The 57,127-nt window shown below is 34.6% G+C and carries 59 protein-coding genes and 3 tRNA genes (2 of these 62 running past the window's edge); 37 read left to right on the forward strand and 25 right to left on the reverse strand.

Annotation, left to right across the window (positions count from 1 at the left end; genetic code table 11):
- The 3 genes in view from Q1W72_RS10750 to Q1W72_RS10760 are tightly spaced (at most 28 nt apart) and all read left to right on the forward strand, a layout consistent with a single transcriptional unit that may run on beyond the window.
- Positions 1-17 carry the final stretch of a type IX secretion system membrane protein PorP/SprF gene (locus tag Q1W72_RS10750; RefSeq protein WP_099714337.1) on the forward strand. 982 nt of this gene lie to the left of the window's left edge, so only the last 17 of its 999 coding nucleotides appear in the window; its start codon lies beyond the left edge, outside the window; its stop codon occupies positions 15-17.
- A gap of 16 nt (positions 18-33) precedes the next feature.
- On the forward strand, positions 34-552 hold the full coding sequence (locus Q1W72_RS10755) for a gamma carbonic anhydrase family protein (protein ID WP_099714338.1): 519 nt from the start codon (positions 34-36) through the stop codon (positions 550-552).
- A 28-nt stretch (positions 553-580) separates the two neighbouring features.
- Positions 581-883: a hypothetical protein gene (locus Q1W72_RS10760; protein WP_099714339.1), complete on the forward strand. Its 303-nt coding sequence runs from the start codon at positions 581-583 to the stop codon at positions 881-883.
- 23 nt (positions 884-906) lie between these two features.
- Here the strand turns inward: Q1W72_RS10760 and Q1W72_RS10765 are convergent, their stop codons facing one another.
- Genes Q1W72_RS10765 through Q1W72_RS10785 form a run of 5 tightly spaced genes read right to left on the reverse strand, consistent with a single transcriptional unit; the run spans position 907 to position 4,984 of the window.
- Entirely contained in the window at positions 907-1,620 is a 714-nt protein-coding gene (locus Q1W72_RS10765; RefSeq protein ID WP_099714340.1) for a LytTR family DNA-binding domain-containing protein, read from the reverse strand.
- A gap of 57 nt (positions 1,621-1,677) precedes the next feature.
- Entirely contained in the window at positions 1,678-2,763 is a 1,086-nt protein-coding gene (locus Q1W72_RS10770; RefSeq protein ID WP_099714341.1) for a sensor histidine kinase, read from the reverse strand.
- Positions 2,764-3,126, reverse strand: coding sequence for a DUF4907 domain-containing protein (locus Q1W72_RS10775; RefSeq protein WP_233206863.1), 363 nt, complete (start codon positions 3,124-3,126; stop codon positions 2,764-2,766).
- Positions 3,113-4,120: a kelch repeat-containing protein gene (locus tag Q1W72_RS10780; protein ID WP_099714343.1), complete on the reverse strand. Its 1,008-nt coding sequence runs from the start codon at positions 4,118-4,120 to the stop codon at positions 3,113-3,115. The genes Q1W72_RS10775 and Q1W72_RS10780 overlap by 14 nt, the downstream gene beginning before the upstream one ends.
- Positions 4,121-4,135: 15 nt before the next feature.
- A complete protein-coding gene (locus tag Q1W72_RS10785; RefSeq protein ID WP_099714344.1) occupies positions 4,136-4,984 on the reverse strand; it encodes a DUF6268 family outer membrane beta-barrel protein in 849 nt (282 codons plus the stop codon).
- 229 nt (positions 4,985-5,213) lie between these two features.
- On the opposite strand from Q1W72_RS10785, the gene Q1W72_RS10790 reads away from it, so the two are divergent.
- Together Q1W72_RS10790 and Q1W72_RS10795 are read left to right on the forward strand one after the other, a co-directional pair.
- Entirely contained in the window at positions 5,214-6,536 is a 1,323-nt protein-coding gene (locus tag Q1W72_RS10790; RefSeq protein WP_099714345.1) for a DUF4270 family protein, read from the forward strand.
- On the forward strand, positions 6,537-7,772 hold the full coding sequence (locus tag Q1W72_RS10795; protein WP_302135191.1) for an aromatic hydrocarbon degradation protein: 1,236 nt from the start codon (positions 6,537-6,539) through the stop codon (positions 7,770-7,772).
- A gap of 1 nt (position 7,773) precedes the next feature.
- On the opposite strand, the gene murI is transcribed toward Q1W72_RS10795, so the two are convergent.
- The 8 genes from murI to Q1W72_RS10835 all read right to left on the reverse strand — a co-directional run bounded on the left by murI (position 7,774) and on the right by Q1W72_RS10835 (position 16,123).
- Positions 7,774-8,553, reverse strand: coding sequence for a glutamate racemase (gene murI / locus Q1W72_RS10800; protein ID WP_099714347.1), 780 nt, complete (start codon positions 8,551-8,553; stop codon positions 7,774-7,776).
- 109 nt (positions 8,554-8,662) lie between these two features.
- The gene (locus Q1W72_RS10805) at positions 8,663-9,163 is read right to left on the reverse strand and encodes an OmpH family outer membrane protein (protein ID WP_099714348.1); all 501 of its coding nucleotides are present in this window, start codon (positions 9,161-9,163) and stop codon (positions 8,663-8,665) included.
- Positions 9,164-9,184: 21 nt separating this feature from the next.
- Positions 9,185-10,204, reverse strand: coding sequence for an OmpH family outer membrane protein (locus tag Q1W72_RS10810; RefSeq protein ID WP_099714349.1), 1,020 nt, complete (start codon positions 10,202-10,204; stop codon positions 9,185-9,187).
- Positions 10,205-10,241: 37 nt separating this feature from the next.
- Positions 10,242-12,971 (reverse strand): outer membrane protein assembly factor, encoded by a 2,730-nt coding sequence (locus tag Q1W72_RS10815; RefSeq protein ID WP_099714350.1) that lies wholly within the window; start codon positions 12,969-12,971, stop codon positions 10,242-10,244.
- Positions 12,904-13,644: an isoprenyl transferase gene (locus Q1W72_RS10820; protein WP_099716258.1), complete on the reverse strand. Its 741-nt coding sequence runs from the start codon at positions 13,642-13,644 to the stop codon at positions 12,904-12,906. The genes Q1W72_RS10815 and Q1W72_RS10820 overlap by 68 nt, the downstream gene beginning before the upstream one ends.
- Positions 13,645-13,648: 4 nt before the next feature.
- Positions 13,649-14,332 (reverse strand): DUF6089 family protein, encoded by a 684-nt coding sequence (locus Q1W72_RS10825; RefSeq protein ID WP_099714351.1) that lies wholly within the window; start codon positions 14,330-14,332, stop codon positions 13,649-13,651.
- Positions 14,333-14,500: 168 nt separating this feature from the next.
- Positions 14,501-15,385, reverse strand: coding sequence for an NAD kinase (locus Q1W72_RS10830; RefSeq protein ID WP_099714352.1), 885 nt, complete (start codon positions 15,383-15,385; stop codon positions 14,501-14,503).
- A 78-nt stretch (positions 15,386-15,463) separates the two neighbouring features.
- The gene (locus tag Q1W72_RS10835; RefSeq protein WP_099714353.1) at positions 15,464-16,123 is read right to left on the reverse strand and encodes a CBS domain-containing protein; all 660 of its coding nucleotides are present in this window, start codon (positions 16,121-16,123) and stop codon (positions 15,464-15,466) included.
- Between the two features lie 114 nt (positions 16,124-16,237).
- On the opposite strand from Q1W72_RS10835, the gene Q1W72_RS10840 reads away from it, so the two are divergent.
- The 14 genes from Q1W72_RS10840 to Q1W72_RS10905 all read left to right on the forward strand — a co-directional run bounded on the left by Q1W72_RS10840 (position 16,238) and on the right by Q1W72_RS10905 (position 29,237).
- Positions 16,238-16,951: a pyridoxine 5'-phosphate synthase gene (locus Q1W72_RS10840; protein ID WP_099714354.1), complete on the forward strand. Its 714-nt coding sequence runs from the start codon at positions 16,238-16,240 to the stop codon at positions 16,949-16,951.
- A 106-nt stretch (positions 16,952-17,057) separates the two neighbouring features.
- On the forward strand, positions 17,058-17,816 hold the full coding sequence (locus Q1W72_RS10845) for an alpha/beta fold hydrolase (protein WP_099714355.1): 759 nt from the start codon (positions 17,058-17,060) through the stop codon (positions 17,814-17,816).
- A 54-nt stretch (positions 17,817-17,870) separates the two neighbouring features.
- Complete coding sequence (locus Q1W72_RS10850; RefSeq protein ID WP_099714356.1) at positions 17,871-18,215, forward strand: phage holin family protein; 345 nt, start codon at positions 17,871-17,873, stop codon at positions 18,213-18,215.
- 87 nt (positions 18,216-18,302) lie between these two features.
- Positions 18,303-18,674 (forward strand): hypothetical protein, encoded by a 372-nt coding sequence (locus Q1W72_RS10855; protein WP_143394880.1) that lies wholly within the window; start codon positions 18,303-18,305, stop codon positions 18,672-18,674.
- A gap of 154 nt (positions 18,675-18,828) precedes the next feature.
- Positions 18,829-19,704, forward strand: coding sequence for a DUF3347 domain-containing protein (locus Q1W72_RS10860; RefSeq protein ID WP_099714358.1), 876 nt, complete (start codon positions 18,829-18,831; stop codon positions 19,702-19,704).
- Positions 19,705-19,724: 20 nt separating this feature from the next.
- Entirely contained in the window at positions 19,725-20,195 is a 471-nt protein-coding gene (locus tag Q1W72_RS10865; protein ID WP_099714359.1) for a TlpA disulfide reductase family protein, read from the forward strand.
- Between the two features lie 6 nt (positions 20,196-20,201).
- On the forward strand, positions 20,202-20,732 hold the full coding sequence (locus tag Q1W72_RS10870) for a heavy-metal-associated domain-containing protein (RefSeq protein WP_099714360.1): 531 nt from the start codon (positions 20,202-20,204) through the stop codon (positions 20,730-20,732).
- Positions 20,732-21,541, forward strand: coding sequence for a hypothetical protein (locus Q1W72_RS10875; RefSeq protein WP_099714361.1), 810 nt, complete (start codon positions 20,732-20,734; stop codon positions 21,539-21,541). Before Q1W72_RS10870 ends, Q1W72_RS10875 begins: the two co-directional genes overlap by 1 nt.
- 96 nt (positions 21,542-21,637) lie before the next feature.
- On the forward strand, positions 21,638-22,366 hold the full coding sequence (locus Q1W72_RS10880; protein ID WP_302135195.1) for a DUF3347 domain-containing protein: 729 nt from the start codon (positions 21,638-21,640) through the stop codon (positions 22,364-22,366).
- A 5-nt stretch (positions 22,367-22,371) separates the two neighbouring features.
- Positions 22,372-22,932, forward strand: a complete 561-nt coding sequence (locus tag Q1W72_RS10885) for an AraC family transcriptional regulator (RefSeq protein ID WP_302135196.1) — start codon at positions 22,372-22,374, stop codon at positions 22,930-22,932.
- A 106-nt stretch (positions 22,933-23,038) separates the two neighbouring features.
- Positions 23,039-23,488 carry a heavy metal-binding domain-containing protein gene (locus Q1W72_RS10890; RefSeq protein WP_302135198.1) on the forward strand — a complete coding sequence of 150 codons (450 nt, stop codon included), beginning with the start codon at positions 23,039-23,041 and terminating at the stop codon, positions 23,486-23,488.
- Between the two features lie 58 nt (positions 23,489-23,546).
- Complete coding sequence (locus tag Q1W72_RS10895) at positions 23,547-26,081, forward strand: heavy metal translocating P-type ATPase (protein WP_302135199.1); 2,535 nt, start codon at positions 23,547-23,549, stop codon at positions 26,079-26,081.
- A gap of 60 nt (positions 26,082-26,141) precedes the next feature.
- Positions 26,142-28,373 (forward strand): multicopper oxidase family protein, encoded by a 2,232-nt coding sequence (locus Q1W72_RS10900; protein ID WP_302135201.1) that lies wholly within the window; start codon positions 26,142-26,144, stop codon positions 28,371-28,373.
- A 45-nt stretch (positions 28,374-28,418) separates the two neighbouring features.
- Positions 28,419-29,237: an MOSC domain-containing protein gene (locus Q1W72_RS10905; RefSeq protein ID WP_099714367.1), complete on the forward strand. Its 819-nt coding sequence runs from the start codon at positions 28,419-28,421 to the stop codon at positions 29,235-29,237.
- Positions 29,238-29,372: 135 nt separating this feature from the next.
- Here the strand turns inward: Q1W72_RS10905 and Q1W72_RS10910 are convergent, their stop codons facing one another.
- Positions 29,373-29,552: a hypothetical protein gene (locus Q1W72_RS10910; RefSeq protein ID WP_091165592.1), complete on the reverse strand. Its 180-nt coding sequence runs from the start codon at positions 29,550-29,552 to the stop codon at positions 29,373-29,375.
- 76 nt (positions 29,553-29,628) lie between these two features.
- Positions 29,629-30,000 (reverse strand): hypothetical protein, encoded by a 372-nt coding sequence (locus Q1W72_RS10915; RefSeq protein WP_099714368.1) that lies wholly within the window; start codon positions 29,998-30,000, stop codon positions 29,629-29,631.
- 282 nt (positions 30,001-30,282) lie between these two features.
- Between Q1W72_RS10915 and Q1W72_RS10920 the strand changes: the two genes are divergently transcribed.
- The 3 genes from Q1W72_RS10920 (at position 30,283) to Q1W72_RS10930 (ending at position 31,203) form a co-directional block, all read left to right on the forward strand.
- A tRNA-Glu gene (locus Q1W72_RS10920) sits at positions 30,283-30,354 on the forward strand.
- A 252-nt stretch (positions 30,355-30,606) separates the two neighbouring features.
- Positions 30,607-30,780: a hypothetical protein gene (locus tag Q1W72_RS10925; RefSeq protein WP_302135203.1), complete on the forward strand. Its 174-nt coding sequence runs from the start codon at positions 30,607-30,609 to the stop codon at positions 30,778-30,780.
- A gap of 45 nt (positions 30,781-30,825) precedes the next feature.
- Complete coding sequence (locus Q1W72_RS10930) at positions 30,826-31,203, forward strand: hypothetical protein (RefSeq protein ID WP_282727439.1); 378 nt, start codon at positions 30,826-30,828, stop codon at positions 31,201-31,203.
- Between the two features lie 209 nt (positions 31,204-31,412).
- On the opposite strand, the gene Q1W72_RS10935 is transcribed toward Q1W72_RS10930, so the two are convergent.
- Positions 31,413-31,832 (reverse strand): hypothetical protein, encoded by a 420-nt coding sequence (locus tag Q1W72_RS10935; protein WP_302135205.1) that lies wholly within the window; start codon positions 31,830-31,832, stop codon positions 31,413-31,415.
- Between the two features lie 196 nt (positions 31,833-32,028).
- Here Q1W72_RS10935 and Q1W72_RS10940 point away from each other — a divergent pair, with 196 nt between their 5' ends.
- From Q1W72_RS10940 to serB, 9 genes are all read left to right on the forward strand, one after another.
- Positions 32,029-32,157: a hypothetical protein gene (locus Q1W72_RS10940; RefSeq protein ID WP_302135206.1), complete on the forward strand. Its 129-nt coding sequence runs from the start codon at positions 32,029-32,031 to the stop codon at positions 32,155-32,157.
- Positions 32,158-32,273: 116 nt separating this feature from the next.
- Positions 32,274-33,599 (forward strand): trigger factor, encoded by a 1,326-nt coding sequence (locus Q1W72_RS10945; protein ID WP_302135208.1) that lies wholly within the window; start codon positions 32,274-32,276, stop codon positions 33,597-33,599.
- Positions 33,600-33,995: 396 nt separating this feature from the next.
- Positions 33,996-34,670 carry an ATP-dependent Clp endopeptidase proteolytic subunit ClpP gene (gene clpP / locus Q1W72_RS10950; RefSeq protein WP_039108847.1) on the forward strand — a complete coding sequence of 225 codons (675 nt, stop codon included), beginning with the start codon at positions 33,996-33,998 and terminating at the stop codon, positions 34,668-34,670.
- 86 nt (positions 34,671-34,756) lie between these two features.
- Positions 34,757-35,989: an ATP-dependent Clp protease ATP-binding subunit ClpX gene (gene clpX, locus Q1W72_RS10955; protein ID WP_099714373.1), complete on the forward strand. Its 1,233-nt coding sequence runs from the start codon at positions 34,757-34,759 to the stop codon at positions 35,987-35,989.
- A 173-nt stretch (positions 35,990-36,162) separates the two neighbouring features.
- On the forward strand, positions 36,163-36,573 hold the full coding sequence (locus tag Q1W72_RS10960) for an SRPBCC family protein (RefSeq protein ID WP_302135209.1): 411 nt from the start codon (positions 36,163-36,165) through the stop codon (positions 36,571-36,573).
- Positions 36,574-36,584: 11 nt separating this feature from the next.
- On the forward strand, positions 36,585-36,998 hold the full coding sequence (locus tag Q1W72_RS10965; RefSeq protein ID WP_302135210.1) for a VOC family protein: 414 nt from the start codon (positions 36,585-36,587) through the stop codon (positions 36,996-36,998).
- Between the two features lie 29 nt (positions 36,999-37,027).
- Entirely contained in the window at positions 37,028-37,468 is a 441-nt protein-coding gene (locus tag Q1W72_RS10970) for an SRPBCC domain-containing protein (protein WP_302135211.1), read from the forward strand.
- 24 nt (positions 37,469-37,492) lie between these two features.
- Positions 37,493-37,927: a VOC family protein gene (locus Q1W72_RS10975; RefSeq protein ID WP_302135212.1), complete on the forward strand. Its 435-nt coding sequence runs from the start codon at positions 37,493-37,495 to the stop codon at positions 37,925-37,927.
- 193 nt (positions 37,928-38,120) lie between these two features.
- On the forward strand, positions 38,121-39,359 hold the full coding sequence (serB, locus tag Q1W72_RS10980; RefSeq protein WP_121342823.1) for a phosphoserine phosphatase SerB: 1,239 nt from the start codon (positions 38,121-38,123) through the stop codon (positions 39,357-39,359).
- A gap of 58 nt (positions 39,360-39,417) precedes the next feature.
- Here serB and Q1W72_RS10985 read toward each other — a convergent pair whose 3' ends face one another.
- Both Q1W72_RS10985 and Q1W72_RS10990 read right to left on the reverse strand, forming a co-directional pair.
- Positions 39,418-39,567: a hypothetical protein gene (locus Q1W72_RS10985; protein WP_302135213.1), complete on the reverse strand. Its 150-nt coding sequence runs from the start codon at positions 39,565-39,567 to the stop codon at positions 39,418-39,420.
- A 12-nt stretch (positions 39,568-39,579) separates the two neighbouring features.
- A complete protein-coding gene (locus Q1W72_RS10990; protein ID WP_099716259.1) occupies positions 39,580-41,103 on the reverse strand; it encodes a GH3 auxin-responsive promoter family protein in 1,524 nt (507 codons plus the stop codon).
- A 236-nt stretch (positions 41,104-41,339) separates the two neighbouring features.
- On the opposite strand from Q1W72_RS10990, the gene Q1W72_RS10995 reads away from it, so the two are divergent.
- Complete coding sequence (locus Q1W72_RS10995) at positions 41,340-42,134, forward strand: DUF2797 domain-containing protein (RefSeq protein ID WP_121342822.1); 795 nt, start codon at positions 41,340-41,342, stop codon at positions 42,132-42,134.
- 167 nt (positions 42,135-42,301) lie between these two features.
- On the opposite strand, the gene Q1W72_RS11000 is transcribed toward Q1W72_RS10995, so the two are convergent.
- Together Q1W72_RS11000 and sppA are read right to left on the reverse strand one after the other, a co-directional pair.
- Entirely contained in the window at positions 42,302-44,917 is a 2,616-nt protein-coding gene (locus tag Q1W72_RS11000) for an AsmA-like C-terminal region-containing protein (protein WP_302135216.1), read from the reverse strand.
- 183 nt (positions 44,918-45,100) lie between these two features.
- The gene (gene sppA / locus Q1W72_RS11005; protein ID WP_121342820.1) at positions 45,101-46,861 is read right to left on the reverse strand and encodes a signal peptide peptidase SppA; all 1,761 of its coding nucleotides are present in this window, start codon (positions 46,859-46,861) and stop codon (positions 45,101-45,103) included.
- Positions 46,862-46,999: 138 nt separating this feature from the next.
- On the opposite strand from sppA, the gene folK reads away from it, so the two are divergent.
- Positions 47,000-48,136, forward strand: coding sequence for a 2-amino-4-hydroxy-6-hydroxymethyldihydropteridine diphosphokinase (gene folK / locus Q1W72_RS11010; RefSeq protein ID WP_302135219.1), 1,137 nt, complete (start codon positions 47,000-47,002; stop codon positions 48,134-48,136).
- A gap of 26 nt (positions 48,137-48,162) precedes the next feature.
- Here folK and Q1W72_RS11015 read toward each other — a convergent pair whose 3' ends face one another.
- The 3 genes from Q1W72_RS11015 to Q1W72_RS11025 form a co-directional block, all read right to left on the reverse strand.
- A complete protein-coding gene (locus Q1W72_RS11015) occupies positions 48,163-50,313 on the reverse strand; it encodes a T9SS type B sorting domain-containing protein (protein WP_302135222.1) in 2,151 nt (716 codons plus the stop codon).
- Between the two features lie 95 nt (positions 50,314-50,408).
- On the reverse strand, positions 50,409-50,945 hold the full coding sequence (locus Q1W72_RS11020) for an RNA methyltransferase (RefSeq protein ID WP_099714383.1): 537 nt from the start codon (positions 50,943-50,945) through the stop codon (positions 50,409-50,411).
- Positions 50,946-51,014: 69 nt separating this feature from the next.
- Positions 51,015-51,461, reverse strand: a complete 447-nt coding sequence (locus Q1W72_RS11025; RefSeq protein ID WP_099714384.1) for a DUF1573 domain-containing protein — start codon at positions 51,459-51,461, stop codon at positions 51,015-51,017.
- 158 nt (positions 51,462-51,619) lie between these two features.
- Between Q1W72_RS11025 and mutS the strand changes: the two genes are divergently transcribed.
- From mutS to Q1W72_RS11045, 4 genes are all read left to right on the forward strand, one after another.
- Entirely contained in the window at positions 51,620-54,226 is a 2,607-nt protein-coding gene (gene mutS, locus Q1W72_RS11030) for a DNA mismatch repair protein MutS (protein ID WP_302135225.1), read from the forward strand.
- 148 nt (positions 54,227-54,374) lie between these two features.
- Positions 54,375-54,450, forward strand: a tRNA-Gly gene (locus Q1W72_RS11035).
- Positions 54,451-54,461: 11 nt separating this feature from the next.
- A tRNA-Leu gene (locus tag Q1W72_RS11040) sits at positions 54,462-54,547 on the forward strand.
- A gap of 111 nt (positions 54,548-54,658) precedes the next feature.
- Positions 54,659-55,006 (forward strand): DUF1508 domain-containing protein, encoded by a 348-nt coding sequence (locus tag Q1W72_RS11045; RefSeq protein ID WP_099714385.1) that lies wholly within the window; start codon positions 54,659-54,661, stop codon positions 55,004-55,006.
- Between the two features lie 168 nt (positions 55,007-55,174).
- Here Q1W72_RS11045 and Q1W72_RS11050 read toward each other — a convergent pair whose 3' ends face one another.
- The gene (locus Q1W72_RS11050; protein WP_099714386.1) at positions 55,175-55,399 is read right to left on the reverse strand and encodes a hypothetical protein; all 225 of its coding nucleotides are present in this window, start codon (positions 55,397-55,399) and stop codon (positions 55,175-55,177) included.
- 188 nt (positions 55,400-55,587) lie between these two features.
- Positions 55,588-57,127, reverse strand: partial view of a S46 family peptidase gene (locus Q1W72_RS11055; RefSeq protein WP_302135228.1) — the 3' portion only. 629 nt of this gene lie beyond the right edge of the window; 1,540 of the gene's 2,169 nt are visible here — the last part of the coding sequence; its start codon lies off the right edge, out of view; the stop codon is at positions 55,588-55,590.

The raw sequence follows: 57,127 nt of genomic DNA on the forward strand, positions 1-57,127 counted from the left end.
GCCCAGCAATAAATTAATATTTATCCTTTTTTCATGCTAATTAAATCTGTTAACGGTAAGTCACCTTCAATTCCTGAGGATTGTTATGTTGCCGAAAATGCCACCATTGTAGGCGATGTTTCTTTTGGAGAAAATTGTAGTGTTTGGTTTAACGCCGTAATTAGAGGAGATGTAAATTTCATCAAAATTGGCAATAAAGTAAACATACAAGATGGTGCAGTTATTCATTGTACCTATAAAAAACATCCAACAATTATAGGAAATAACGTTTCCATTGGTCATAATGCCATTGTGCACGGTTGTACAGTTCACGATAATGTGCTTATAGGAATGGGAGCAATTGTTATGGATAATTGTGTAATCGAAAGTAATTCTATTGTGGCTGCCGGTGCGGTTATTACCCAAAATACAGTTGTAGCATCTGGTACAATTTGGGCAGGAGTTCCTGCTAAAAAAGTGAAAGATATTGACCAATCTGATTTTGCTGGCGAAATCGAACGTATTTCGAATAATTATGTGATGTATTCGAGTTGGTTTAAAGACGAAGAGTAATCTATTTCACTTTTCAATAATTAAAAGAATGGGCAAGAAAAAAGACAAAGCTTCACACATATTAAATACTTCGGCAACGCTACTTGGAATTTGTTTTATAGTTCTTACCTCAATCCATTTAAATGATATTAAAGAAACTACTATAGTTGATCAACTCATTGCAGTATCAATTGTTATGTTTATGATCAGTAGTATTCTTTCTTTTTTATCGATGCGAAATACTAAAAAGCCTAGTGAGAAAATGGAAAATACTGCAGATATAATTTTTCTGACTGGACTTTTCTCTTTGCTTATTATCACAATGTTGATTACCCTGAATATTATTAAATAATGGTTTCTAATGAATTCAAGAAACTATAAATTAATTTTCTCAAAGAAAGAATTCTTGTAGCTTTCACTAATCGGGATTCTTTTTTCGGCAATGAGTACTTTGTTTTTCTGGATTGATTTCACGTGTTTTATATTGATGATATACGATCTGTGAATCCTCGCAAATCCTTTGGATGAAAGCAAATTCTCCAGTTTTATAAGGCTGATTAATGTTAATGTAAACTTATTATCAGTGGTGTATATTTTGACATAATCTTTCAATCCTTCGATAAATAAAATATCCGAAAAATTCAATTTTACATTTTCATATTCAGCTCTTACAAACATAAAATCCTGTTCGATTTCTGGGGTAGAAATGGGATTGTTATTTGCAGGTAAAATTTGTGGATTGAAAATTTGTTGTGCCCGTAAAACGGATTTTAAAAACCGATGAAACGGAATGGGTTTCACTAAATAATCGACTGCGCCAAGATTAAATCCTTCAACAGCATAATTAGAATACGCTGTCGTAAATATGATTAACGGCTTTTTTTCTATGGCATTAATAAAATCAATTCCTGAAAAATGAGGCATTTCTATATCTAAAAAAATCAAATCAACATTAGACTGATTGATTATCGAAATGGCATCAATGGCGTTTGTAAATGTGTTTACCAGTTCAAGAGAATCTACTTTGCTCACAAATTCTTTAAGCAAATCAACCGCTAATGGTTCGTCATCTATAATTACACATTTCATCTTTTCTGTTTTTTATTTAAAATTTGGAACAACTAAAATTAATATCAAGATTCCTAATTAAAAAGAAGTTTGAATCTGGTCTAGTTTTAAATTTAAATGAACACTGTAATTACTGTCGGTTTCAATGATAGTGAGCTGGTGTGCATTAGGATAAAGGAGATTCAGACGACTTTCAATATTGGTCATTCCTATTCCTGAATTTTCCGGATCTTTTCGGTGATTTTCGATTTTGTTTTCTACCCAAAAATCTAAAATATTTTCTTCAATTGTTATTTTAATTTTTACAAAAGCTGCTCCTTTATAATCAGTACCATATTTGAAAGCATTTTCAATAAATGAAATTAAAAGCAACGGCTCAATGTATTTGTTTTTTGTCTCGCCATGAATGTTAATGGTGATGTTTTCAATATTATTCAAGCGTAGTTTTTGCAGCTCAAGATAGTTTTTAATGTAATTGATTTCTTTTTCTAAAAACACCGATTTATTATCGGTTTCATACAACATATACCGCATCATTTCTGATAAAGTTACAATTGCATCCGGAACTAAATCAGATTTTTTATAGGCTAATGAATAAATGCTATTCAAGGAATTAAATAAAAAATGGGGATTGGTCTGTTTTCTTAGATAATTTAATTCTGTTGAAGTTCTGTGCGTTTCGGCAATTAACTTGTTTTGCTGATTGTTGTATAACTCAGACAAAGTTTTAATAATGGTACTAATTGTAATGATTAATATATAGAAAAAAGAAGGCACAATTTTAAAAAAAAACGGTTGTTTCCTTTTGAAATTCGGGTTTAATAAAATCTCTTTCCCGGATGAATTAATCATTCTGAAAGGCCTCATGTTTTGGAATTCGGGCATAAAGAAATTAAACCGAACAATCATAAAAAGGGTTATTAATGCAATTACAATCGTGAAATATTGCCAGTATTTCTTTTGCAATAGCAATAAAGGGACTAAGTATAAATAATTCAGATAAAATAGTAGGATTCCCGTAATCCATTGGACATAGAAATCAATACCAATACTAAAAGGACTTTCGTAAAACTGAATTAGTGAGGCAACAATGAAGAAACACCAAATCATACTATGAAAAAGTATTTGGTTTAAATTGTTATTTTTAATTCCTTCTATGTTCATCTAGATTTTTACAGCTAATAAAAATAAATCTTTTTTTGTTACCGTAGGCGATAAATCGTCTTTCAATTTTTGTAATACTAAGTTTCCAACTTTCAGCGCTTCTTCTTCCGTTCTGAAGCTTTTGTTTTCGCTGATAACAGGAATTATTGTTTGTTTTATTATAATTTTCTCATTGTTAGTTATGCAATAACCCCAGCCTGTAGTCGTTTTTAAAGATTGTACGTTTAAGTTTTCACTTTTGTTACAAGAAATAAATAGGAACAAACCCAATAGAAAAAGTACTTTGTTTTTTGTGTTTACTAAAGAAAAATTCTTCTGGATTGTAGCCCAGAAGAATGTATTGGTTGTATTAATTGTCATCATCGTTTTGTTCTTCTAAAGGTTTAAATTCCCATGAATCATCAAAATAAGAGGTTCCGGTTCTTCCCAGCATCACAAATCCTCGTTGGTTAATAGAGAAACCTATTGCATCTGTTCTGGCTGATCCTTCAAGCGGAGTTCTTTCTAACCAAACATCAGTTGTTGGATTGTATTCCCAAATCGATTTTGAGCTTTCTCCACAGGCAACATATCCTAATCCATTCATAGAAAAACTGGTCGCATTAGAACGCAAAATTACATAGTCATCATTGTAATCATAATCGTCATCAGTGTCTTGGTCAATATCTCGTTTTCTTGTCCATACATCAGTTGCCGGATCAAACATCCAAAAATCGACTTGGTAAGCTCCGTTATTTATTCCTGTTCCAAAATAAGCTTTATCGTCAATTACAAAAACAGTTGCATTTCGTCTTTTATTTCCGCTAAAACCATTTGCCAATGACCAAGAATCTGTAGTTGGGTCGTATTGATAAAAGTCTTTCAGATAATTCCCATCATAACCGGTTCCAAAATACGCTTTACCACCCACTTGAAATCCTACAGCCGAATAGCGCGCTGTTCCTGCAAAATCAGATTTTTGCATCCAAGTATTGCTACTGGGGTCATATTCATAAAAATCCTTTAATTTATTAGTACCATCATAACCAAGACCTATGTAGCCTTTTTCGTTTAACTCAAATCCCGAAGCTGAACTTCTGGCAACTCCAATAAAATCAGCTTTTTGCTCCCAATAATCGCCTGTCGAATTGTAAGCCCAAAGATCTTTTAAATATTCATCTCCGGTATATCCGGTAGTCACAAAGGCGTAAGTGCCAATTACAAAACTCGTGGCGCTTGATCTGGCAGGTCCGTCAAAGGAGGATTTTTTAATCCAGTTTCCAATCAAATCGTCGGAGTCATCATCATTACTGCAGCCCGTAAATACCAAACTTGCAAAAAGTGTAGTGAACAATATTCCTTTTTTAAAACTATTCATAATTTAGTGTATTTATTAATGTTTGTATTTTATTCCAATGTTAAAAATGTAACCGTTAGTGCTGTTAAAATCAAGTTTTGAGTCGCCAGTGTTATTGGTTAGATTGTATTTTTTGTTAAATTCATAGCCTCCTTTTAAACTTACAAACCAGTTTGAATCCATATTTCTTTCATATTCCAATGCCGAAGTCATTTGTGAAAAACTCACTTTTGAAGCTGCATTCAAATGGTCAAGAACTTCAGGTTTGTCTAGGTTATAAAAATTCCCATTGAAACTATTTGTCAAACTGAAACTATTTCGTGTGTTATTTGAATACGAGAAAGTGGAGTTTGGAAAGCCAACTTCAACAAATGCATTAGGGCTGATTTGATGATAAAAAGAAAAAGTAGGCAGTATTTCCGGTTTGCCAAAAAGCGTCATCCTTTTTACTCCAATGCTGATTGCATTTGAACGATTGAAAGAATGAGTCATTTCTATACCACCTAAAAGTGATACATCAGAAAGTCCAATATTACTCTCGAAATTAACTGTTGGATTGATTTCTAAATTCAGTTTTGTAGCACCGTTTAGTTGATGAGATAGTTTAAAATCATTTTCGAAACCGTTAAACTGATTCAGACTATTTTGTAAATCATAATTTTCTAATGAATAATCGACTCCAATATTTTTGTACTTGAAGGTGTTGGTTATTTTATTTTTCGAATCAATATTTTTAAAAAAAGTTACTCCAATTCCAGTTTCATGTATTGTAATTTTCTCAGTTGGTTGTGTTTTTATATTTAACTCTAAGGAATATCCGCTTTGGGCCGATGCATTAAGAATTGGAATCATAAACAACAGATTTGCTAAAGTCTTTATTCTCATAATTTTTTTATTGATTCAAAAGTAGATACGTTATCCAATTAAAAAAAAGAAGATATATGTACCGCCCAAATTCATAGACTAACTGGGCATTTGTAAGGTCGAATGAATTATTACCTACAGTATCTTAATTGTAGACTAGAATCGCCATTTTATAGACACAAAACTTCTGGTGGTATATGTTATTATGCGGTATAAAGTGGTCTCCTATATATTTGTTCAAAAAACATTTATGTATAAGGTATTGTTGTTGCTGGTTTTTGGACTTATAATAACTTCGTGTAATTCTGATGTTGATGCTGGAGAATTTGTTGTTGGTTCTGATTATTTATCGGTTAGTAATAAAGTGATATTGATTGATACTGTAACTGTTGATGTTGCTACCATTAATTTTGATTCATTAGTGACCTCCAGTCAGAGCAGGATTTTGGTAGGGAATTATGACGATCCTGTTTTTGGAAAAGTAAAATCAGACAGTTATTTTCAACTTTCGGCGTCTGATTACGCGCTGTATAATGAAAGTTCTGATACTGATGCTCCAAATTATGTTTTCGACTCTATTAAAATGGTTTTAAAAGAAGATAAGTATTTCTACGGAGACACAACAAAAGTGCAATCTCTTAGCATTCACAGATTGACACAAAAGGTTAAACCAAACTCAGAAGATGATAGTTTTTACAATAATTCCAGCTTAAGTTATGATGCTCAAAGTCTCGGTAGCATTTCATTTAAACCAAAACCCAATAGTAAGGACTCCGTGGTTGTGAAACTGAATAATGAATTTGGGAATGCTCTTTTTCTAAAATTAAAAAAACTTGAAATATCAAATTTTGATGAGTTTACAGAATATCTCAAAGGATTTGTCATTAAGTCAACATCGGGAACTTCTTCTAGCATTGTCGGTTTCAATATGTCTAGCGTACTACGGTTGTATTATTCAAAATACCAGGGCGATTCAGAAACTTCATTGATTAAAAACTTCTCTATTTTGGATGTCTCCAAGCAATTTAATAATATCACTTTGGATAGAACTGGAACACAAATTCAGGATTTACCTGTTTCATCCAGTAAGCTGTCCAGTTTACTAACGGGGAATAAAGCTTTCATTCAATCAGGGACAGGACTTGCTTGCCGAGTAGATTTTCCTAACATAAAGCAATTGAAATACCTCTCTGAAAAAGGGGCAATTGTAGATGCTGAATTAATCATAAAACCAGTAAATAATACTTATTCAGTTGCTTATCCTTTAATGGATTCTTTGCGTGTTTTTGTAGGGGATAAATTAAATAGAATCAAAGGAACGCTAAATGCCGTAGATGGATCGGCTGTTTATGGACTCTTGAATGCTACAAGTGATGAATTCAATGAGAATATTGGGTATAAAATTTCGATTGGTGCTTTTTTACAAGCTGAAATGCTAAAGGAATCAGACGCTAGATCTTCCTTAATTCTCACATTACCCAGTATTTCAAAAGCAGTTAACAGACTGGTTTTAGGTGATCAGAAAAATGCCAATAACAAAATTCAATTGAAAATTTATTATATTTCTTATTAGATGAAAAATAAAATAGCATTCTTAGGTTTGTTTCTTTTTATAACAACAGTTTCGTTTTCACAAAGTATTTCCAGTTCCCCATATTCTTTGTATGGTTTAGGAAGTTTATATGATTCAGATTTTGGTTCGATTCCTGGAATAGGTTCTTCGGGTATTGCTCTGCCTTCAAATCGATTTATCAACAATTTAAATCCAGCTTCTTTAGGATTCATGTATCAAAACCACTTTTTGTTTGACATAGGAGGGAAAGCTATCTTGTCGAGTTACGAAAACAATTCAAAAAAAGAAAGTCGGAATAACCTTCAATTTTCACATATTGCATTTGCTTTTCCAGTATCGCCAAAATCAGCTTTTAGTTTGGCGCTGAAGCCTTATTCGAGCTCTACATTTAAAATATCTAATTTATCATTGCCAATTCAGGACAGCCAGGAAAACTATACTTTGAATGCTACCGGAACAGGTGGATTGAATGATTTTGATGTTTCCTATGGCTATAGAATTGGTAAAAAAATAGCATTAGGGCTTTCTACTTCTGTTCTTTTTGGAAATACCACAGATGATAGAGATTATAGTATTGCTAATTCGGTAACAAATATTTATAAAAAGACAAATTATAATGGCGTCAGGGCATCTCTGGGAGGTCAGTTCAAAGTTGATTCTACATTTACTTTGGGAATGAATTTGAAATCACCCACAAAAATAAATGCAACTAAAGTACAATCTGTAACTTCAGTTTTTAATTCAGGATCTTTGGCTATTGAGTCAGAGGTTGCATCGGATACGGATGATTACTATATGCCATTAGAGATGGGAGTGGGTTTAAGCAAGGTTTTTAAGAATAACTTAAATCTGACACTTGATTACGGAAAAGGGTTGTGGAATAGCACCAATCAATCTGATTTGTACGGAAATTTTGTAAACCAAGATAAGTTCGCATTGGGGTTTTCTTACAGTAAGCCAAAGAATATAAGAAGCTATTCTGATAGGATTCAATATTCAACGGGATTCAATTATGATACGGGTTACCTCGAAGTTGATAATAAGAGAATTAATGCTATGTCATTTTCGGTTGGAGTTTCACTTCCCATTGAAAATACGTTTTCAGCACTGAATATCAGCTATTCCTTCGGGCAAAAGGGTAGAATCAGTGATGGACTAATCAAAGAAAATTATCATAAATTGTCTCTTAATTTAAGTTTAGACGGTATTTGGTTTGTCAAAAGAAAATTTGAGTAGCTTAAAACGCTATTTCTTCAACAAGATATTTATTTTCCAAAATTTCAGTCAAAACTTTGGGATTTGTATTCGTGTAAAAAACCGGTTCACTGTTTTCTGCGGATGAAAAACCTACTTTGTCACGTAATATATTTCGTGTTTGTTTTGCTACAGCTTCGCCAGAATCTATAATTTGAATGTGTTCCGGAAGAATTTTTTTGATTTGAGGAATCAGATAAGGATAATGACTGCAACCTAATACTAAATAATCAATATTGGCTTCAATCATTGGAGTCAGGTAAGAGTGAAGCAGTTCAGTCATCTCTGGTGAATCGATATCTCCGTTTTCTATTAGCTGCACTAATCCGTGACCTACTTGCTCAATTATTTTTGTGTCTTGGTATTTCTCTGTAGTTTTGTTGAACAGTTCACTGTTCAAGGTTCCTTGAGTAGCAAGGATTCCTATTATTTGTGTTTTAGAATGCGTAACCGCGGGTTTTATAGCAGGTTCAATACCTATAATAGGAACGTCATATTTTGCTCTTAATTCTTGAATGGCATTAGTGGTTGCGGTATTACAAGCTACAACAATTAATTTGCAGTTCATCTCCAGTAGGAAATCAGTATTTTTCATACTCAATGCAATAATCTCTTGTTTAGATTTTTGTCCATAAGGGGCATTTTTACTGTCTGCCAGATATATAGTTTTTTCATTGGGCAGTAATTGATGGATTGCTTTCCAAATGGAAGTTCCGCCAATCCCTGAGTCAAAAATTCCTATTGGTTGATTATTGCTGTTCATAAAAACAAAGTTACATGCTGGAATTTGAATTTCCTAAAATTTATTTTAAACAAAAAAACTGCTCAAGCCTATGATAAGGTGAGCAGTTTTATGCGAGTATCTATTTTTTTTAGAAACCTAAATCTTTTTTTACATCAATAGTCAAGTTTGGACCATCAGCAAGCAAAAGACTAGAACCATCAAGAACATATTGGAATCCTTTAGCTTTTCCTACTTTTTGAATAGAAGCTCTTACTTTTTCCATTAATGGTTTTACGATATCAGATTCTTTTTGTTGCAATTCTTTTTGAGCATTGTCTCTAAAGTCAACAATTCTTTTTTGCATATCTTGAACTTCTTTAGAACGCTCAGTATTTACAGCTTCAGTAACTGTAGCAGCTTCAGCTTCGTATTTTTTCAATTTTGCTTGGTATTCTTCAACCATTTTTTTGTAGTCAGCATCATACGTAGTACTCAATTTATCCAATTGTTTTTGAGCATCTAGCATTGCTGGCATTTTTGTCATAATCTCACTTACATCAACATGAGCAGTTTTTGCTTGTGCATTAATTGTTTGGCTTGCTCCTAAAATAAAAATTGCAGCAATAAATAGAGTTTTAATTTGTTTCATCGTTTTTAAAATATTTAATAATTAATTTTTGTTTGTATTTTCTTTTAATTTTTCTTCTTTAGCTTTTCTAATTGCCTCTCTGTCTTCCAGTATTTTTTTTCTTTTCTCGTCTAATGCTTTCTTGCGATCCTCTAAAACTTTCTTACGATCTTCTAATGTTTTCGCTTTTGCGGCCGCTTGTTTTACTTTGGCATCTTCAACTGCTAGCTTCGTACTGTCTTTAGCAGCATCATTACTTGAGGCTGTTGCTGTGCCATCTATTTTAACATTTGCAGAAACCGTGCCATTTTTTTTAGCCTCTCTGTCAGCAGCAATTTGTTTTCTTTTATCGTCAAATTCTTTTTTCTTTTGCTCCTGAAGCAATTTTCTATCAGCGATTACTTTATCTCTTATTGCTTTTTTATCATCCAAGAGTTTTTGTCTATCTGCCAACGCTGGATTTTCATCCAATGCATCTTCTTTATTTTCTTTAGCCTCTTCTTCTTTCTGTTGTTTTTTAGTCAACTCTTCTCTTTTTTCTGTCCTGTTCAATGTGCGTAAAATTTGATCGCTGATATCAAATCTTTTCGCTGCAAATAACATGGTCAAGTCAGAAGTTTTGTCAAAGATAAAATCATATTTTAATCTTTCTGCAATATCTTGAACAGCAGTAAAAACTTGATCTTGTATTGGTTTTACCAAAACAGATTTTTGTATCATCAAATCTCCGTTGGCACCAAATCTTTTTTGTTGGTAATCCAGATTTTCATTTTCAAGAAAATTAATTTCTGTTTCTCTTTCATCAATTAACTCTTTCGTCAATAAAGCTCTTTCTGCTTTTAAGGCATCCTTCAATTTATTGATTTCAATTTTCTTAGTATCAATCTCCAGTTTCCATTTTTCAGCCTTTTGCTCTAATTGAGCTTTTGCTTCAGTGTAATCGGGTACATTTTGTAAAATGTATTCCATATCAATGTAGCCTAGCTTAGTCCCTCTGGTTTGCGCATCAGCTGTTTGTACAACAACTAGCACTAAAAATAGATATAAAAATTGTTTTCTCATAACGTTACTGTATTAGAAAATTTAAAACCAATTTTTTTTAGAATTGTTGCCCAATGATAAAATGGGTTTCCCATCCATTAGCTTTTGCTTGTCCTGGTAATGTATCAAAACCGTGACCAAAATCAATTCCCAATAAACCAAATGCTGGCATAAATACACGCAATCCAAGTCCTGCAGAACGATTTAAGGCAAAAGGATTATAGCTTTTGAAATCCCTAAACGATGATCCTGCTTCCATAAATGCCAATGCATAAATTGAAGCCGATGATTTTAATGTTATCGGATAACGTAATTCCATTGAGAATTTATTAAAAACAGTAGCTCCAATTTGATCTCCTGCCTCATTTACTGGTGTTAATGAGTTATTAGGATATCCTCTCAACTGTACTGTTTCTCTTCCATCCATGGAGTAATTTGCCAGTCCGTCACCACCAAGATAGAATCGTTCAAAAGGAACAACTCCTCTTTCTTGATTGTATGCTCCAAGAAACCCAAACTCTGCTAAGGTTCTTAGTACTAATTTACCATAAATTTTTGTATACCAGTCTGCTTTAAACTTTATTTTGTAATATTCCAACCATTTAAAACGCTCTTGATCTACTTTACTTACGTCTGTAGCTGCTAGATTGAAGTCGGTTACTTTGTTTCCAGCGGTATCAATATAATCTCCTATTTGAACAATGTTACCATTTGCATCTGGAACATTTAAGCGGTCAACAGTATTTTTTAATTTGTATTCTTCTTTATCTCCTAATGTCGAATAATTAATTCCGTTTAACAATGAATAAGGAGGGGTTAATTTAGCTGAAATACTAAACTCCGATCCGTATGTTGGGAAGATTGGATTCACACCTTTATTGCTTCTTGTTAATCCAACAGTGTAGGCAAAGTTTCTAGATGTACCATCTCCAAAAGTAAATAATCCGGTATTGTAATTATTCAAATCATAATGTTGGTAACTTAAAGATTGTGACAACACAAAGAAATCATCTGGAACAGTCAGTCTTTTTGCTAAACCAACAGACAATGTCATGATGTTAAAACTTTTGGTTTTATCAGCTCTTTGTGTAACAAAATTATTTAAAAATTGTTTACTGTACGATATAGAGCTACTAAATTGTACTGGTTTTTTTCCTCCAAACCAAGGTTCTGAAAATGAAACACTATAAGTCTGAAAGAAAGTACTTGCTTGCAAACGTAAAGAAACTTTTTGACCATCTCCCATAGGTAATGGTTTGTAAGCATCTTTGTTGAACATATTTCGTGCAGAAAAGTTGTTGAAAGATAGTCCAAGGGTACCAATGAAACCACCTCCACCATAACCACCTTGAAGTTCAATTTGACTCGAACCTTTTTCTACAAGATTGTATTCAATATCAACAGTTCCTGCTCCTGAATCTACATTTTTGAACTTTGGATCAATAGCTTCCGGATCAAAAAATCCTAGTTGCCCAATTTCACGAATGGTTCTTACTAATTCTTCTTTGCTGTATTTTTCTCCTGGTTTTGTTCTTAATTCACGATAAATTACACGGTCATTTGTTTTGTCATTTCCTACAACAGTAATTTTGTTAAAATAAGCAATTGGCCCTTCAGTGATTCGTATTTCAAAATCAATAGTGTCATTTGCTGTTCTTACCTCAACCGCATTTATATTAGAAAATAAATACCCATTGTTTTTGTATAAGTTGTCAATGTCTTCCCCGTCAGGTTTTGAGGCATCAGCAATTCTTTTTTGTAGCAAAACACCGTTATAAGTTTCTCCTTTTTTAACACCTAATACTCGGCTTAATCCTTGATCTGTGTATACTGTATTTCCTAAAAATTTAATGTCTCCAAAGTAATATTTGTTCCCTTCTTCTACATTTATTTTAATGGATAATGCGTTCTTTTCTTTGTCAAAAGTAACCGAATCCGAAAGTATTCGGGCATCTCTATATCCTTTTTCTTTATAAGCCGAAATTACTTTTTCTAAATCGGTTTTGTATTTGTCTTTTATGAATTTAGACGCTTTTAGAATTCGAATAGGATTTTTTTGTTTCGTATCCTTCATCGCTTTTCGCAAAGCTTTGTCTGACATTTTTGTATTTCCTACAAAATCAATTTTTTGAATTTTTACCTTTTCACCCTTGTCAATAGTGACAAGCATATTTACAGAGTTTACGGTTGACGTATCTTTAACAGTGTTTATGTTTACCTTAGTATTGTAAAAACCGTCTTTTTTATATTTATTTTCGATGTAGTTTTTTGTGGTGGTAATCAAGTTTTCATTGACTACTTTACCTTTGTTTAAGCTGTTGTCTTTAATTAAACCTTCTGTCTTCGTTTTCTTAACGCCTACAAATTTTACTTGGTTTAATTTAGGTAACTCTACAATGTTTAAATCAAGATAAATACTGTCATTCTGCACTTTATTTACATAAAATGAAATTTCATCAAAGAGACCCAGTTTTCCAAGTTTTTTTATAGCAGCACTAATTTCTTCGCCAGGTATTGTTATTTCTTGTCCTTTTTGTAAACCTGAAAAAGTAACTACGGTTTGAGAGTTGAAACTTATATCTCCAACCACCGCTACATCGGCTAAGATGTATTTTTTTCCTTGATCAAAAGGAACTCTTTCTTGAGCTTTAACTTGTGAAAAACTTCCAAAAATCAAAACGGTAAGGACTATTTTTATGCTTTTATTTAACACTAAAAAATTATTTAATTTGTTCACTTGTTTTTCCAAATCTACGCTCTCTTTTTTGATAACTAATGATAGCCTCATATAAATCTTGTTCTTTAAAGTCTGGCCACAATATGTCAGTAAAATATAATTCTGCATAGGCAATCTGCCACAACAAAAAGTTACTTATCCTATGTTCTCCGCTTGTTCGTATTAATAAATCTACGTCAGGTAAATTTTGCGTGTAAAGATGCTCATTAATAATGGAATCGTCAATAGTGTCTATTGAAATTATATTATTTTTAACTTTATTACAGATGTTTCTGACTGCACTTACAAGTTCTTCTCTCGACCCGTAGCTTAACGCCAGAGTCAATGTCATTTGTGTGTTGTCTTTAGTTTTATCAATAACATCAAGTAGTTCTTTTTGCGCTGATTTTGGTAATTTTTCCAAATTACCGATAGCATTCAGTTTGATGTTGTTTTTTTGGAGTGTTACAAGTTCTTTTTTCAAGGAGTTGATGAGTACTTTCATTAAAGTTTCAACTTCTAGTTTTGGTCTGTTCCAGTTTTCAGTCGAAAATGCATATAAAGTAAGAAATTCGATGCCGAGTTTAGCACTGGCTTCGATTATCACTTTAACTGATTTTGTCCCGCTTTCATGGCCTAAGGCTCTTAAAAGACCTTGTTGTTTTGCCCAACGGCCATTGCCATCCATTATAATGGCTAAATGTTTCGGCAAGTTATTCTTGTTGATAGTCTCTAGTAAATTCATTTTTTTATTCTGCACAATAACAGGGTTTATTCCCAAAGGTATAAGTTAAAGTAACTCCTGAAAAAACATACCAATCATTATTATTTATATTTCCAAATCGGAGCGATTCCAAATTTTTATTTTCCGGATTATTTCCATCTATGTTATCCGTCAAAGTATATCTTGCACCAACTTCTGCAGCCAATATTATACTAGGACTAATGTTCGATTTTATTCCTATAGTCATTGGTATTGCAAATGAACCTGTGCTTTTATCTTTTTTAGTTTCTCCGTCCAATACATACAATTCATCGTGTCTAAAATAACTTACGCCGGAATGCACATAAGGACTTATTTTAGTACTGGATTCATGAAGATTAAAATCAAAAAAGTTGAATTCAAGGCCTAAAGATACTTCTTTTACGCCGTTTTCAAAGCGATAGCCTCTTTGGTTTCTGCCGGCTTCTTTTGAATCTAAATCATTTGAAACGATTTTTGATTGCGTGTAAGAAAATCGGTAAGCATGTCTGGCACTTTTATTCCACTTATATAGCAATCCAAATGCAGGTTCGTTTGGCGAAACATATGTAGTAGGGCCAACATCTCCTATAAAATTACTTCCGCCTATAAAAACACCGACCTCATGTATCTGAGCATTGGTAACCATTAAAGGGAAAAAGCAAAAAAATAAATAAAAAATTTTGTTCATTTAATCAAAAATTGCGTGCAAATATAATAATTATCAATTCGATTCAATACCCATTCAGTTAAATGTGTGTTTTTTTAATAATTAACTACTAAACCTACACTAATTAAGTATTAGTTTAACTAAAACGGGGAAAATTGATAAAATCGTATAGCGCTTGATTAAAATGATTTAATTCCTTTTGTCTTCTCCCCAAAGTAATTTCTTGCGAAGTGTTTTCAAAAAGGTCTCTTCGGTAATTTCTACCATATTAATTTGAAAAGGAGTTTTCTTTAAAGTCAGAATTGATTCGTTTTTTACCGAGGTAACTCTGGAATCTAAGGAAACTAAATAGTATTCTTCTCTTCCCGAAACTTTCAGTCGGATTTCAGTTTCATCGGGAACTACAAGAGGTCTTGCGGTAAGATTGTGAGGGGCAATAGGAGTAATAACAAGGCTTTTTACGTCAGGGGTCAAAATGGGACCGCCGCAGCTGAGTGAATATCCTGTGGATCCTGTTGGTGTTGAAATGATTAAACCGTCGGCCCAATAGGAATTCAAATATTCTTCGTTCAAGTATGTGTCAATCGTAATCATCGAAGTAGTGTCTTTTCGACTGACTGTAATTTCATTCATGGCAAAATTAATTGCGTCAATGGATTCATTTGGTGGAGTACACGTTAAACTCAGTAAAGTTCGTTTAGAAATCGTGTATTTTTTATCGAGAACAAATTGCATAAACGAGGCAATATTCTCTTTTTGTACAGAGGCTAAGAAACCTAATCTTCCAGCATTTATACCTAAAATGGGAATGCCGGAATCTCTTACCAATGTTGCGGCTCTTAGTATGGTTCCATCTCCGCCGATGCTTATCAGCATGTCAAAACTGGAGTCAAGTTCCGTATGGGATGTAAAAGTTTTGTATTTTTTTTCTACAATCTTCCGTTCATTAAGCATCAACAAAAAATGAGATTCAATAATCATCTCTACATTGTTTTTGTTAAAAAAAACAAAGATGTCATTTATGATGGGTTCTGTACTGTTTTGATAATATTGACCGTAGATAGCTACTTTCATCTTTTTGTTTAATCGTTTAATGTTGATATGTTTATTTTAGCATTTAATCGATTAAACAAATAATCGGTTAAACAAAAACTATATATTAAGGTATTTGTCTAAATAGTCAGAGCGCTCTTTTAAATTATTGATATAATTGTCTTCTTGATGTTCTGATATGATTTCATAATTGTATCTTCTAAAAGTTTGTATGATTTCATTCATGGCGCCCAAAGTTATTTTCAAAGTAACTTCAACACTCTCAACATCCGCTTCCGATATGAAAAGTCCTAAAAGTTTTCCGTTATTGCTTTCTATAATTTGAGTAATTTGACTCATAGAATAATCCAAAACTCCCTTTTTAACAACAATGATTCCTCCAGGTTCTTTTAAAAAAGGGGTTTCATGAAAAAATTTCATGATGTCCTCTATTTCATAATATCCTACATAGGTATTGTTTTCGTCCAAAACGGGAACTAAATTGGTGTGGTTTTTTGCAAAAACTTCTAAAACATCCAGCCACATCGTATTTGTTCTGGTAAAAAATCCTTCAAGAGTAAAACGATAATCCGCTACTTTTTTATCACTGTCAAAAGTCTCTATATCTTCGGATGCTATACTGCCAATATAAACGCCCTCTTCAACAATTGGAAAATGTGAAAAGTGTAACTCACTAAAAAAGTCTTGAATAGCCGCAATAGAATCGTGGCTGTCAATCGCTTTAAAGTCATTGGTAATATATTCTGTAATTTCTGTCATAAATCAATCGGCAATATTTCATGCAAAATAATCAAAAATAAGCAAAATCTCCTAAGTTTTACTTTGTATTTTTGCTCCAAGTAAATACTAGTATCTAAATCAAAAAGTGTTCTAATGACAAAGTTAAGTGTAAACATCAATAAAATAGCTACTTTGCGAAATGCTCGCGGAGGAAATGTTCCCGATTTATTAAAAGTAGCCACCGATATTCAAAAGTTTGGTGCCGAAGGAATCACCATTCATCCCCGTCCGGATGAGCGCCACATTCGCTATCAAGATGCCCGAGATTTAAAGGCTATCGTTTACACCGAATATAATATTGAAGGAAATCCAGAGCAAACATTTATCGATCTTGTTCTTGAAATAAAACCGACTCAAGTCACTTTGGTGCCGGATGCAATCGATGCCATAACGTCTAATGCGGGTTGGGATACCATAAAACACGCTTCTTATTTAACCGAAATCGTTCAGGAATTTCAACGTAACGGAATCAGAACTTCCATTTTTGTGGATCCTGTTCTCGAAATGATTGAAGGCGCGAAGAAAATTGGAACTGAAAGAATCGAGTTGTACACTGAAGCATTTGCACATCAATACAGTTTAGGAAATCAAAACGGAATTTTGCCGTACACACAATCAGCAGTTTTGGCAAACGAACTTGGATTAGGAATCAACGCAGGTCACGACTTGAGTTTGGACAACATTCAGTTTTTTAAACAAAATATTCCAGGATTATTGGAAGTTTCTATCGGTCACGCGTTAATTTCTGAAGCCATTTATCTAGGATTGGATAATGTGGTAAATATGTATTTGCAAAAATTAAAATAGTTTTTTAAACCATTAAGAAATTAAGATAGATGAAGTCAAAAGCTTCATGACCTTAATTTATTTAATGGTTTGTAATTTAAATTATAACGTTAAAATCTAAAACCATATGCTTTTTTCAAAAATAGAAGGCTTAGGGCAACCACTTTTAATCCTCCACGGATTCTTGGGAATGTCCGATAATTGGAAAACACTCGGAACGCAATTTGCGGCTGATTTTCAAGTTCATATTCTCGATTTACGCAACCACGGACGAAGCTTGCATTCAGAAGAGTTCAGTTATGAAATCATGGCGCAGGATGTTTACGAGTATTGCCAAGCTCATAATTTAGAAAACATCAACATCATTGGTCATTCGATGGGTGGAAAAGTAGCGATGCTTTTGGCAACTACACATCCGGAATTAGTAAGTAAATTAATTGTGGCTGATATTGGACCAAAATTTTATCCGCAACATCATCAGGATATTTTGGCGGGATTGAACGCCGTTGATTTTTCAAAAAAACCAAGCCGAAGTGATGTCGAAGAAATTATGGAAAAGTATATTCCTGATTTTGGAACCAGACAATTCTTAATGAAAAATTTATTTTGGCTAGAGCCGGGACAACTCGCTTTCCGATTTAATTTAGCAGTATTTAATCATAAAATGGATGAAATAGGAGTTCCGTTACCGGAGAATTCAATTTTTGAAAAGCCAACTCTTTTTATTCGCGGAGGAAAATCTAATTATATTCTGGACAGTGATTTCGAAAATATAAAACAACATTTTCCTGATTCAAGCATCGAAACGATTCCGAATGTAGGGCATTGGCTTCATGCCGAAAACCCAACTGAGTTTTACCAAAAAGTAAGTTCTTTTTTGAAATAAACGTGATAATTTTAAATTTTCACTACATTTATTAAAATTTTAAAACAAAAATCTATGAATTTACTGATCAAAATTCTTATCACTTCGGGCTTAGTATTGCTAATTGCGAATTTTATGCCGGGGGTTCATGTAGCAGGATTTACTACAGCATTAATCGTAGCAATTGTTCTGGGGTTACTTAATATATTTATCAAGCCAATATTGGTAATACTTACATTGCCGGTTACCATCATTACTTTAGGATTGTTTTTATTGGTAATTAATGCATTAATGATTTTGTTGTGTACAAAAATTGTTGGCGGATTTAGCGTAGACACCTTTTGGACCGCCTTATTCTTTAGTATCATCTTGTCATTATTACAGTCCATAATGAATGGAATATTAGGCGAAGGAAAATAAGGAATTGTTTTAACATGTATTTGTGAATGAATTAATTTACAGTATTTGTATAATTTTATACCTTTGTGCTTCTATATAAGATAAACAATGTCGAAAAAGTTTTACATAGTGCTATTAGTTATGCTTGGTTTCTTTATGACACCAAGCGTGGCTTTTGCATGTGGAACAAAAACGGAGAAGGCATGTTGCAAAAAAGAATCCTCTTCAAAAAAGGATAAAAAAGAATGTTGTAAAAAAGGACAGTCTTCAAAAGAGAAATCTCATGAAGGTTGTAATGGTGCTTGTAAAAATGTTACTTGCAGCAGTTCAACAGTCTATTTAGGGATGACTTCGTTGTCTTACACTGAATTGAATAATCAACTCTTTAGTTTTTCTACTGAAAAACAAAATTACTATTACTCAGAAATCTTTATTTCTTCAGATTTCCGTTCTATTTGGCTTCCACCTAAAATAAGCTAAATTCCTTTTTCTGACAGCCAAAAGACTGTCTATTTCAAAGCATTTTATGCTTTTACAATCATTAAATTTTAGTCGAATACAATTTGAAATGTAGCAAAATGCGCTATTGTTTTCAATGTTTTTGCGACTAATTCACCTCAAAATTATTCATACAATGAACTCAATAAAAAGAATATTGATGGCAATAACACTATTGCTTTCAGTTACAATTGCAAGCGCGCAAATTAAAAATGCTACAACAGAAACAGTAAAAATATACGGAAACTGTGACATGTGTAAAAGCAAGATAGAAACTGCCGGAACCCTGAAAAAAGTTGCGAAAGTCGAGTGGGATAAAGATTCCAAAATGGCAACACTTACGTATGATTCCTCTAAAACGACTCAAGACGAAATCTTGAAACGCATTGCTTTAGCCGGTTACGACAGCGATAAATTTCTTGCTCCGGATGATACTTACGATGCATTACATGGATGTTGTCAATATGAAAGAGAAGCAAAAGTAGCTGTTTCAACAGAGATGAAAATGGAAACCGCTGCTGCAGAGAATCATGCAAACCACGCCAGTCATTCTGATACTGCAGTTGCAAAACAACAAGTGGATACGGAATTAAAAGTTGTTTTTGATACCTATTTCTTATTGAAAGATGCTTTGGTAAAAACAGACGGAAAAGCTGCCGCTACTGTTGCGAAAGACCTTTTGACAGCATTAAATGGAGTGAAAATGAATAATCTTGCTATGGATGTTCACATCGTTTGGATGAAAGAAATGAACGGTTTAAGGGCTGGGGCCAAGAATATTTCGGAAACACAAGACATCAAACGTCAAAGAGAAATTTTTATTCCTTTTTCAAAATCAATCTACGAATTGATAAAAGTGGCTAAATACGAAACTCCGGTTTACCTTCAGTTTTGTCCGATGGCTAATGACGGTAAAGGCGCAAACTGGTTGAGTAAAGAGAACGTGGTTAAAAACCCATATTACGGTTCTCAAATGATGACTTGCGGAAAAACAGTCGAAACGATTCAATAACTGTATAAAAGGAATATAAAATGAGAAAAATAATGCTACTATTCAGTTTAATAATCAGTATTTCAACTGCAACTGCACAAATGAAAATTGGAGACAGCCTGCCTGATTTTCAACTTAAAAACAATAAAGAAGCAACAATAAATTTGACTTCTTTCAAAGGAAAAACGGTCTTGATTGACTTTTGGGCTTCTTGGTGTGCGCCTTGTAGATTGGCTAATAAAAAGTTGGCTCCTTTATACAATCAATATAAAAATGATAACTTCGAAATTGTTGGGATATCCCTGGATACGGACAAAACGAAGTGGATGAATGCTATTCAAAAAGATAAATTAGCATACGAGCAATTAATCGATGCTAAAGGTTTTGATGCTAAATCTGCGCTGCTTTTTGGAGTAGAAGCATTACCTAATTCGTATCTATTTGATGCATCAGGAAAATTAGTTGCCATCAATCCAACGGAGCAAGAAATAATAATGAAAATAAAAAAATAAAGTAAAATGAAAAATATAAATTTAAAATTCATTGGTATCGCTTGTTTGTTTTTAATAACAAGTATAAAATCCTATTCTCAAATCTCAAAAGCGGAAATAATTGCTACAGGTTTAACGTGTTCTATGTGTTCTAATGCTATAAACAAACAACTAAAAGCAACCGTTGGTGTGGACAGTGTGAGTACTGATTTGAACACAAATACCTTCACGGTTTATTTTAAAAAAGAAAGTAAAATAATGCCCAGAGTACTGAAAGAAGGTGTTGAAAAAGCAGGTTTTTTTATCGGTTCATTAGTAATTACGGTACCTACAGAGAACTTAAAAATCGAAGGAGATAAAACCATTTCATTAAACGGTTCTACTTTCGTTTTATTGAATGAAGAACTTAAAAACAGTAACGGGGAAACCAAATTGAAGGTTTATGATAAAGGATATGTAACTCAAAAAGAGCATAAAAAACTGCTTAAAACGTTTTCAAAAACAGCGTCATATCCATTGGATAACGAAGACGATTACCATATCAAAACTGTAATTTAATGAGGAAGTTTTTAATCGCATTTTCGTTTTTTCTTATTCAAGGAATATCGGCTCAGGAACTTTTTGTGGTAACTGATCCGGCAAGCAATGTTCCTGCGGGTTCATTAGGAATTCGTTTGGGACAATCCATTTTCAAGGAACAAATGAAATCAGGATATAGTTATCATCTCATGCCCGAAGTTACGTGGGGTATCAATAAAAATTTGATGGTGAGAACATCAATGTTTGTTAGCAATAGGAGCAATCAATTGGTTACTGAAGGCGCCAGTTTTTATACTAAATATCGTTTCCTTTCCACGGATGATTTGCATAGTCATTTTAGGATGGCAGCATTTGGGAGATATAGTTTTAATAATGCCGATATCCATCAGGAACAGATAGAAATTATGGGGCATAATACTGGTTTTGAAACGGGAATTGTAGCTACGCAGCTTATAAAAAAGGTAGCCATAAGTGCTTCTGTCAGTTTTGAAAAAGCATTCGATAATAAACCGGATTACAGATTTCCAACAACACAAAGTGATAACGCTACCAATTATACAGTATCGTTAGGAAGATTGATGTATCCAAAAAAATACACTAATTTTAAGCAAACAAATATCAATACAATGCTTGAGTTTGTTGGGCAGACATTAAACGAAAATGGGAAATCATATTTGGATATTGTGCCTTCCATTCAATTTATTGTAAACAGTCAGGCACGGATTGATGTGGCATACAGACAAGAATTATACAGTTCTATGCTACGTTCTGCGCCCAATGGATTTTATCTGAACTTAGAATATAACTTTTTCAATGTTTCAAAATGATACAAGTAACAATCATTATCATTTGAATTTTCAAAAAAGCAGTCGTCAAACAATACAGCAATTTGCTACAATAATTAACAATTAATAATTCATTAAATGAAAAATACAATCCTATCAATAATCACATTAGCATTAGTGTCGGTTTCTTGTAACCAAAAAAATAAAGAAACGGAAGCTGACAAACCAGTTGCAACCAAAACGACATCGGAATTGTATTCGTGTCCAATGCATCCTGAAGTTACCGGTGAAAAAGGAGCAGAATGTTCGGAATGTGGAATGGAACTATCAGAGAAAGTGGCGCAAATGCCAAAGGCGGAAAAAAATGATGCCGCAACGACTGATGTTGAAACAGAAAATACGGTAGCAACCACTAAAACTGTTGCTGCAAATTCGTTTACAATTAATGAAATAGTAAGCAGTTATTTAAAGCTTAAAAACGCATTGGTGAAAGATGATTCTAAAGCCGCTGCTAATGCTGGAAAAGGGTTGTATGCCACGTTTGACAAAGTAAATTCGAATACTATTTCAAATGTAAAACTGAAAAACAAGTTCAATGACATTGCCGAAAATGCTAAAAAAAATGTGAAACATATTGGTGATAACGCCGGGAAAATAGATCATCAAAGAGAATATTTTGCGCTGTTGAGCAAAGATGTACATGATTTGATAAAAACCTTTGGAACAGACCAAAAATTATATCAGGATTATTGCCCAATGTACAATGAAGGGAAAGATGGCTATTGGATAAGCGAAACCAAAGACGTTAAAAATCCATATTATGGTTCTGAGATGTTAACTTGTGGTCGAATGGTGGAAGCAATTTAATAGCGATGAAATTCTACATCAAAAATATGGTATGCGATCGCTGTAAAATGGTTGTGAAATCCGAACTCGAAAAGATTGGAATTTTTCCTGTTTCGGTGGAGTTGGGGGAAGTGCAACTATTGGAAAATTTCAAGGAGAATCAAAAGCAGGAGTTGGAAGTAAAATTGCAATCGCTTGGATTTGAATTGCTAGAAGACAAAACAACGATACTTATAGAAAAGATCAAATGCCTAATTATTGATTTGGTACACCATCAAGATAATGAATTAAAAACCAATTTATCGCACTATTTGTCAAGGCAATTAGGGCAAGATTACAGCACTTTGAGTAATTTATTTTCAGAAGTTCAAGGCACAACTATTGAGCATTATTTTATTGCTCAAAAAATTGAAAAAGTAAAGGAGTTATTAATGTATAAAGAATTAACTTTAAGTGAAATTGCAATTAAATTGAATTACAGCGATGTAGCACATTTGAGTAATCAGTTTAAAAAAATCACGGGCGTAACGCCAACTCATTTTAAACAATTAAAAGAAAATAACAGATTGCAAATTGATGGCTTGTAAAATTTACAAATCATTTCCAAAATTCTACAACAAGTCAAAATATCAGGTCGAGTACCTTTGAACTGTAGAAATGAATCTTTAGTTTAATATTTTAATAATAGAAAAAATGAAAACATTAATTATCGTACTAAGCGTGTTCTTAGCAGTAAATTCAATGGCATCAGCTCAAGAAGCGGTGAAATCTTCCCAAAAGGAAATGCATAAAGAAATGTATTCGTGTCCAATGCACCCAAAAGAGATGAGCAGTAAAGAAGGAGAGTGCAGTAAATGTGGAATGAAATTAGTAAAAACACTAAAACACGACACTTCAGGGAAAGGGAAAAAAACAGAAGTAGTTACAAAATACGTTTGCAAAATGGACGGTACAACTGCTGATAAACCTGGAAAATGCTCTAAATGTGGAATGAAAATGACTCATCAGGACGTTCAAAAACCGGCCTATTCTTGCCCAATGCACCCGAAAGAAATGAGTGATAAACCAGCAAAATGTCCCAAATGTGGTATGCAAATGACTCCAAAAAAAAGTGACAAAAAAGAAGAGAATCATCAACATTAAAATTTTTTAAAATCGGTTCTATACTTTTTATAGAACCGATTTTTTTTAATTCAACATTATGAAACATACCTATACAATCACTGGAATGTCTTGCGACGGTTGTCGTTCTAAAGTCGAAAAAACATTGAATGCTATCGATGGAATTCATGCGACAGTTACTTTGGATCCACCAATAGCAACGATAACAATGGATGAACACATTCCCACGGCTAAATTACAAGAGACCTTAACTGTAGCCGGAAACTATACAATTGCCATGAATAATGCGACTGATTCTCATCACGCTACCGAAAAGCCAATCGAAAAATCATGTTGCAGTTCAAATAAACAACAAGAGAAACCAACCGTAATTTTGCCCACTAATGCGCAAGGAAAATACTATTGCCCGATGCATTGTGAGGGCGAAAAAGTGTATGATAAACCCGGAAGTTGCCCGGTGTGCGGAATGAATTTGGAAAAAGTCCCAGAATTAAGTGCCGCAAAAATAATGTACACGTGTCCCATGCATCCTGAAGTTATCAAAGACGGTCCCGGTTCGTGTCCCATTTGCGGAATGGATTTAGTACCAATGGAACCTACCGATTCTGAAGAAAATAAAGTGTACAATGATTTGGTGCGCAAAATGAAAATAGCGGTGGTTTGTACAGTTCCTATTTTTATTATTGCCATGTCAGATATGATTCCTAATAATCCATTAATGAAAATTATGGATACACAAAACTGGAATTGGGTGCAATTAATACTCTCGCTTCCAGTCGTTTTTTATGCGTGTTGGATGTTTTTTGAGCGCGCTTTGAAATCCATTGTTACTTGGAATCTCAATATGTTTACCCTTATCGGAATTGGTACAGGCGTGGCGTTTTTATTTAGTTTAGTCGGAATGTTTTTTCCAGCTGTTTTTCCGGATGAATTTAAAACGCACAACGGAACGGTTTCGCTCTATTTTGAAGCAACAACAGTTATATTAACATTGGTTTTATTGGGACAATTGTTAGAAGCCAGGGCACACAGCCAAACAAGTGGAGCCATAAAAGAATTGTTGAAATTAGCGCCGACCCAAGCCGTTTTGGTACGCGATGGAAAAGATACGGTTATCTCGATTCACGACATCAAAAAAGGAGATTTATTGCGGGTAAAACCCGGAGATAAAATTCCGGTGGATGGAAAAATCACCGATGGGGAAAGTACCATTGATGAATCGATGATAACAGGCGAACCCATTCCTGTTGATAAAAAAATAGGCGACAGCATTAGTTCTGGAACGATTAACGGGAACAAATCCTTTGTGATGATTGCTGAAAAAGTAGGTGCAGAAACCTTGCTTTCGCAAATTATACAAATGGTCAATACTGCCAGCAGATCTAAAGCGCCGATTCAGAAACTAGCAGATAAAATAGCTAAATATTTTGTGCCAATTGTGGTCTTTGTTTCGGTAATTACTTTTTTTGTTTGGGCACAATTTGGTCCTGAACCCGCAATGGTTTATGGATTTATTAATGCGATTGCTGTATTGATAATTGCCTGTCCGTGCGCTTTGGGATTGGCTACGCCCATGTCAGTGATGGTGGGTGTTGGGAAAGGAGCACAATCGGGAGTTTTGATAAAAAACGCCGAAGCACTGGAAAACATGAATAAAGTCAATGTTCTGATTACGGATAAAACAGGAACAATTACCGAAGGAAAACCTTCTGTGGAGAAAGTATTTTCCTTGAATAATGACGAAGATTCTTTGTTGCAAAGCATTGCATCTTTAAATCAATACAGCGAACATCCTTTGGCGCAAGCCGTAGTCAATTTTGCGAAAGCGAAAGCAGTTTCATTAATCGAAGTCAAGGATTTTGAAGCGATTTCAGGCAAAGGAGTCATTGGGACAGTAACCAACAAAAAAGTGGCGCTCGGAAATAAAAAATTAATGGAGCAGGTGAATGTCACGGTTTCCGAAGAATTAGAAAATAAAATCACAGCCGAACAAAAACTGGGAAAAACGGTTTCTTATATTTCAGTGGACGGAATCGCGGTAGGATTTGTATCGATAACTGACGCCATAAAAGCAACAAGTGTCGAGGCCATAAAAGAACTGATGCGCCAAGGAGTTGAGGTGATTATGCTAACGGGCGATAATGAAAATACAGCAAAAGCAGTGGCGATGCAATTGAATTTAAGTTCGTTTAAAGCCAGTTGTTTGCCCGAAGACAAGCTGAAAGAAATTAAACGATTGCAATCCGAAGGAAAAATTGTGGCTATGGCAGGTGACGGAATCAACGATGCTCCTGCTTTGGCGCAATCCGACATCGGAATTGCGATGGGAACCGGAACAGATGTGGCCATTGAAAGCGCTAAAATAACGTTGGTAAAAGGGGATTTACAAGGCATTGTGAAAGCGAAAAACTTAAGCCATGCCGTGATGAAAAATATCAAGCAAAATTTATTCTTTGCCTTTTTCTATAATGTACTTGGAATTCCAATTGCAGCAGGCGTTTTGTATCCGTTTTTTGGAGTGTTGCTTTCGCCGATGATTGCAGCTTTGGCCATGAGTTTTAGTTCCGTTTCCGTAATTGCAAATGCGTTGCGATTGCGAAATTTAAAATTATAAAATGAAATCGGCATGAAGAATGGCGATGCCATGTTCCGCTAAAAAAAACAGTATCTTAATATGAAAAAACACGCTATAATTATAATCTTGCTTTTTGCTTTGAATGCTGCCGCGCAAAAAGTAGTTCGTTATGATTTATATGTTCGGGATACGATTGTCACTTTTGGTGATAAACCCAAAAGAGCAATTGCCGTAAACGGACAAATTCCAATGCCAACACTCACATTTACCGAAGGCGATATTGCCGAAATTTATGTGCATAATGAATTAAATGAAGACACTTCGTTGCATTGGCACGGATTATTTTTGCCCAATAAAGAAGACGGTGTGCCTAACTTGACACAAATGCCCATCAAACCACAAACTACGCATAAATATACGTTCCCAATTATCCAGCACGGAACGCATTGGTACCACAGTCACACGGGTTTGCAGGAACAAATTGGGATGTACGGTTCTTTTGTAATGAATAAAAAATCGGATGATGCAACGTTTAGAAAAGGAATTGATGATTTGCCAACCGTTCCCATTATTCTGAGTGAATGGACGGATATGAAACCGGAAAATGTGCATCGAATGTTACACAATGCGACGGACTGGTTTGCGATTCAAAAAGGAACCACGCAAAGCTATGCCGAAGCCATAAAAGCGGGGCATTTTAAGACAAAAGTCACTAACGAATGGAAACGAATGAACGCCATGGACGTAAGTGATGTGTATTACAATAAATTTCTGATTAACGGGAAAAATGAAAGCCAGCTTTCGCAGTTTAAGGCGGGAGATAAAGTCCGATTGCGGATTTCGAATGGTGGTGCTTCAACGTATTTTTGGTTGAATTATGCCGGAGGAAAAATCACCGTGGTTGCCAGTGATGGAAATGATGTGGAACCTGTTGAAGTCGACCGATTAATCGTTGCTGTTTCTGAAACGTATGATGTTGTAGTAACTATTCCTGCCGAAAAAACGGCGTATGAGTTTTTAGTCACTTCGGAGGATAGGACGAAATCGGCATCATTGTATTTAGGGGATGGCATCAAGCAACTGATTTCGCCTTTGCCTAAATTAAAGTATTTTGAAGGCATGAAAATGATGAACGGTATGATGAAAATGAATGGGGATTTAGATGATATGGGCATGCAAATGTCGCTCAACCAAATGGACATGAATGTGGTGATGTATCCTGAAATTACTGGAAACAGCCAAAAGGCGAAAGGCGAAAGTCAGAAAAAGGATGAACATGCCAATCACAATCAGTACGACTCCAACGCACTTTCGGATATCACGACATTGAATTATGCGATGCTGAAATCACCCACGAAAACAACTTTGCCAACTGACGCACCCGTAAAAGAATTGCGGTTTGAATTATCAGGAAACATGAATCGCTACGTTTGGAGTTTGGACAATAAAGTAGTTTCGGAAGCCGATAAAATTCTAATTAAAAAAGGAGAGAATGTTCGAATTGTACTCTTCAACGGCTCCATGATGCGTCATCCGATGCATTTACACGGACATGATTTTAGAGTGCTGAACGGTAAAGAAGCATTCGCGCCGCTGAAAAACATCATTGACATTATGCCGATGGAAACCGATACGATTGAGTTTAATGCAAATGTTAAAGGCGATTGGTTTTTTCATTGTCACATTCTCTATCACATGATGGCGGGAATGGGAAGGGTTTTTAGTTATGAAAATCAAGAACCAAATCCTTTGATTCCAAATCCAAAATTAGCGCAACGCAAATTGTTTGCTGATGACAGAGCTTTTCATGTGATGGCGGAAAATGATTTTGCCACCAATGGAAACGATGGAATGTTGATGATTCAAAACACACGATGGAGTATTGGTACCGAATGGCGTTTGGGCTACACCAATCATCACGGGTATGAAACCGAAACGCACATTGGACGTTACATCGGGAAAATGCAATGGCTCATGCCGTTTATTGGTTTTGACTGGCGGTATCGAAAAATGGAAATGGGAGAAATGGAAGAGAATCTTTTTGGTCAAACCAATACCAAAGACAATCGCGCTGTTTTCAGTGCCGGAGTCGAATATACGTTGCCAATGCTCATCAAAGCACAAGCCGAAGTATTTACCGACGGGAATTTCAGATTGCAATTTGAACGCATGGATATTCCGGTTTCCAAAAGATTGCGCATGAATTTAATGTGGAATACGGACAAAGAATACATGGCGGGTTTGCGCTATATTGTCAAGAGAAATTTCGGAATTACCACGCATTACGACAGTGATATGGGATTAGGTTTTGGATTGAGTTTGAATTATTAAAAACGGAATACTTTGTTTTTGTAATTTTGGGAAAAATATACTGCTATGGTACAACTTTCAGAAATCTGGATTTATCCTGTAAAATCATTAGGTGGAATTAAATTGCAAGAAGCTCAAGTGACCGATCGTGGTTTGGAACACGACCGCCGTTGGTTGTTGGTTGATGAAAACGGATTGTTTCTGTCGCAAAGGGAACATTCGGAATTAGCTCTTTTTCAACCTGAAATTGCAGGGGATTTTCTGAATATTACACATCGCGTACAATTAGAAACAATACAACTTCCGTTGCATCAATCTTTTTCGGAGACCAAAACTAAAATTGATGTGATGGTTTGGGAGGACTCCATTCAGGCGTATGAAGTCGATTCAGTTATTTCAGATTGGTTTTCCAGAATATTGGGATTTTCGGCTCGTTTGGTTTACATGCCCGAAGAAAGTCACCGAAAAGTAGAGGCTAAATATGCCGTTACGGAAGCTGATATTAATTCTTTTTCGGATGGTTATCCTTTTTTGTTGATTGGTCAATCGTCATTGGATGATTTGAATTCGCGTATGAAGGAAGCACTGCCGATGAATCGGTTTCGACCTAATTTTGTTTGTACAGGCGGTGATGCTTATGAAGAAGAATCTTGGAAAGAATTTACAATAGGTGAGCTAACTTTTTTTGGGGTGAAACCTTGCGGAAGATGTGTAATGACAACTATTGACCAAGAAAAAGGAGTGACCTCAGGAAAAGATCCTTTACGGACTTTGGCAAAATACAGAACAGTAGGGAATAGCGTGTTGTTTGGGCAAAACTTGATAGGTTCTGGAACTGGTCTTGTAGCTGTTGGTGATGCTATTGCTGTTTTGATTTCTATTTAAGTTTCCCAATTTCTTACTCAAATTTATAGCTTTTTGAAATAGCTAAAAAGTCGGGAGACGCCGTAGCGCAACCCGACTTTTAATACTATTCTCGTTTATAGCTTTTGTGTTATAACGTATTTATGAGCAATCAAATTAATCTTTTTTATGTTGTTCCGTATGATTTTGATTTCCGTGAATCGTATGATCTCCCACATTCATTCCGTTTGACATCCCGATCATAAAGGCGGTAATAATTAGCATAATTTTTCTTTTTGCCCAATGAATAGGGCGTTTAGATTCTTCTAAACGTGTTTTAGTTTTGTGTTTATACATTTTGTAAATGATAAATGATTAGACATTTGGTATCATCTTTATGCATGGAATTGCATAAATGCGTAGAAAGAAATTTCTAGGCTGTGTATAAACTTTTATAGGAATTTCGGGAAGTAATCATCTCATTTATAAAAATGTGTTGAGATGCAAATGAACATACTTTTTGATAAAGCTGCGTTTGTAATTTTAGAAGAATCGGAATTTGAAGACTAAAAATATCTTGAAATTGGAGATAAGCTAACTGAAATAGGAATGCCGTTTTTTCAGATGAATTTATCTGATGGAACACATATAATTTCGAACCCTTATGGTTTAATTCTCGTCTTAGAATTACGTTCGAGAATCGGTAATAATCTGCTGAATTTGATGGAGAATCTAAAGCACCATCATTCACCATCTGGCCAAAAGCCAGAAAGAGAGAAAGGAGATATTTTAGATACTTTGTCAATCTATTTAGTTTTAATTATTATTTCAAAAGTACAAAAGTAACGTTGAATTAAGGACTATTTTATTATTATTTGTGTTTACAAACGTTGCCTTTCATTAGATTTTAGATTTGTTCTTTGAAAAATCAGCTTGTTTTAAAAAAAACTTATTTGTGGTAGCTGTTAGTTCTGAATTGATTACAATTTACAAGTTCAATACAGGCTATTTTTATTTGAAGGTTTTTGGGTTTGGCTTTGAGCATCTCAAAAATAGTGCTATTTTTGCACCCGAAATAGAAAAACAAGGCCCGTTCGTCTATCGGTTAGGACGCATGGTTTTCATCCATGTAAGAGCGGTTCGATTCCGCTACGGGCTACATTCTAAATAACAATCTTAAAAAGCCTCGAAAATTATTTTTCGAGGCTTTTTTTGTTATTGGATTTGGCTGTTGTTTTTGTATTATTCGCTCTTTATTGTGGGCGCAAAGAGACGATTGCGGAGCTTGTTCATTGAAAATGCGTGAATTATACAATTATTGCTAAAAATTGTATTACATTTTTGCCAATGTATAGGGGTATTTTTGCTTCTTAGTAACAAATTATTTGAACCATCATTTAAAACTATTTACATGAATAACCCCTCAGCACCAAAGAAAATAACTTGGATTATAGGATTGACTTGCGGTATACTTGGAATTATTGGACATTTCATAGATGTTCAAGTTTTAACAGAACATAATTACACACTATTGCTTGTTGGTTTCTTTGTTTTGGCAGTAGGAACAACTGTAAAAGGAGTTTAAATATGCTAGGATGAGAAACAAGTATTAATATAAAAACATATAATAATGTCAGAAAAAAACAAAAAACAATTTGGTGTTTGGATGGATTTACATCATGCAACTATTGTAGGAAGAGAAAATGTAGATTCAGGTGAGTTCGTAATATTAGGTCACGAAAAAGTTGACGGACAAGGTCGTAATTCAAGCGAAAACGCAGCAAACAATGCTGAAAGAGATTTACTTCATAAACTATTCAAAAACATTACGGCTCATATGCAAAATGTTGATGAATTGCATGTGACAGGAACTGGTACTGCTCAAGAACAATTTATTAAATATTTGAATGAGACTCCACAGTATAAAAATGTTGAGACTAAAGAAAGTACTTCTAATAAAATGGATGATGAAAGTTTAATTGAATATGTGGCTGCACAGTTCAACTAATCGCTTCATAAAAAAGCTATTTTTTATTGGTTAAAATGAAATGCCTCCAAAAAAGCAAATGCTATTTGGAGGCATTTTTATGGAGAGAAAAGTCAGAGACGTTCGCGCAGCTTATAAGATAAATTTATTGTTTTAATGTACATTTTGCGGAGCTGGGGGAACTTTTTGCAGAGCTGGCGCTCGCGTGTGAAAATTAGTAAATTTAAATTTTAGTGGCCTCTAAATTTGTGCAACATACTCGATAAATTTTCATTTTCTCGAATAAACTCTAATAAATATTCTTCTGTAATATTGTATTGTTGATGATTTTTATCTTTTGTTCTTAAGATTTGTTCATTTTCATATGTAATTTGAAAGCTGTGAATAATTCTATTTCTTTTAGAAACCAAATTTGAAAATAATGATGAAATTTCTTCGTCTGAATTTTTTGTAATCGTTTCTAAAATTGGTTTTGTTAGTTGTCCTGAAGTTTTATCAATTAGTTCATACCAATTATAATTCGAATTGTCTATGCGCAGAATATTTTCAATGACAAATTGATTATTTGAATTAAAAACACAAATAGCAGATCCTAATAATTCTCTATATCTTCTTGTAGGTAATGATTGACGGCTATAGTTTTCGTACATTAAATTTATAATATTTTTATAACTATAATTTTCAATTTCTATAGGTTAGCATGAAGGCTAACTTATAATATGTCTGATAAGCGACTGTGTTTATATATGTTCAAATATATCAAAAATTTTTCTTACAAACTATCAAAGCAACTTCATATTATCGTATACCACGACCTGCGTGAAGGATGGCAGTGAAAATCCTTTTATGAAGCACAGCGCAATAAAAGATTATAACGAACAGCCTGACCCAAAGTTGCGAGGAGGAATAACGAAGCAATCTGGAGGGGCACGCCCAAATTATTTTCCTTTTCCAGCCTCTGATTTTGTCAAATAACTGCCTAAAATTCAATCCCGTCCCGAAGCTTCGGGATCGTGAATAAAAAGCTTGTTTGGGTTGCAAAAATTTTATAATTTTGCAACCCAATTTTATTATGTAAATTAAAGAAGAAGATGGATATCAAAAGAGTAGCAATAGACGCTGTGAATGAAACAATTGTAATGACTGTTGTTCACATGGATTACAAAGGACAAGTTGCAAAAAGAATAAACGAAAAAATGCCTTTGGCAACTGTTAAGGGATTTAGAAAAGGAGCGGTGCCTAAAGATCTTGTTGAAAAACAATACGGTAAAGCTATTAAACAAGAAGAAGTTCAGAAAGTTGTTGATTTGGCTCTAGAGCGTTTCGTACAATCTGAAAGATTAAACCTTCTTGGAACGCCACTTCCTAAAGTAAACGAAGATTTTTCTTGGGATGCTGAAGAATTGGTTTTTGAATATGAAATTGGATTGGTTCCAAACTTCACTTTAGACTTAGATGCTAAAAACGACATCGTAAAATATGTGGTTACTGCTGATGATAAATTAATCGACGGTCAAGTGGAAAGAATCCAAAAACAATTTGGAACTGCAATTCCTCAAGAGGTTGTTGCTGCAGATTCAGATGTGACTGGAACATTCACTAACGAAGAAAAAGGAATTAATAACGCTACCACTATTGCTGCTGATCTTTTCAAAGACAAAGCGACTTGGGATTTATTCACAGGTAAAAAAGTAGGTGATGTAGTGACTGTAAATACTAAAGGTTTATTTGAAGACGACCACCAATTGATGGACGTGATGAAAGTAAGTCATGATGACGTTCACGGTTTAGATGTTGATGTAAACTTCACAATCGAAGCCATCAACACTGCTGAATTAGCAGAATTGAACCAAGAATTGTTCGATAAATTGTTTGGAGCTGGAGCAGTTTCTTCTCTAGAAGAATTGAAAGCAAAAATCAAAGAAGATGCTGAAACTCAATTTGCACAGCAAGCAGACCAAAAATTATTAGGGGATGTAACTGAGTTCTTAATCGAAAGCACAAAATTTGATTTACCAGCTGAATTCCTTAAAAAATGGTTGCAAACTGTTGGTGAGAAAAAATTATCTCCTGAGGAAGCTGAAGTGGAATATGCACGTTCTGAAAAAGGATTGCGTTTTCAATTGATCGAAGGTAGAGCAATGGCTCAATCTGACATCAAAATCACTTTCGAAGACTTGAAAACATTCACTACAAAAAATATCCGTCAACAAATGGCGCAATTCGGACAAACAAATCCTACTGACGAAGAAGTTCAAGGAATTGTAGCTAGAGTTTTGTCTAATCAAGACGAAGTGAAAAGACTTTCTGACCAAGTTGTTGCTGAGAAATTATTGGAATTGTTCAAAGAGAAAGCAAATCCTACTACTAAAGAAGTGACTTACGAAGAATTTATTGCTGCTTCTTACGGAGAATAAATAAGAGTTTGTACGGTCGTAAATTTGAAAGTCAAAAGCCCTAAGAGCGAGAGATTATTAAAATTTTATGATTTGATTACAGATACGAAACAATAAAAAATAGTTATATTTGAGCGTCAGAAAAAATATTTTTTGGCGCTCTTTTGTTTGAATTAATTTCAGGAGCTAATCCAGCTGTACGTTTCAAGTTTTTTCTTCCGTTTCTGTTTTTTAAATTCCTGCAAGAGCTTCTTCCAGTCGCTTTGCAAGAATAAAAAAACTAAAAAACGGAATTCAAAAAGCTTTTCACTCCCATCTGGGCTAAAAATAAGACATATTGACATCATTTGTAAATAGGTATGACCTTTGCATTAAATCGAATCACAAGATATTACGTAAAACTTAGAACAAAAAAATATGAACTACGGTAAAGAATTTAAAAAATTTGCTACAAAGGACCACGGCGTAAACTCCATGTATTACGATAAAATCGTAGGCGCAATGACTCCTAAAAACATGACTCCATATATCATTGAAGAACGTCAGTTGAATATTTCACAATTAGACGTTTTCTCAAGGCTGATGATGGACAGAATTATATTCCTTGGAACAGGAATTGATGACCAAATCGCAAACATCGTTCAAGCACAGTTATTGTTCCTTGAAAGCGCCGATGCTTCTAAGGACATTCAAATTTATTTGAATTCTCCAGGAGGAAGCGTTTACGCAGGATTGGGAATTTATGACACCATGCAATACATCAAACCAGATGTAGCGACTATTTGTACAGGAATGGCAGCTTCTATGGGAGCAGTGCTATTGTGTGCAGGAGCTGCAGGAAAACGTTCGGCATTGCCACATTCAAGAGTAATGATTCACCAACCATCAGGTGGAGCTCAAGGAGTAGCAACAGATATGGAAATCAACTTACGCGAAATGTTGAAACTGAAAGATGAGTTATACAAAATTATCTCTCACCACTCTGGACAAACTTTCGAGAAAGTACACAATGACAGCGAGCGTGATTATTGGATGATTGCCGAAGAAGCAAAAGCATACGGAATGATTGATGAAGTTTTAATAAGAGGATAAAAATAGTTACAAGTTTAAGGTTTGAGGTTTAAGGTTGCTGCGGGAACTTTAAACTTTAAACTTTTTAAACTTTAAACAAAAAAAGAATGGCAAAAGTAGTATTAGAGTGTTCGTTTTGTGGAAGAAAGAAGCCAGAAACCAATTTATTGATTGCTGGTATCAATGCACATATTTGTGATAAATGTATCGAACAAGCACACGGAATTGTTTTAGAGGAATTAAAATCCAGCGGGAGTTCAAAACTGGTTGGTGATTTGATTTTGAAAAAACCAAAAGAAATCAGAGCGTTCTTAGATCAATATGTAATTGGACAAGACCAAACTAAAAAAGTAATGTCGGTTGCGGTTTACAATCACTACAAACGTTTGATGCAACAGCAATTAGACGATGAGGTTGAGATTGAAAAAAGTAACATCATCATGGTGGGACAAACAGGAACAGGAAAAACATTGGTGGCTAAAACCATTGCAAAAATGTTGGATGTACCTTTGGCTATTGTTGATGCAACGGTATTAACTGAAGCAGGTTATGTAGGAGAAGATGTCGAAAGTATTTTGACACGTCTTTTGCAAGCTGCTGATTATGATGTTGCTAAAGCCGAGCGCGGAATTGTATTCATTGACGAAATAGATAAAATTGCTCGTAAAAGTGACAATCCATCTATTACGCGTGACGTTTCCGGTGAAGGGGTGCAACAAGCATTATTGAAATTATTGGAAGGAACCGTTGTGAATGTACCACCAAAAGGAGGACGCAAGCACCCGGACCAAAAATTTGTTGAGGTCAATACACAAAACATTTTGTTTATTGCCGGTGGTGCTTTTGATGGAATCGAAAGAATTATTTCGAAACGATTGAACCGTCAGGCTGTAGGTTATTCGACTTCAAAAAATGTGGATAATATTGACAAAGACAATTTGTTGCAATACATTATCCCAAAAGACATCAAAGATTTTGGATTGATTCCTGAGATTATTGGTCGTTTGCCAGTATTGACACACATGGATCCTTTAGACAGAGAAACCTTGCGTGCGATATTGACACAACCTAAAAATGCGTTAATCAAGCAATACGAAAAATTGTTTTTGATGGATGAGGTAACTTTTACCATCACAGACGAAGCCTTAGATTTCATTGTGGATAAAGCATTAGAATATAAGTTAGGTGCTCGTGGATTGCGTTCGTTATGTGAAGCTATTTTAACTGATGCGATGTATGAATTGCCAAGTTCTGATGATAAAATCTTAGAAATTGACAGAGAATATGCCAAAGAAACGTTGAATAAAAATTTATTGAAACGTTTGGAAATTGCTTCGTAATTTGAATTCTGATAAAGATTAATTGTAATCTTTTCTAAAAATAGTAAACCTGTTCATTCATTTGAGCAGGTTTTTTTATGTATTATTTTAAAGTTATATTCTTGATTATAAAAGAGAACCGACTTTAAATATTTTGTAAATTTATAGTCGGAAATTTAAAAAAGGAACTTTAAATGATAACAGTACAAGGCACAATAAACGCTTCAATTGAGAAAATTTGGGAATTATGGACTGCTCCGGAACATGTCATGAAGTGGAACAATGCCTCAGAGGATTGGCATACTCCTTTTGCGGAAAATGACTTGAAAGTGGGAGGGAAATTCAAATACACCATGGCTTCAACAGACGGTACAATGCGTTTTGATTTCGAAGGAATTTATAGGAATGTGGTGAATCCTTCTTTAATAGAATACGAAATGGCAGATGGGAGAAAAGTGAAAATTGTTTTTGAAAAAGATGCAGAAGGCATAAAAGTGATAGAAAGTTTTGATCCGGAAACAGTAAATCCTGAAGAAATGCAGAAAAATGGCTGGCAGGCAATTTTGGATAATTTTAAAAAATATGTTGAAAATGCAACCCTTTAAAAACGTACAAAATGACAAAGCAAATATGGCTTAATTTGCCGGTAAAAGAGGTGGCGAGATCAAAAGCATTTTTCGCCAAAATAGGTTTTTCTTTTAATGAACAATACGCTACTCCGCAATCAACATGCTTGTCAGTTGGAGCTACTCATTTTGCAGTCATGCTTTTTGAGGAAGCGGTATTTGAAGGTTTTGTACGAAATAAAATTACAGATACACAATCAAGTTCTGAAGTATTAATTTCAATTGATGCAGAAAGCAGGGAGGAAGTGGATGAGTTTGCCAAGAAAGTAGAAGAAGCCGGAGGTACAGTTTTTGACAAACCAGCCGAAATTCAAGGGTGGATGTATGGCTGTGGTTTTGCGGATTTAGACGGACATCGCTGGAATATGTTATACATGGATTTTAGTAAAATGCCCAAACAGTAGGATTTAAGTCAATTTAAAAAACAAACAAAATGACAACACTGGAATTTAAAATCGAGATAAATGCTCCCAAAGAAAAAGTTTGGGGCGTTTTATGGAATGAAGAAACATACAAACAATGGACCTCTATTTTTTGTGAAGGGTCTTATGCAGAAAGCGATTGGAAAGAAGGCAGTAAAATTCATTTTTTATCTCCAAACGGAGACGGGATGAACAGCATTATTTTCAAGAAAATTGATAATGAATACATGGCTTTTAAACATTTGAGTGAAATCAAAAAATTTCAGGAAATGCCTTTTGATGATGCGACTCAAGAATGGACGGGTGCCATGGAAATGTACCGTTTGACCGAAGACAATGGAATTACTGTTTTAGAAGCTAAAATGGATGCAGTCGAAAAATACATCGATTATTTCAAAACGACATGGCCAAAAGCGTTAGATTTGGTAAAGAAACTTTCAGAAGAGAAATAATATATTAATTTAAAAATCACAATCATGGCAGCAATTAATCCGTACTTAGTTTTTAATGGAAACTGCGAAGAAGCATTTCTATTTTATAAATCAGTATTTGGTGGGGAATTCCCTTATATTGGAAAATTTAAAGACATGCCGCCGGCAGAAGGGAATCCCGTGCTTTCTGAAGCGGAAGGCAATAAGACTATGCATGTTACTTTGCCTATCGGTGACGGGACAATCCTGATGGGAAGCGACAGTAATTCGGCAAGTGGAGAAGTTGCTTTTGGACAAAATATTTCACTTTCAATTAATACTGCGAGTAAAGATGAAGCGGATAAATTGTTTAACGGACTTTCGGCAGGAGGAACGGTGACGATGCCAATGAATCAAACCTTTTGGGGTGCTTATTTTGGAATGTTTGCTGATAAATTTGGAATCAATTGGATGGTAAATTTTGACGAAAATGAAAAATAATTAGCGTTAAAACAAATTCGGGCGTACTCTTGGATTGCGTTTTTCTCATAAAAATAAACCTGTTCATTCATTTGGACAGGTTTTTTTATAGGTAATTTAAACTATTTGTTATTGTTTAAAAAAAGGAACATTATTTTTTTTTATCAACGTCAGATTGACGATTTTTGTCCATTCTAAATCAAATAATTATAAAATGCAGGTACAAGACATAGAGGTTATTTTATTAAAAGTTTCTGGTCAGGACAAACCAGGGGTAACAGCTGGTTTAACATCCATTTTGGCGACTTATGATGCCATTATTTTAGATATTGGACAAGCAGATATTCATGATACGCTATCTTTAGGTATTTTATTTGAAATAAAAGCGGGGTCTTCCTCTGGACCTGTTTTAAAAGATTTATTGTTTAAAGCCTATGAATTGGGTGTTAAAGTTAAGTTTATTCCGATTTCTATTGCTGATTACGAAATTTGGGTAAAAGCACAACGCAAACAACGCTATATCATCAATGTTTTGGGAGAAACATTAACAGCGGTACAATTAGCGGCTGTGACTAGAATTTTGTCCAACCAAAATTTGAATATTGACGCTATCAAAAGATTAACGGGTAGGGTTTCTATCATTGATAAAGAAGAGTTTCCTCGTTCATGCATACAATTATCGGTAACGGGAACGATTGTCGATAAAACGTTCATGACAGCTAGTTTTATGGAAATTTCCAGAACATTGGATGTGGATATTTCTTTTCAAGAAGACAATATGTATAGAAGAAACAGACGTTTGGTGTGTTTTGATATGGATTCGACCTTGATTCAAACGGAAGTAATTGATGAATTGGCTGAGTTAGCGGGTGTGGGTGAGCAAGTAAAAGCCATCACGGAAGCAGCGATGAATGGCGAAATTGATTTTAGCGAAAGCTTCAAACAACGTATGGCTTTGTTAGAAGGTTTGAGTGAAGAGGTGCTGCAAAGCGTTGCTGAAAATTTGCCTATAACAAAAGGAGCGCATCGTTTGATGAAAGCCTTGAAATATTACGGCTATAAAACTGCTATTTTATCAGGAGGATTTACCTATTTTGGTCATTATTTGCAAAAAGAACTAGGAATTGATTACGTTCACGCCAATGAATTGGAAATTAAAGATGGTAAATTGACGGGCAACTATATCGGCGAAATTGTTGATGGTAAAAAGAAAGCAGAATATCTAAAAGCCATAGCGCTAAAAGAAGGCATTCACATCAATCAAACTATTGCTGTGGGTGATGGAGCCAATGATTTACCAATGTTGAATTTAGCAGGTTTAGGAATTGCTTTTCATGCCAAACCTACGGTAAAAGAAAAAGCAGAAAGTTCTATTTCCAGTTTAGGCCTCGATGGTGTTTTATACCTGTTAGGGTATCACGACAGACATATTGATATGATGGAGGAGGAATAAAAGATTCCAATAATTATAAAAAAAGGCTGTCCAAAAAGTAATTTTCGGACAGCCTTTTTTATGCTTTAACGGTAAACCCTTTTTCAGGTATTTCCTGTGTTTGTTTTTCGGGAGATTTACAAATTCCTCTGGCGCCACAACTCATTCTATGCGGTCCACAGGAACTCAACAAAAAAAGTGTAATCAAGATGTAGAAAGTATTTTTCATCTTCTCGTTTTTTTATACGGTTTGAAACTGCATGGTTTTCAGTTGTTCCAGATAATCTCTTTGGTTGGATAATCTTGGAATTTTATGTTGTCCGCCGAGTTTATCTTTGTCTTTTAACCAATCATAAAACAAATTTTTTCGGGCTACATTTATTACTAACGGGTTTAGCGTCATGTTGTTGTAGCGCTTTGCTTCATAATCTGAATTTAAAGATTGTATGGATTCATCCAGTGCTTTCTGGAATTGAGATACATCCGCTGGATTGTCTTTGAATTCAATCATCCATTCATGGGCGCCTTTTTCTTTACCTTCCATAAATATAGGGGCAACAGTGTAATCAACTACTTCCATTTGGGTCATTTTACACGCTTTGGCAATAGCCTGATCCGTGTTTTCGACCATCAATTCTTCTCCAAAAACATTGATGTGATGCTTTGTTCTTCCCGTTACCCGAATTCGGTATGGATTTAATGAGGTGAAACGAACGGTGTCGCCAATCAAATAGCGCCACAAACCGGAATTGGTGGTAATCACCAAAGCATAATTTTTGAACAGTTCCACATCTGCCAATCGAATTACTTTTTGTTCCGGTGTCCCAAAAGTATCCATTGGAATAAATTCATAGAAAATTCCGTAATCCAACATCAATAATAAATCACTGGAATAATTTAAATCCTGAATGGCAAAAAAGCCTTCGGAGGCATTGTATATTTCGTAATATTTAAAATCTTTTTTAGGGAGTATTTTTTTGTATTGGTCTCGGTAGGGTTCGAAATTTACACCTCCATGAAAGTACACTTCCAAATTAGGCCAAAGTTCAAATAAATTTCCCTTTCCGGTTTCTTCCAGCATTTTATTCATTAAAACCAACATCCAGGAAGGAACTCCGGCAAAACTGGTTACATTTTCATTTTTTGTTTCGTTTATAATGGCAGCAATTTTAGTTTCCCATTCGCTCATCAAAGAAATTTTGTTACTTGGCGTACTGCTGAACTCCGCCCAAATAGGCATGTTTTCAATTAATATTGCTGATAAATCGCCAAAGAACGTATTGTTGTCTTCATAGATTTGGGAACTTCCGCCAAGACGCAGACTTTTTCCAAGAAACAGTTCTGAATCTTCGTTGTTATTTAAATACAAGCACAACAAATCTTTGCTTCCTTTATAATGACAATCTTCCAGCGCTTCATTGCTCACTGGAATAAATTTACTTTTGGCGTTGGTTGTTCCGCTTGATTTTGCAAACCATTTTATAGGTGTTTCCCAAAAAACATTTTGCTCTCCTTTTCGTGTTCTTTCAATCAACGGCTGTAATTCTTCGTAGGTCGAAATAGGAATTCTTTCGGCAAAAGTCGCATAGGAATGTATCGAAGCATACTCATATTCTTTGCCTAATGCAGTGTTTTTTGATGACTGAATTAAATTCATAAGCAATTCTTCCTGAACCTCATTCGGGTATTTTAGGAAAAGTTCAATCTGATGGATTCTTTGTTTTAGAACCCAAGAGGCAAACGAATTGATTATGGTTAGAGGCATATAGATTTCAGATTGTTGATTAACGATTTTAAATTTCAGATTTTTTTCTATTGTAAAAAGGTTGAAATTTAAGATTTGAATATCGATTGACAAATACTAACTTTGTCAAAGTATCAAAAATAGTGTTTTTTTATAAAAAACAATTCTATATTATAGTAAAGATTTTAACTCAGAAATGGGCTTCTAATAATGGGCTTCTAAAATCATAAATCGTTAATCAACAATCTAAAATCGCAATGACATACGAAGGTGTACTTACAAAAATGCAAACGGAATTTGGAAATCCGATTCAATATTATTTGGTTTTTGAGAATAGTTTTTTGAATGTGAATCAGTTGCTGAATAAAGAACTCGAAATCAATTTTGTGGGATACCAATGTTTGAATTGTGGCAAGAAGAAAAAAATATTCCGTCAGGGATTTTGTTATGATTGCTTCTATTCCAGTGCGGCTGTTGGAGATTGGATTATGAAACCGGAGTTAAGTACGGCTCATCTTGGGATTCAAGACAGGGATTTAGCGTATGAAGAAAAAGTACAACTGCAACCGCACATTGTATATTTGGCTTTGTCGAGCGAAGTCAAAGTAGGAGTGACCAGGAAAACGCAGATGCCGACACGATGGATTGATCAGGGCGCAACCCAAGCCATTTCAATTGTCGAAGTTCCTAACCGATATTTAGCTGGAATTACCGAGGTGGCGCTGAAAAATCATTATGCCGATAAAACCAATTGGAGAAAAATGTTGACCAACAATGTGGAGCAAATTGATTTGGTTGCGGAACGATTGAAAGTAGAAAATTTGATTCCAGCAGAAGTTCAGGAATACTTTTATTCGCAGAAAAATGATTTGTACGAGATGCATTATCCCGTTTTACAGTATCCAAATAAAGTAAACAGTTTGAGCTTGGATAAAAAACCACAATTTCAAGGAAAGCTCACCGGAATAAAAGGACAATATTTACTTTTTGAAGACGGAACAGTTTTCAATATCCGCGGTTCAGAAGGATATGTAGTACAGATTAATGTATAAAATTTAATAAAAAAGCAGGAATCTCAAGTTAGAAATTCCTGCTTTTTAGAATGTATAAAATCTACCATTTTGATTCTACTGGCTTTTTTTGTAATTTCTTAATGGTTTAATTGTAAATAGAAGTTGTTTTCATAACACATTTAGTAAAGCCGTTATTTTAATTTAAATTATTCTTGTTGTACTTTAGGCTCTTCTGCTTTTTTCTTTTTATTTAAAAATCCATTTAATAAATCTTTAGCCTTAGTTTTCACCTCTTCCTTAGTTGCAGGAGTTGTAGGAGTCGCCGTTTTTGTGGTATCTCCCGGTTTCTTGTTTTTATTAATGAAATCAGTCAAAGCCGAAGTTCCTTGTTTTACCAATCTGTCTTTTTGTTGGTTTACTAATTGAGTTGTCAATTTGGTTACAGCACTGTTGATGTCAGTTGTGATTTTTGGATTCGTGAAATTCCCAACTAATATTGCATTTATCGGAATGCTTTGCACTTTAGCAGCATCCGCAGGAGATAATTTTGCAATTAGCGCATTCGCCTCTGAACCCAAATATTTTGCAGGAACATCAAATTTTAAATTGTAATTCATACTTTGGTCAAAACCATGCGTTCCTCCAATAGTGGCTTTGATGTCTTTGTACTTGATATCAAATGGTTTCACATTTACTTTTCCATCTTTGAACGTAACCGCCGCTTTCAAATCATTCAAATTGATTTTACTTACATCAATGAATTTTAAGTTAGATCCTAATGCAGTCAGTAAAGTCGAATTAGCAGAATTTACTGTCGTAGAAAGCAATTGCCCCAATAAATCTCCGGTAAGCGTTTTCAAGTCAGGAGTCAATTCTGTTGCGTCAAGATTTCCGTTCAATTTGATACTTGAATTTAATTTTCCGTTGATGATTCCGGCAATAGGAGCGATTTTTTTCAGCATGTCCAGTTGAGTGAAAGACTGCGCGATATCGACTTGATTTAATTTTAAATCCATATTGAAAACTGGTGTTTTTCCTTTTGTGGAAACAGCTCCATTCACTCCGATTGTCCCTCCGAAAATAGAAGTTTTTACATTTTCTAAAGTTACTTTTTCGTCTTTCACAATCAGTTTTCCCGATACATCTTTCAGGGTCAAATTATCATATAAAACCGTAGTCGCTTTTGCGGTAAGCGTACAATTTAAGAAAGCAGGAATCTTCATGGCTTCTGCTTTTTTAGTTGCTGTTTTAGTAGTTTCTCCGGTTGTCATAAAATCATCTACGGCCAATTGTTTAGAATTCATGTTGAAGTTTCCTTTCAATTCTTGATTTCTAAAGATAAAGCCGTAAAAATTTTCTAAAATTCCCGTTACACTAATGTCGCTTTTTCCTGTAGTCGCGTTCAGTTCTTTCAAATTGACCTGACTAGGATTAAATTGTACCAAAGCATTGCTAATGTTCATTGTTTTACCGTTTTCATCCACATAGTTGAAACCAGACAAACTCATGGTTCCTGCATTATTGATGTTTTGATACTGACTTTTCTCTACAGATTGCATGTCAAATTTCGTTGTCACATCGGCCTTTAAAATCCCTGACAATGGCTTGTCTAGCTTTATAGGATAGGCTTTCGAAAGGTTAGCTAGATTGATAGTTCCTTTTAAAGCGGCATCAACAATTGCATTTTGTGTTATGTTTCTAATGTTGGCTTTGGCATTAAAAACATCTTGGTCAATTTTGAAAGAGAGCTTATCCAAGTTGACATAAGTGTCATTCAGAATTCCTGTTTCATTTATAATTTTAGTGTCAATAACGATGTTTTGAACTGATTTTGGTAAATTAGGATATTGAAATGAAGCGTTATTGGAAGCAATTTCAATATTAAATTTTGGCACCGTTGTGTCTGAATACAAGCCTTTTGCAAAACCCGCCACAGTAAAATCCCCGGTGGTTTTCACGTTGTCCAAACTCGATGCGTACGCTGCAGGAATAATTCCCAAGAAATTTTTGAAAGATGAAGTTGGCGTTTTAAATTTCAAATCATATTGTTGGCCCGTTTCCAACATTTGAATAAAACCATCAAATTCCAGCGGCAATTGATTGATTAATGCTTTATTTTCTTTGAAGGTGTATTTGCTTTTTTCTAAATCGATTCCCAAAACTGCGTCCAGCGTCAAGGCGACATTATTCATGTAATTGACTTTGTCCATATCCAGCGATACTTTTGCAGTTGATTTGGTAACCAAATCTAATTTTTGGGCTGCAAAATCTCCTGTTCCTTCATGGTTTAGACTGTCGATTACCATTTTTATTTTTGAACTTTCGTCAAAATAGCGAAACTTGAAATTCTCGATTTTATACTCTTGGATTTTTAAGGATAACGGACTGCTTTTTCCATCGTCTTTGGCTTTGTCATCTTTCAAAGCAATGTCGTAATTCCCGATTCCGTCTTTATTAAAAATGATATTGATTAATCCATTTTTCGAAGTGATTCCGTCAATAGACATCGCTTCGTCTTTACCTTTAAAAAGTTCTTTGATAGACATTTTTAAATTCAATTCGCCTAATGAAATCAATGTGTCACCTTCAAAAGGAGCTTTGTTTATAATGACTAATTTTTCCAGCGTCACATTCGCATTTGGAAAATTTTTGAATAAGCTTAAATCTGCTTCTGCAAAAGAGACTTTGGCATCTACTTTGGCATTGATGGCTTCAGAAATTTTAGCTTTTATTTGATCTTTAAATAGATAAGGCGCAGCAAATAAAGTCACGACGAGCAGGATAATCAGAATTCCAATGATTTTTAAAACTTTCTTTACCATAATTTATTTCTTTAGATTCTATTAGTGTAACAAAAACAATGCCTTCTGTTCTTTTACAAAAATAGTATTTTTAGGACAGAGTGATTTTTTTGACGTTTTTTATAAACAATAATTTAACTTTATGATATAAAAAAATCCGTTTTAGTAATTTCTAAAACGGATTTTTTAATGAGTTATAAAATTTTAATGAATATTAATTTCAAAAGGCATTAGGGCCTGAACTCCTTTCTGTGCTTGCAATTTTTTTATTTGTTGCATGATTCTATAGTTTTCTTCACCGATTTCTTCTTTTATAAAGTCTTCTTTAGATTTTGCAAAAGGAAGATTAGCTAAAAGATCATCGAAGTTTTTCTCGTATTCCGGGTAATTTTGGGTACTGTAGCTTTTTATTTTTGCCAAAGAAGCTGCTTTTGCAATAGCATCATCTAAACCTCCAATTTTATCTACAAGTCCAATTTTCAATGCTTCGGAACCGGTCCAAACTCTTCCTTGTGCGATAGCATCTACTTGTGCAAATGTCATTTTTCGACCTTGTGCTACATGTGTAACAAATGTTTTGTAAATGTGTTCAACACCTTCTAAGGTAACTGCTTTGAAATTTTCATCGATTGGAACAAAAGGACTGTAATTTGCTGAGTTTTGATGTGTTTTAACTTGCTCGGTATGAATTCCAATTTTAGTGGCCAATGGTGTAAAATTAGGTAATATTCCAAAAACACCGATAGAACCCGTAATTGTGTTTTCTTCAGCAAAAATGGTGTTGGCGTTACACGCAATGTAATACCCGCCAGAAGCAGCGTAATTCCCCATAGAAACAACTACTGGTTTTACTTTTTTAGTCAATTCAATTTCTCTCCAAATTAAATCAGAAGTCAAAGCACTTCCGCCTGGACTATCAATGCGAAGTACAATGGCTTTTACATTTTTGTTTTTTCGAGCCTCTTGAAAGGAACGACGCATAGAACCTTCGCCAATAACGTTCACATCGCCTTCACCGCCCATAATTTCTCCTTGGGCATAAATAATGGCAATTTCGTCATTACTGTCAAAATTTTGTGAAGTCGTAGCGATTTTTTGAGCATAATCTACAACAGATACTTTGTTGTAATCTTCGTCATTGGCTACTTTAAGTGCTTTTCGGATGGCATTGTGATACACATCTTCATAGGCAATAATGTCAACTAATTTTTGTGATTTTGCCATTTCTGGAGTTCGAGCAAGAAGTCCATTGGCAATTTCATTCAATTTAGCTACAGATATATTTCGGCTTTTAGAAATGTCAGCGGTGATTGAATTCCAAACTGAATTTAATAATGCAGTAGTTTGTTCTCTGTTGGCATCACTCATTTTATTTTCTAAAAATGGCTCAACAGCACTTTTGTATTTTCCGTGACGGATTACTTCCATTTTCAACCCTGATTTTTCCTGAAAATCTTTAAAGAACATAAGTTCAGCAGAAAGACCTTTGAAATCCATATCTCCAACCGGATTTAAGTAAATTGGGCTTGCAACAGAATTTAGATAATATTCTTTTTGTGAATACGAATTGGCATAAGCCATGACGAATTTCCCTGATTTTTTAAAGCTTTCCAAAGCATCTCTCAATGCCTTGCTTTGTGCCATTCCCAGTGAGGAATCGTTGTTTAGAATAGAAATACCTTTAATGTCGGTATCCGTTTTTGCTTCTTCAATGGCGTTGATAATGTCTGATAAACCTACTTTTTTGTTTTCTGAAAAAATTGTTACCCAAGGATCTTTATATTTTCCGGCATAATCGTTTCTGATGTCTTCCAAATTCAATTCAATAACAGAATTGTTTTTCACCGTAACGCCTTCAGATTCACCACCAAAAATGGCTCCGATGAGGATGATTCCAAAAAAGAACAACATGAAAAAAACAAAAATACCTATAATGGTCGCCAATACATTTCCTAAAAATCTCATAATTATATTTTTTTAATATGTCGCAAAAAAGATAGAAATGTTACAAACAATTGTTTCGTATTTCCGAGTTTAATTATCAACACAGGATACAAATATATTGCTAATTCTAAAATTCTTTTAGTTAATTTGCACCTAATTATGAAATCACAACATCAGGTCATTTTATCTATAGGCAGTAATCAAGGCAATCGTTTGGAAAATATCGAGCGTTGCTTGGAGTTGATACATCAAGAAATTGGTACTGTAATCAAAGTTTCCAGATTATATGAAACTCCGGCTTGGGGTTTTGAAAGTGATGCTTTTTATAATTGCGCTTTGGTTTTGCATACTTTTTCCTCTGCACATAAAATTCTGACTCAGGTTTTAAAAATCGAAAAACGATTGGGTCGTTTGCGAAGCAAAACTCAAGAATACCAATCACGTACGATTGATATTGATTTGATTGCTTTCGATTCAGAAATTATTACTACCGAAAAACTGCAGATTCCACATCCTTTGATGCAAAACAGAAATTTTGTTTTGTTACCCATTCAGGATTTGAATTTAGATTGGGAACATCCCGTTCTTCAAAAAAATATTTCAGAATTATTGGCAGTGTCGCCAGATGACAGTGTTTGTACAGTCGTTCAGAATTTGGTTAATCCTTTGCGAAATATTTCTTTGGAGCAATTTAATTATGTTGCTTTTGAAGGGAATATCGGAGCGGGAAAAACCACTTTGGCCATGAAAATTTCTGAGGATTTTAATGCAAAAACAGTATTAGAACGTTTTGCTGATAATCCTTTTTTACCCAAATTTTATAAAGATCAAAACCGATATGCATTTCCGCTTGAAATGTCGTTTTTGGCTGATAGATACCAACAATTATCAGATGATTTAGCGCAGTTTGATTTGTTCAAAGACTTTCTAGTTGCTGATTATCATATTTTTAAATCTTTGATTTTTGCCAAAATAACATTAGCTGAAGATGAATATCGTTTGTATCGCAATCTCTTCGATATCATTTACAGAGAAATGCCAAAACCGGATTTGTACATTTATTTGTATCAAAATTCAGAAAGGCTGTTGCAAAATATTAAAAAGCGCGGCAGAAGCTACGAACAAAAAATCCCAGCGGAATATTTGGATAAAATCAATAGCGGTTATCTCGATTATATTAAATCCCAAACCGATTTGAATGTTCTCATCATTGATGTTTCAGATAAGGATTTTGTAAAAAATCAAGAAGATTATCTCTATATTTTGGAAGAAATTCAAAAGAAAATTAATCAATAAATAAGCTGCTGTTTTAAACGATTAAGTTAATGATCGTATCTTTTTAGAGAAAAATGTCCTTTCATTACAGGTCTTGTGTTGTCAATTTTCAAGACATACCAATAATCGGAAGTAGGCATCAGGTTTTTATTAAAAGTTCCATCCCATGATTCGTTGGTTGCACTTAGTTTAGTAATCAGTTTTCCATACCGATCAAAAATGGTTACCTCTGCTTCAGGATAATTAATTAATCCTTTTATTTCCCATACGTCATTATAAGAGTCGTTGTTTGGGGTAAAGAATTTCGGAGCGATTAAAATTACAAATGTTTCACTGTCTGCCCCGCAAGAATTAACTTCTCTTACATACGCCGTTTGCAAGCCGCTGGGTACATTGAAAAACACGTTCGAACTTTGATAGTTGATTCCGTCAACAGAATATTCAAAATAGTCCTCTGATTTTAATAAATAAATCACGACTGTAGTTCCATTTACATCAATGCGGTCTATTTCAGGAATAGTATGTTCGATAACAGTAATTTTTTTTCTGCTGGTACAATTTTCAGGCGTGGGACTTGTTACATCAACGGTATAAATACCAGAATTAGCAACGGTAATTGTTGCGGTCGTTTCTCCAGTTGACCATAGATACCTCATATTAGGAATTTGTGCATCAAGAGTAAGAGTGCTGGATTTGCATAATGTTAATTCTTGATCCGTAACAACTGGTGGGTTGTAAATAGTAACTTCAACCGAAACTCTGTTCCCATTACTGCATCCGTTATTGATGGCTTCTGCATAATAGGTTGTATTTTGAGTAACATTCGGTATAGTCAGGCTTGTTCCGGTCCCTATGATAGTACTTCCGGTTAGAGTTGAATACCAGTTTATACTTCCGGTTGAAGCTGTTGCTTCTAGCGTTACAGTTCCTGCTCCACATCTGGAAACAGGAGAATTGGTAGCCGTAATAGTAGGGATTGTATTTATAATGGCTGTAACTGCTGTTCTAGATGTTGCACATCCGGCATCTACATAATAAGTTGTTGTGGCTGTTAAAAATGGTGTTGTATAAGTGTTGCCTGTTGCTAATAAAGTTCCTCCACTGTCGGCATCATACCAGTTTACGGTTCCTTTAGAAGCGGTTGCTTGAAGTGTTACGGTGCCTGAATCACATCTTGAAGCTGGAGTTGTTCCTGTGATTTGTAATATTGTTATGGTTGTGCTAGTTGCAATTTCAAGTGTTGGATCTCCAGGCATTCCACCATATTCTACAATATATCCTTTGGGTTGGTAGTTTCCAGTTGGATCGCCATTTAATTGTAAATCATTCCATGATCCTGGTGTTCCAATACCTGGAGCAGTTATGTGCGCATAATGTTCTATACCATTACTATTGTTTGGTTCATTTGAATTCCAAAAAGCAAAATTAGGGGTTGATCCATTCACGGCTCCATTCCAAAAAATAGTACCGTTTTCTGGACCTGTTACCCATTTCCAAACACCTTCTGTTTCGGCATCACTTCCGCCAATCCATCCGGCACCTGCGGCTTGTTCTCCAGATATTTTTGCTTCATCAGCTGCTGTGATTGTGGCTAAGTAGCCTTGCAATCCATAATAAGTACTTGTCTCGGCTGCAGTTTTGGCCGCAGTCCAGTTAATTCCAAGGTTTGGAAAATATAGATAATAATGTCCGTTTCTGGGTAAATAATTTGCTTGTCCTATGGTGATTGAGAAATTTCGAATCCCTGATGGAGAAGCGGATGAATTGCTAAATTCAATGTCATTTATTGCTTTTACAAAGTCGCTGTATAAAACATCTGCTCCGGTTGGGCTGGATAATTTTAATTTTCCTGAGGGAGCATCCCAACTAGAAATAATTGTTGGGTGTAATGTAGGATTAGCTAATTGTATTAAATCCTGCCCGTTTACATAACCCGAAGAAATCTGAATGTAAATAGCCTCTGTACCTGTATCTGTAATGTCAGAGTTAGTGATGCTTACATCGGTTACTATTTTCAATGAAGTTCCGGGGCAGTAGCTTTGATTTCCAATTGCGGTAATTCGTGGAGCATTATCTGCAATAGATAATGGATTTGGACTTGTAATAAAATTAAGAGATGATGGATTTATCGGGCCTTTTGAGATTATGGCAGTATTTTTCTTTATCGAATAAAAGGAAGTGGCGGAACATTCAGCCATTGGAACGAGCGATAAAAAAACTAAAGATAATTTCAAAAAGTTATAAATTCTCATATGATAAAAGTATTACTTAATTCTTAATTTTATTAAAAAAATCATTTTGGCCAGTTCAGTTTTTGAAATAAATCCCAAACTACAATTCCTGCACTCACGGATATATTCAAAGAATGTTTGGTGCCTAATTGTGGGATTTCAATACAACCATCGCATAATGCAACGGCTTCTTGTGAAACACCATATACTTCGTTTCCAAAAACTAAAGCATATTTTTCTCCCTTTTGAACTTCAAAATTTTGAAGAAAAATGGCGCTTTCTACCTGTTCTATGGCAAGCGTCATTACATTTTCTGCTTTTAATTTTTCAATAACGGCAAGAACATTTTCGTGATGTTCCCAAGTTACCGTTTCGGTTGCGCCAAGTGCTGTTTTGTGAATTTCTTTGTTTGGTGGAGTGGCGGTAATACCGCATAAATATATTTTTTCAATTAGAAACGCATCTGCTGTTCTAAATACGGAGCCAATATTATGCAAACTACGGATGTCATCTAATACTAAAATAAGCGGTGTTTTTTCAGATTGTTTGAATGCTTCAATAGATTTTCGATCCAGTTCGCTGTTTTCTAGCTTTCTCATATTTTGTAAATTATTCAAAAAAAAAGCTTCCGAAGTTAATGGAAGCTTTTTTGTCTATTAAGTTAAAATTTAGCTTTTTGCAGCAGGAGCGGCTAAAACATTTCCTTTTATTGTAAGTGTTTTGGTAGGAACAACAGCATTAGTTGTCAATGTTACTGTTTTAGTAAAAGCCTGACCACCTCTTGAAGTGTCATATTTTACTCCAATAACTCCTTTTGCTCCTGGAGCAATTGGTTCTTTAGGATAAGTAGGAACTGTGCAACCACAAGATCCTTGAGCATTAGTAATGATTAAAGGTTTGTTACCGTTATTTGTGAAAACAAATTCGCGTTTACCATCAGAGTTATAAGCAACTGTACCGTAGTCAATAGTTTCACTTACGAAAACCATTCCTGCACCATTTACTTTTGCAGCAACTTTAGCAGTAGTTGCTTTCAATTTTTTTGAAGTTTCTTGTGCAGTAGAAGTAGCAACTCCTAAAACAACTAGCATAGCTAGGGTAATTATTTTTTTCATATCTATTTCAATTTAAAAGTATTTACAAATCTAAATAAAAAATAGAAATTATGCCTTAAATCTTTCTTAAAATAGTTTAATTTTTTGAACTCCTTATTTATTTGTTTTAAAATATATAAATTCGCTGATATTTTTTCATTTTTTAAACATAAATACAATTGGCATCTAAAGATAAAGTAGTTAAGGAAACTCCGTTAATGAAGCAGTACAATGAGATAAAAAGAAAGTATCCTGATGCTTGTCTTTTATTTCGCGTTGGAGATTTTTATGAGACATTTGGAGAGGACGCAGTTCGTGCTTCAAAAATATTAGGAATTGTCCTAACGAAGCGTGGAGCAGGTTCTGAAACTGAAACGGCACTGGCTGGTTTTCCGCATCATTCCTTGAATACATATTTACCAAAATTAGTCAAAGCAGGACTTCGTGTGGCAATTTGTGACCAGCTCGAAGATCCAAAAATGACTAAGACTATTGTAAAACGCGGTGTTACAGAACTTGTAACTCCTGGTGTTTCCATGAATGATGAGGTTTTACAATCAAAAACGAATAACTTTCTAGCATCCATTTTCTTTGCCAATAAATCCATAGGAATTTCATTTTTGGACGTTTCTACAGGAGAGTTTTTAACGGCGCAAGGAAATGCAGAATATATTGATAAACTGTTGCAGAATTTTAATCCAAGTGAGGTTCTAATTCCAAAAAATAATAAAAATGATTTCAGGGAAATTTTCGGTGAGGATTACCATAGTTTTTACTTGGAAGATTGGATTTATAAAGAAGATTACGCATTCGAAACCTTAACCAAGCATTTTCAGACAGTTTCTTTGAAAGGATTTGGAATCGAAGAATTGAAAGAAGGAATCATTGCTTCGGGAGCTATTTTGTATTATTTATCCGAAACCCAACACAATAAAGTACAGCATATAACGGCGATTCAGCGTATTGCCGAAGATGCTTATGTCTGGATGGATAGATTTACCATTCGCAATCTGGAATTGTATCACAGTTACAATCCAAACGCGGTGACGCTTCTGGATGTTATTGATAAAACGCTTTCGCCAATGGGCGGTCGTTTGCTGAAACGTTGGTTGGCATTGCCGTTGAAAGACAGTGCTAAAATAAAAAGTCGTCACCAAGTGGTTTCTTATTTAAAAGAAAATCAGGGTGTGCTGAAAAATATTCAGAATCAAATCAAGCAAATTTCCGACTTGGAACGTTTGATTTCAAAAATTGCAGCCGGGAAAGTATCTCCTCGCGAAGTGGTTTATCTGAAAGAATCATTGGATGCTATTATTCCAATAAAGACCTTGGCGTTAGAAAGTCCGCAAGAAGCAGTGAAAGTAATCGGCGATAGTTTGCACAGTTGTGAATTATTGCGTGAAAAAATAAAAAACGTTTTGAATCAAGATGCGCCTGTGGCTATTGCCAAAGGAAATGCTATTGCCAAAGGAATCAATGCTGAGTTAGATGATTTACGTGCGATATCAACTTCTGGTAAGGAATTCTTGGAAGGAATCGAAAAAAGAGAATCACAACTTACGGGAATTTCATCATTGAAAATATCCTTTAATAACGTTTTTGGGTATTACATCGAAGTAAGGAATATGCACAAGGATAAAGTTCCTGCGGAATGGATTCGAAAACAAACTTTGGTCAATGCGGAGCGTTATATTACGGAGGAGTTAAAAGAATACGAAACTAAAATCCTTGGTGCAGAAGAGAAAATCCATAAAATAGAAGTAGAATTATTTGAACAATTAGTGAGTTGGATTGCTACGTATATCAAGCCAGTTCAAATGAATGCTAATCTGGTGGCGCAACTCGATTGTTTGTGTTCTTTTACGCAATTGGCTATCGAAAATAAATATATCTGTCCGGAACTAGACGAAACATTCGAACTGGAAATTAAAAACGGAAGGCATCCTGTTATCGAAAAACAATTGCCTGTTGGTATGCCTTACATAGCCAATGATGTTTTCTTGGATAGAGAAACGCAGCAGTTGATTATGATTACGGGTCCAAATATGTCTGGAAAGTCGGCTATTTTGCGTCAAACGGCGCTGATTGTACTCTTGTCTCAAATGGGGAGTTTTGTCCCTGCAGACAGCGTGAGAATGGGAATTGTAGATAAAATATTCACCAGAGTAGGAGCGAGCGATAATATTTCGATGGGCGAGTCTACTTTTATGGTCGAAATGAATGAAACGGCTTCTATCTTGAATAATATTTCCGACAGAAGTTTAGTGCTTTTGGATGAAATTGGAAGAGGAACGAGCACCTATGATGGGATTTCCATCGCATGGGCAATTGCTGAATTCTTACACGAACATCCTTCGCAACCGAAGACATTATTTGCAACGCATTACCACGAGTTGAATGAAATGAGTGAATCATTGCCTAGAATTCAGAATTATAATGTGGCCGTCAAAGAATTGAAAGATACCGTACTTTTTATTCGAAAATTAGTAAAAGGAGGAAGTGCGCATAGTTTTGGAATACATGTGGCGAAGATGGCCGGAATGCCTCAAATCGTAATTTTGAAAGCGCAAAAGCTTTTAAAGAAATTAGAAAAGAATCATTCCAGCGATGCGCTGAACGGAATTAAAGCTGCAAAAGATGAAATGCAAATGAGTTTCTTTAATCTGGATGATCCTCTATTAGAAGAAATTAAAGAGGAGATTATAAGTCTGGATATAAATACCATTACGCCTATGGAAGCGTTGATGAAACTCAATGAAATTAAAAGAATGTTGACCAGAAAATAATTTATTTTATTTTAAAGATTACGTTATCAGAATGTTAACTCTGATGTGTGATTTTTTTATGAAAAAGGCTTGTATAATTCAATAAATGTCCTAAATTTGCATCCGCAATACAGAACAAGTATCGCGGTTCTTTCTAAGAATTGAAAATGCGAAAATAGCTCAGTTGGTAGAGCGCGACCTTGCCAAGGTCGAGGTCGCGGGTTCGAGCCCCGTTTTTCGCTCCACACCACATAATGCTCGGATGGTGAAATTGGTAGACACGCTGGACTTAAAATCCAGTGAACAGCAATGTTCGTGCGGGTTCAAGTCCCGCTCTGAGTACTAAAGCCTCTTCAATTGAAGAGGCTTTTTTTGTTTTTATGGTTTTTGTATAAAACGAAATCTGTCGAAACTAATATCAACTTTTTTTGTGATTTGTAATTTTAATAAACAATGGGCGCTTTTGTAATTAGTAAAAGGTATAATGATGAGTATAAATTTGTTTTTACTTCCAGAAAAGGGAAAGTTGTTTTTACGAGTTTAAGTTATGAGCTCAAGTTTGAGTGCGAAGAAGATATTGAAAAGTTTAAAGCGACAATTGAAACCGCTGACTTTTTAAAATTTAAATCTTCCGGCGGGAAATTTTATTTTAAATTAATGCTGGAAGGGAATCATTTTGCTACAAGTAGAAAATATACCACTTCGTTGCGTTTGCAAAAAGGAATCGATGAAATTGTTCGGTATGGATCAAATTCAGAGGTGTTGGATTTCTCAGGAAATGATTTTATTTTTTCTGATTAAAGGCTTTTAAATTAATTCGTAAATAAAAAAAGAGAGTCGCGAAAATTTAATTTTCGCGACTCTCTTTTTTATTTGTATATCTATTCTTAAAGGAATGGAAATGTCATAAATTAAAAAAGCCATCTCGCATAGCGGATGGCTTTAAAATTTTTAGAATTTGAGTTCTAATTATTTTTTTGCAGCTTCAGTAGCAGTTGCAGCAGCTTCAGTAGCAACAGCAGCAGCAGAATCAACAACAACAGCAGCAGAATCAACTACAGCAGCAGCAGAATCAACTACAGCAGCAGCAGAATCAACAACAGCAGCAGCGTCCTCAGCAGGAGCGTCAGCTTTTTTACATGATACAACAGTCAAAACAGCAACAGCAGCTAAACTTAAAAATACTTTTTTCATCTTAATTTAATATAAAAGGTTAATTATTAATTCGTGGCAAAGATATAAATTTTTTAATATGTAAAATATTTTTTTATTTTTTTTTTAAAAAATAATATTTTTTGTCAACGCCGAAACAAATAACAATTATTGTGCCAATCCAGCTAAATAATTAATAAATGCTTTATATCGTTGTTGAGTCCTTGGTTTTACTTTAAGTTTTTCTTTTTCAGAGGTTTGCTTTTCTTAGGGTGAACCAGTTTTAGCTCACTTATCAAGTTTTTTGCACCAGCATATTTATCCATAATAAACAGGACGTAGCGTATGTCAACCATAATATTTCTACAAATACTTGGGTCATAATAGATATCACTCATGGTTCCTTCCCAAACCCTGTCAAAATTAAGCCCTATTAAGTTTCCGTTTGCGTCTATCACCGGGCTACCTGAATTGCCTCCTGTGGTGTGATTTGTGCCAACAAAGTTAACTGGCATTTTTCCGTTTTCACCATATGGACCGTAATCTTTAGTTTTATATAAGTCTAACAATTTAACTGGAACATCAAATTCATAATCTCCGGGAATGTATTTCTCCATTACCCCATCTAAATAAGTTATTGGCGTATAAAGAGTAGCGTCTTTAGGTTCATATCCTTTTACTTTTCCATAAGTAACTCGTAATGTGCTATTGGCATCTGGAAAAATTCTGCTGTCTTTGTTCAATTCCAATTGCGCTTTCATGTACGTGCGTTGCAGCGCAGTAATCTTTAAATTGATTTCGTCGTATTTTGGCGCGACTTCTTTCAAATATTTATCAGCTAATTCCTTTACCAGCAGAAAACCGGGGTCGTTGTTCAAATTCGTTAAAACAGTCTGTGTATTGCCGGTTAGTAATTCTTTCAGACCAGTATAATTTTTAAGTCTGGATTTGCTGTAAATTTCCGAAGCTAAATTTTTAGCGTTTACATTCATCAAACTTTGTGGTAAAAATTGTTTTGGAGATTTGGCAGCATACAATTCGATCAATTGTTCAAAAATTTTTTCATCAACAGTTGCATTAAAATCTTTGTAAAAAGCTTCCTGACCAGTTAGCAAATTGTTTTTTCGGTCAGTAAAAGATTGCTCTCCTTTGGTTTTGTAAACTTGCTCCAGCTGATACAATTTGTAACCAACACTTAATAATTCGGTGTTAAGTTGCACAACTTCTGTAAAATAATCTCTTGCGAAAGTATATGGGGCTATTTCTGCGTAGTTTTTTTTGAAATCGACTAATAGTGTTCCGTATTCTTTTTCTTTGCCTGCTTTTGATATTTTTTGCTGAAAGGCTTTTTCAGATTCTCTTTTAATAGCAACGGCATTTGATTTTTTTAATCCTTGGGTTTCGCCAATCCATTTTTTCCAAGAATTAGCAATTCTGGCATATTTAGAGGCATATTGAATTTTAATAGCATTGTCTTTTCTCATAAACCCATCAGCCACTTTCAATGCTTTGTCTCTGATTTCGATTTTTGCAGGATTTAATTCGTTTACAATTTGCTCAATCGCAACAGAAGGTAAATATTCATTTGTTTTTCCTGGGTATCCAAAAACCAATGTGAAATCATCTTCGGCTACACCATCAAGTGAAATGGGTAAGAAGTGTTTTGGGGTATAAGGAACATTGTCTTTCGAATACGCAGCCGGACGATTGTTTTTGTCAGCATAAATTCTAAACAATGAAAAATCTCCCGTGTGACGCGGCCAAACCCAG

This window comes from Flavobacterium sp. ZE23DGlu08 (genome assembly GCF_030505335.1).
Taxonomy (GTDB): domain Bacteria; phylum Bacteroidota; class Bacteroidia; order Flavobacteriales; family Flavobacteriaceae; genus Flavobacterium; species Flavobacterium algoritolerans.

What these genes read in the sequence shown, in the direction of transcription:
- Q1W72_RS10755 (WP_099714338.1), top strand. Translation starts at nt 34, where the DNA reads ATGCTAATTAAATCTGTTAACGGTAAGTCACCTTCAATTCCTGAGGAT.
- Q1W72_RS10760 (WP_099714339.1), top strand. Translation starts at nt 581, where the DNA reads ATGGGCAAGAAAAAAGACAAAGCTTCACACATATTAAATACTTCGGCA.
- Q1W72_RS10765 (WP_099714340.1), bottom strand. Translation starts at nt 1,620, where the DNA reads ATGAAATGTGTAATTATAGATGACGAACCATTAGCGGTTGATTTGCTT.
- Q1W72_RS10770 (WP_099714341.1), bottom strand. Translation starts at nt 2,763, where the DNA reads ATGAACATAGAAGGAATTAAAAATAACAATTTAAACCAAATACTTTTT.
- Q1W72_RS10775 (WP_233206863.1), bottom strand. Translation starts at nt 3,126, where the DNA reads ATGATGACAATTAATACAACCAATACATTCTTCTGGGCTACAATCCAG.
- Q1W72_RS10780 (WP_099714343.1), bottom strand. Translation starts at nt 4,120, where the DNA reads ATGAATAGTTTTAAAAAAGGAATATTGTTCACTACACTTTTTGCAAGT.
- Q1W72_RS10785 (WP_099714344.1), bottom strand. Translation starts at nt 4,984, where the DNA reads ATGAGAATAAAGACTTTAGCAAATCTGTTGTTTATGATTCCAATTCTT.
- Q1W72_RS10790 (WP_099714345.1), top strand. Translation starts at nt 5,214, where the DNA reads ATGTATAAGGTATTGTTGTTGCTGGTTTTTGGACTTATAATAACTTCG.
- Q1W72_RS10795 (WP_302135191.1), top strand. Translation starts at nt 6,537, where the DNA reads ATGAAAAATAAAATAGCATTCTTAGGTTTGTTTCTTTTTATAACAACA.
- murI (WP_099714347.1), bottom strand. Translation starts at nt 8,553, where the DNA reads ATGAACAGCAATAATCAACCAATAGGAATTTTTGACTCAGGGATTGGC.
- Q1W72_RS10805 (WP_099714348.1), bottom strand. Translation starts at nt 9,163, where the DNA reads ATGAAACAAATTAAAACTCTATTTATTGCTGCAATTTTTATTTTAGGA.
- Q1W72_RS10810 (WP_099714349.1), bottom strand. Translation starts at nt 10,204, where the DNA reads ATGAGAAAACAATTTTTATATCTATTTTTAGTGCTAGTTGTTGTACAA.
- Q1W72_RS10815 (WP_099714350.1), bottom strand. Translation starts at nt 12,971, where the DNA reads ATGAGGCTATCATTAGTTATCAAAAAAGAGAGCGTAGATTTGGAAAAA.
- Q1W72_RS10820 (WP_099716258.1), bottom strand. Translation starts at nt 13,644, where the DNA reads ATGAATTTACTAGAGACTATCAACAAGAATAACTTGCCGAAACATTTA.
- Q1W72_RS10825 (WP_099714351.1), bottom strand. Translation starts at nt 14,332, where the DNA reads ATGAACAAAATTTTTTATTTATTTTTTTGCTTTTTCCCTTTAATGGTT.
- Q1W72_RS10830 (WP_099714352.1), bottom strand. Translation starts at nt 15,385, where the DNA reads ATGAAAGTAGCTATCTACGGTCAATATTATCAAAACAGTACAGAACCC.
- Q1W72_RS10835 (WP_099714353.1), bottom strand. Translation starts at nt 16,123, where the DNA reads ATGACAGAAATTACAGAATATATTACCAATGACTTTAAAGCGATTGAC.
- Q1W72_RS10840 (WP_099714354.1), top strand. Translation starts at nt 16,238, where the DNA reads ATGACAAAGTTAAGTGTAAACATCAATAAAATAGCTACTTTGCGAAAT.
- Q1W72_RS10845 (WP_099714355.1), top strand. Translation starts at nt 17,058, where the DNA reads ATGCTTTTTTCAAAAATAGAAGGCTTAGGGCAACCACTTTTAATCCTC.
- Q1W72_RS10850 (WP_099714356.1), top strand. Translation starts at nt 17,871, where the DNA reads ATGAATTTACTGATCAAAATTCTTATCACTTCGGGCTTAGTATTGCTA.
- Q1W72_RS10855 (WP_143394880.1), top strand. Translation starts at nt 18,303, where the DNA reads ATGTCGAAAAAGTTTTACATAGTGCTATTAGTTATGCTTGGTTTCTTT.
- Q1W72_RS10860 (WP_099714358.1), top strand. Translation starts at nt 18,829, where the DNA reads ATGAACTCAATAAAAAGAATATTGATGGCAATAACACTATTGCTTTCA.
- Q1W72_RS10865 (WP_099714359.1), top strand. Translation starts at nt 19,725, where the DNA reads ATGAGAAAAATAATGCTACTATTCAGTTTAATAATCAGTATTTCAACT.
- Q1W72_RS10870 (WP_099714360.1), top strand. Translation starts at nt 20,202, where the DNA reads ATGAAAAATATAAATTTAAAATTCATTGGTATCGCTTGTTTGTTTTTA.
- Q1W72_RS10875 (WP_099714361.1), top strand. Translation starts at nt 20,732, where the DNA reads ATGAGGAAGTTTTTAATCGCATTTTCGTTTTTTCTTATTCAAGGAATA.
- Q1W72_RS10880 (WP_302135195.1), top strand. Translation starts at nt 21,638, where the DNA reads ATGAAAAATACAATCCTATCAATAATCACATTAGCATTAGTGTCGGTT.
- Q1W72_RS10885 (WP_302135196.1), top strand. Translation starts at nt 22,372, where the DNA reads ATGAAATTCTACATCAAAAATATGGTATGCGATCGCTGTAAAATGGTT.
- Q1W72_RS10890 (WP_302135198.1), top strand. Translation starts at nt 23,039, where the DNA reads ATGAAAACATTAATTATCGTACTAAGCGTGTTCTTAGCAGTAAATTCA.
- Q1W72_RS10895 (WP_302135199.1), top strand. Translation starts at nt 23,547, where the DNA reads ATGAAACATACCTATACAATCACTGGAATGTCTTGCGACGGTTGTCGT.
- Q1W72_RS10900 (WP_302135201.1), top strand. Translation starts at nt 26,142, where the DNA reads ATGAAAAAACACGCTATAATTATAATCTTGCTTTTTGCTTTGAATGCT.
- Q1W72_RS10905 (WP_099714367.1), top strand. Translation starts at nt 28,419, where the DNA reads ATGGTACAACTTTCAGAAATCTGGATTTATCCTGTAAAATCATTAGGT.
- Q1W72_RS10910 (WP_091165592.1), bottom strand. Translation starts at nt 29,552, where the DNA reads ATGTATAAACACAAAACTAAAACACGTTTAGAAGAATCTAAACGCCCT.
- Q1W72_RS10925 (WP_302135203.1), top strand. Translation starts at nt 30,607, where the DNA reads ATGAATAACCCCTCAGCACCAAAGAAAATAACTTGGATTATAGGATTG.
- Q1W72_RS10930 (WP_282727439.1), top strand. Translation starts at nt 30,826, where the DNA reads ATGTCAGAAAAAAACAAAAAACAATTTGGTGTTTGGATGGATTTACAT.
- Q1W72_RS10935 (WP_302135205.1), bottom strand. Translation starts at nt 31,832, where the DNA reads ATGTACGAAAACTATAGCCGTCAATCATTACCTACAAGAAGATATAGA.
- Q1W72_RS10940 (WP_302135206.1), top strand. Translation starts at nt 32,029, where the DNA reads ATGAAGCACAGCGCAATAAAAGATTATAACGAACAGCCTGACCCAAAG.
- Q1W72_RS10945 (WP_302135208.1), top strand. Translation starts at nt 32,274, where the DNA reads ATGGATATCAAAAGAGTAGCAATAGACGCTGTGAATGAAACAATTGTA.
- clpP (WP_039108847.1), top strand. Translation starts at nt 33,996, where the DNA reads ATGAACTACGGTAAAGAATTTAAAAAATTTGCTACAAAGGACCACGGC.
- clpX (WP_099714373.1), top strand. Translation starts at nt 34,757, where the DNA reads ATGGCAAAAGTAGTATTAGAGTGTTCGTTTTGTGGAAGAAAGAAGCCA.
- Q1W72_RS10960 (WP_302135209.1), top strand. Translation starts at nt 36,163, where the DNA reads ATGATAACAGTACAAGGCACAATAAACGCTTCAATTGAGAAAATTTGG.
- Q1W72_RS10965 (WP_302135210.1), top strand. Translation starts at nt 36,585, where the DNA reads ATGACAAAGCAAATATGGCTTAATTTGCCGGTAAAAGAGGTGGCGAGA.
- Q1W72_RS10970 (WP_302135211.1), top strand. Translation starts at nt 37,028, where the DNA reads ATGACAACACTGGAATTTAAAATCGAGATAAATGCTCCCAAAGAAAAA.
- Q1W72_RS10975 (WP_302135212.1), top strand. Translation starts at nt 37,493, where the DNA reads ATGGCAGCAATTAATCCGTACTTAGTTTTTAATGGAAACTGCGAAGAA.
- serB (WP_121342823.1), top strand. Translation starts at nt 38,121, where the DNA reads ATGCAGGTACAAGACATAGAGGTTATTTTATTAAAAGTTTCTGGTCAG.
- Q1W72_RS10985 (WP_302135213.1), bottom strand. Translation starts at nt 39,567, where the DNA reads ATGAAAAATACTTTCTACATCTTGATTACACTTTTTTTGTTGAGTTCC.
- Q1W72_RS10990 (WP_099716259.1), bottom strand. Translation starts at nt 41,103, where the DNA reads ATGCCTCTAACCATAATCAATTCGTTTGCCTCTTGGGTTCTAAAACAA.
- Q1W72_RS10995 (WP_121342822.1), top strand. Translation starts at nt 41,340, where the DNA reads ATGACATACGAAGGTGTACTTACAAAAATGCAAACGGAATTTGGAAAT.
- Q1W72_RS11000 (WP_302135216.1), bottom strand. Translation starts at nt 44,917, where the DNA reads ATGGTAAAGAAAGTTTTAAAAATCATTGGAATTCTGATTATCCTGCTC.
- sppA (WP_121342820.1), bottom strand. Translation starts at nt 46,861, where the DNA reads ATGAGATTTTTAGGAAATGTATTGGCGACCATTATAGGTATTTTTGTT.
- folK (WP_302135219.1), top strand. Translation starts at nt 47,000, where the DNA reads ATGAAATCACAACATCAGGTCATTTTATCTATAGGCAGTAATCAAGGC.
- Q1W72_RS11015 (WP_302135222.1), bottom strand. Translation starts at nt 50,313, where the DNA reads ATGGCTGAATGTTCCGCCACTTCCTTTTATTCGATAAAGAAAAATACT.
- Q1W72_RS11020 (WP_099714383.1), bottom strand. Translation starts at nt 50,945, where the DNA reads ATGAGAAAGCTAGAAAACAGCGAACTGGATCGAAAATCTATTGAAGCA.
- Q1W72_RS11025 (WP_099714384.1), bottom strand. Translation starts at nt 51,461, where the DNA reads ATGAAAAAAATAATTACCCTAGCTATGCTAGTTGTTTTAGGAGTTGCT.
- Q1W72_RS11045 (WP_099714385.1), top strand. Translation starts at nt 54,659, where the DNA reads ATGGGCGCTTTTGTAATTAGTAAAAGGTATAATGATGAGTATAAATTT.
- Q1W72_RS11050 (WP_099714386.1), bottom strand. Translation starts at nt 55,399, where the DNA reads ATGAAAAAAGTATTTTTAAGTTTAGCTGCTGTTGCTGTTTTGACTGTT.